Source organism: Ruegeria sp. CF2, from assembly GCF_056537385.1.
On the sequence record NZ_JBQFRL010000001.1, the window covers coordinates 1,453,453 to 1,507,898 of the forward strand.

The following is a 54,446-nucleotide window of genomic DNA, read 5'->3' on the forward strand; positions in this document are numbered from 1 at the left end:
CTGATGGGTGGCGCTTACTTCGAAGTCGGAAACATCACACCCACCGCCGAATTCAACATTCATGTCGACCCCGAGGCCGCTGATATCGTGTTCAAATCCGGCGTTCCGATCGTGGTGATGCCGCTGGACGTGACGCACAAGGCGCTGGTTACCAAACCGCGCAACGACGCCTTCCGCGCCCTTGGCACCAAGGTTGGAATCGCAGTGGCCGAGATGACCGATTTCTTCGAACGTTTCGACAAGGAAAAATACGGAAGCGAGGGCGCGCCCCTGCACGATCCCTGCGTGACCGCCTATCTGATCCGCCCCGAATTGTTCTCGGGCCGACACGTCAACGTCGAGATCGAAACCCAGTCGGACCTCACACTTGGCATGACCGTCGCCGACTGGTGGGGCGTCACCGACCGCAAGCCCAATGCGCTGTTCATCGGCGACGTGGATGCCGACGGGTTCTTTGCCCTGCTGACCGAACGGCTGGCGCGGCTATGAGTGCCGCCCTGCGCCTTGCCCGCCCCGAGGACCTTGATCGCCTGATGGGCCTGGTCGCGGCCTTTCACGCTGAGGCCGGGATCGAACAGGACCCCGACCAAAGGCGCGATGCGCTGACGCCGCTGCTGGAAGGCATCCCGCATGGCTGCATCTATCTGATCGGCCCTTCGCGCGCGCCGTTGGGCTACATCATCCTAACCTTCGGTTGGTCGGTCGAGTTCGGGGGGATGGACGGGTTCGTGGACGAAATCTACATCCGGCCTGCAATTCGCGGCCGCGGAATTGCCACCGAGGTTCTATTGGACTTGCCCAAAGCGCTGGCCGGTGCCGGCCTGACGGCCCTGCATCTGGAAGTGGATCGAACCAACGAGGCCGCGCAGAAACTTTACCTGCGGACCGGTTTCAAACCGCGCGACCGTTACATGTTGATGAGCAAAAAGCTCTAGCGTGACTCACCGCGGAAGATCAGCCCGGGATTGTAGTACATCTCTTGCACCGGATCGTTCTGCGACACCGGCTCGCCGGTGATCGGGTAGGTGTCAGGCCCTGCGCAGGCCGCCAGAACCCCGACGGAAAGCACGGAAATAACGAGAAGGATTCTTGAAGCGGACATCACGTTCTCCTTTTCTGCAGTACCGTCAAGCTACGCCCGACAACGTCGCACTTGTAGGAACAAGTTCACACATAATCACATTTATGTTTGCATTTTTTCTCCCTGCCTGCCCCAAACTCGGGGGTAAAGGGAGATTACCCTGCAATTCCATCGGGTTCGGCGGCGTCGCCCGTCAGTGACATTTCGAAGAATAACAGCTGGCCCTGGGCGATCTCGGGTATATCCGAATAGGCATCGCGCAGCTTGAACCCCAGCGACAGATACAGCCGAGTCGCCGCTTCCAGCGGTTTTCCGGTGTCCATCCGGATCATCTCAAACCCGTCCTTGCGGCACTGAGTGATCAGCGCCTGCATGATCGCACACCCCGCACCAGTGCCCCGAGCGCCATCGGTCACGAATACGCGCTTGATCTCGGCGATACCCGGACCGATCGTCTGAAACATCCCGCAGCCCACCGCCTGCCCGTCCAGCATCGCCAGCCGCGTCCCGCCCTTGGGCGGCATATGCTCGACCTCGATGGCGGACAGAACGGCTGCATATTTCTCGGGTGGATAGAACGTGTTCACGACCTGTCGCGACCGTTCATCCAGCGTCAGCAGATAGGCGTGATATTCCCAACACAAACGCCGGACAGCATCGAACTGGTCCGGCGTTTCTGGTTCAACGATAATTAGCATGACGGACCCCCGGCCAATGTCGGGGGCCAGCCTAACAGCTTGCGGCCTACTTGCGAAGGATCGAACGCCCCGCGTATTCCGCGACTTCGCCCAGCGTTTCCTCGATGCGGATCAGCTGGTTGTACTTGGCCAGCCGGTCCGACCGCGCCAGCGAGCCGGTCTTGATCTGACCGCAGTTAGTCGCCACAGCCAGATCGGCGATGGTGGCGTCCTCGGTCTCGCCCGAGCGGTGCGACATCACGTTGGTATAGCCGGCCCGGTGGGCCATATCCACGGCGCGCAGGGTCTCGGTCAGCGAACCGATCTGGTTCACCTTGACCAGCATCGAGTTGGCGCAGCCCTTCTCGATACCCTCGGCCAGACGCGCGGGGTTGGTCACGAACAGGTCGTCACCCACCAGCTGTACTTTGCCGCCCAGTTCGTCGGTCAGCGCCTTCCAGCCGTCCCAGTCATCCTCGGACATGCCATCCTCGATCGAGATGATCGGGTAGTCCTTCACTAGGGCTGCCAGATAGGCCACGTTCTCGTCGCTGCTGAGCGTCTTGCCCTCGCCCGACAGAACGTATTTGCCGTCCTTGAAATATTCGGTCGCGGCGCAGTCCAGCGCCAGATAGATCTCGTCGCCCGGCTTGTAGCCCGCCTTCTCGATCGACTTGAGGATGAAATCCAGTGCCTCGCGGGTCGAGGCGATGTTGGGGGCAAACCCGCCCTCGTCGCCGACGCCAGTGGCCAGCCCGACGGCCGACAGTTCCTTTTTCAGAGTGTGGAACACTTCCGAACCCATGCGCACCGCCTCGCGGATGTTGCTGGCGGCCACGGGCATGATCATGAATTCCTGGATGTCGATCGGGTTGTCGGCATGTTCGCCGCCATTGATGATGTTCATCATCGGCACCGGCAGAACCCGCGCCGAGGTGCCCCCCACGTAGCGATAGAGCGGCTGGGTGGTGAAATCCGCCGCCGCCTTGGCCACGGCCAGCGACACGCCCAGAATGGCGTTGGCGCCCAGGCGGCCCTTGTTCGGGGTGCCGTCCAGCTCGATCATGGCGGCGTCGATCGCCACCTGCTCGGTCGCGTCAAAGCCCACCAGCTCTTCGGCGATCTCGCCGTTCACGGCGGCCACGGCTTCGAGCACGCCCTTGCCCATGTAACGGGACTTGTCGCCATCGCGCTTTTCCACCGCCTCATAGGCGCCGGTCGATGCGCCCGAAGGCACGGCGGCCCGGCCCATGGTGCCGTCTTCCAGAACCACGTCCACCTCGACGGTGGGGTTGCCCCGGCTGTCCAGGATTTCGCGTGCGTGGATGTCGATGATGGTGCTCATGATACCGGTCCCTGAAAATGCGTTCGGTTGCATGCCTCATACCAGCACGCGGGGAAAAGTAAACCGGGTCCGTTATCGCTAACACGCATATTTTCCGGCCTTTAGCGCCAACAGCGGCGTGTTTGCGCCAACAGGTCAGCAGACCGCCGGAGCCATGGCCCGCGCAATGCGCCGTTCGCGGATGAACGTGTACATGCCCGACCCGATGATCAGCGACGCGCCGATCATGGTCATCAGGTCCGGCCGTTCGCCGAACATCCACATCCCTGCCAAGATCGAAAACAGCAGCCGCGTATAGCGGAACGGCGTCAGGGCCGAGGCCTCGCCCACGCGCATTGCGGTCACGATCCCCAGATAGCCTAGAACACCAAAACCAACGGCACCGAGATAGGGTCCAATCTGCCCCATCTGCAGCGGCGCCAGAGGCTGCGCCGAGGTCAGCATCAGCACGCCGCCGGCAATCGCGACCGCCGCGTAGGCCTGCAACGCCACCACGGCCGAAGCCACGCGCGCGTCCAGCCGGCGGGTGATCAGGTCCCGCGCGGCAATGGCAATGACGCTGGCCACCACGAACAGAGCCTCGGGCCGAAACCCGTCCAAACCGGGGCGGATGATCATCAGAACGCCGATGAACCCAACGCCGATTGCGCTCCAACGGCGCCAGCCGACCTGCTCGCGCAGGAAGAGAGCGGCCCCCATCGTGACCACCAGCGGCATCGCCTGGAACACGGCCGCAACGGTCGACAGGTCTACAAGGGACAATGCGGTAACAAAACTCAGCGCCCCGACCGCCTCGGTGCACGCGCGGATCACGAACAGCGGTTGCCAAGCCGCCGTGTCAAAGATCGGTTTGCGTGTCACGATGGCCATGGCGGCAAAGACAAGTGCGCAGAACAGCCCCAGCACGATCATGACCTGACCGGTCGGCACGGTGACCGACAGATGCTTGATGAACATGTCCTCAAGCGTGAAGGCGGCCATAGCGCCGATGACCAGCAGGATGCCGTTCGCGTTGTTCATGTCGTTGCCTATTGATTTCGGAGGGCCTAATTGCCGCGTCGCAACGCAGAAGACCCGGATCGCGCCGCCGTGGCAAGCGCGAAGAGGGCTTGGAACCATGAATAGATTTTGGATGACCAATCGCTTTTGGTGATGTGTCCCGGCCGGATCAGTCCTTGTCCAGCGGAACTCCGTACAACTCCAGCCGATGACCTTTCAGGCGATAGCCCAGCTTCGAGGCGATCTTTTCCTGCAGGGCTTCGATCTCGGGGTCCACGAATTCAATCACCTCGCCGGAGTTCATGTCGATCAGGTGATCGTGGTGGTCGCGCTCGGCGTCCTCATAACGCGCACGCCCGTCGCCGAATTCCAGCCGTTCGAGAATCCCGGCCTCTTCGAACAGTTTGACGGTGCGATAGACGGTTGCGATCGAAATGCCCGCATCCAGCGCCGAGGCGCGGGCGTACAATTCCTCGACATCGGGATGATCATCACTGTCCTGCAGTACCTGCGCGATGGTTCGACGCTGGCCGGTCATGCGCAGGCCTTTGGCTTCGCAACGCGCGATGATCGTATCCGCCATGTCATCCCCCAGAATCCGTTCGGGTTTCTGTCTTAGTACGTCCGCGCGGATTTCGCCACTGTGATTTGCGCCCGCTGCGCCTTAGCCCGCAAGCCGCAGATCGGCCCAGACCGGCAGGTGGTCCGAGGCGATATGCGCGGGCCGTTCCCCATGCACGCCGTGGGCCAACGCCTCGAGCCCGCCGCCCAGCGCGATCCGGTCCAGCGCGCCCAGAGGCTGCGCGGCGGGAAAGCTGGGTACAGGCGGCAAGAACCGCATGTCGGGGGCCAGACGGTCAAGGATCGGCTGACGCGACCATTCGTTGAAATCCCCTGCCCAGACGGTTGGCATCCGGTCCAGCGCGCGGCCGTCCTGCCGCAGGTGGATGATCTGCTGACGGCGCCACGCCGAGAACAGCCCCAGATGCATCCCCATCACCCGCAAAGGCCCGATATGGGTGTCGAATTCGACCCGGACCGCTCCGCGCGGCTCCAGCCCCGGCAGATCGTGATGCGCGGCGCGGCGCACCTGAATGTGGTCTCCCCGCCAGATCACCGCGTTGCCATGCCAGCCCAGACTGCCCGCACCGCCCAGATCGACGATCTTCCACCCGGCCTCGTCCAGCATGAAATGCGGAAGCGCCGCCGGGCGCGGCGGCAGGCGTTTGTCGGCCTCTTGCAGCACCACGATATCGGCGCCCAGCCGATCCAGCACCTGCAGGATGCGCTGCGGCTGGCGTCGCAGGTCCAGTCCGACGCATTTCTGGATGTTGTAGCTGGCAAGGCGCAGCTTGGGCAAAGTGGTCATCGGTTTTCTACGGTTATACCCCGTCAGGATTCGCAGGATCGCGCCCGGACGCAAGCCGATAGTTCAGCACAGATGCCGAAACCCGCTCAGGTGCCGCAAAAGGTGGCATGCACCACCTCGTCCTGCGTGGGCGGGCGCATCAGGTCGGCGGCGTCGGGCTGGTCGTCATAGGGCCGGGCCAACACTGCGTTCAGCCGGTGGAACGGGGCATAGTCGCCCTGAACGGCGGCCTGGATCATCTGCTCAACCCGGTGGTTGCGCGGGATGAAGGCCGGGTTGGCCGCGTGCATCACCGCGGCCGGGTCCGCCTCGCTTGTCAGTCGCGCGCGCCACCCCTCGGCCCAGCCGTCGAAAGCCGCCGGATCGGTGAACTGGTCCCGCGCCGCATCGCTGCCCAGCGCGCGGAAGGTATTGGTGAAATCGGCCTGATTCTGCGCCATCCGCGTCAGCAGGTCCGAGATCAGTGCAAGGTCGCCGTCCTCCTCGGTGGTCAGGCCGATCTTGGCCCGGAACCGCCGCAGCCAGTGCTGCTGCATCAAATCGGGCATGGCGTGCACGATCTCGGTCGCCTCTTCCACGGCGGCCTGCTTGTCCTCGATCTGCTGGATCAGCGCGGTCGCCAGCTGCGCCAGGTTCCACACCGCGATCTCGGGCTGGTTGGAATAGGCATAGCGCCCCATCCGGTCGATCGAACTGTAAACGGTGTTGGGGTGATAGCTGTCCATGAAGGCGCAGGGGCCATAGTCGATGGTTTCGCCCGAGATGGCGCAGTTGTCGGTGTTCATCACCCCGTGGATGAAGCCCACCGCCATCCATTGCGCGATCAGCGCGGCCTGCGCGTCCCGCACGGCGCGCAGCAGGCCCATCGGCCCGACGGCCTCCGGGTAGTGGCGTTCAATGGCATAATCCGTCAACCGCCGCAGGTCGGCGATCTGGCCGCGCGCGGCGAATACCTGGAACGTGCCCACCCGCAGATGGCTTTGCGCCACGCGGGTCAGCACCGCGCCGGGCATCGGGCCCTCGCGCAGCACGACCTCACCGGTTTCCACTGCCGCCAAGGCGCGCGTGGTGGGAATGCCCAGCGCGTGCATCGCCTCGGATATGACATACTCGCGCAGAACCGGCCCCAGCCAGGCCCGCCCGTCACCCTGCCGCGAAAACGGCGTGCGCCCCGAGCCCTTGAGCTGAATGTCGCGGCGGATCCCGTCCGTGCCGACCACCTCGCCCAGCAGCACCGCGCGCCCGTCGCCCAGCTGCGGATTGTAGTTGCCGAACTGATGACCGGAATACAGCTGCGCCAGCGGCTCGGCCCCGTCCGGCAGGGTGTTGCCCGCAAAAACCTGGGCCATGTCCTGCGCGTCACCGGGCGAGATACCCAGCACCTGCGCCAGATAGTCATTGAAAGCCACCAGCCGCGGCGCGCGTACGGGCTCGGGCGACTGGCGCGCATAAAACGCACCGGGCAGCCGGGCATAGGAATTGTCGAACGGGATCGTCAGGGTCATGGCGCAAACATATGATCTGTGCACAGTATTGCCAGCACCAAATCCCATCGCCGTGAAAGGCCCGCCATGACCGCCGACCAGATCATCGACCACCTGCAACTGCAGCCCCACCCCGAAGGCGGCTGGTATGCCGAGACCTGGCGCGCAGACAACACAGGCCGCCCCACCGCGACTTGCATCTATTTCCTTCTGAAACGGGACGAGGCCAGCCACTGGCACCGGGTCGATGCAACCGAGATCTGGCTGTTTCACGCCGGCGCGCCGCTGATCCTGTCGATCAGCGAAACCGATACTGGACCGGCAAGCGATCACATGCTGTCCCCTGACCTGAGCGCGGGCGCGCCGCAGGTCATCGTACCCGCCGGGCATTGGCAGGCTGCCCGCAGCACCGGGGACTACACGCTGGTCAGCTGCGTCGTCTCGCCCGGGTTCCAGTTCGACGGGTTCGAATTGGCGCCGCCGGAGTTCGACATTCCCAGGAACTAAACCTCAAGCCCCTGCCGAACCATGCTTGAACTTGCCCTGCCCGATGCGGCAAGGTTCGCGTGTGTATGATTGGGCAAAGACGAGGGCGCGATGCGGCTGATCAAGACTTTGGTGACCGTGGCTGTGATCCTCGGCCTGGGCGTGCTTGGGATGCGGTTGGCTTTTCCGCTGCCCGAGACCAATTTCTCGGAGCGGACATACCGCCAACCCGCGGATTGGACTGGTCCGCTGGGCCAAGCCATCGAGCCGGCGATGCAGCGCAACCCCGGACTGGACGGCGTCCGCCCCCTCGGTCAGGGGCATACCGCATTTGCCGCCCGCGCCATTCTCGCGCGTGAGGCGGTCTCGTCCATAGATGCCCAATACTATATCTGGCAGGATGACGTGACCGGCCTGATGTTGCTGGACGAATTGCGTGCGGCGGCGGAACGGGGCGTGCGCGTGCGCCTTCTGGTCGATGACAACGGCATCTCAGGGCTGGACCCGCTTTTGGCTGAACTGGATGCCATGCCAACGGCCCATGTCCGCATCTTCAACCCGTTCACGCTGCGCAATCCCAAGCTGCTGTCCTATGTGTTCGATTTCGGCCGGTTGAACCGCCGCATGCATAACAAGTCCATGACGGTGGACGGCGTGGCCACGATTGTCGGGGGCCGAAACATCGGCGACATCTATTTCGACTATGGGGCCGGGACGCACTATCTGGATGTCGATACCATCGCGATCGGTCCGATCGTGGACGAGGTTGCAGCATCCTTCGATGCCTACTGGAACAGCGGATCAGCCTATGATGCCGCGTTGTTCCTGCCCGCTGCGACCGAACCAAGCCTGAAAGCACTGGCCGAGGCCGCGCGTCAGACCGCGGCAGGGGCCGGATACCAAAAGGCGATCCGCGACAATGAACTGGCCGACCGCATCGCCGCCCGCGATCTGCCGTTCGAATGGAGCGCGGTCGAACTTTTTGTCGATGACCCGGCCAAGGGGCTTGGAGAGGTCGAGGACGAGAACCTCATGGTCGAGCGTCTCATCACCTTTGCCGAAAGCTCCGAGACTTCGCTCGATCTGGTCTCAGCCTATTTCATTCCCGGTCCCCGCGGGGCCGAGCTGCTCGAACGGCTGGCGTCATCCGGGGTCAAAGTCCGGGTCCTGACCAATTCACTGGATGCGACCGATGTGATGCCGGTTCATGCCGCCTACATGGCCTATCGCGACGACCTGCTGGCAAGCGGGGTTCAGTTGCTGGAGCTGCGCGCGTTGCGCGACGAGCACAAGGAACGCAGCCTGCCCGAAATTCTTGCAGGCTCCGCCTCGGGCCTGCATGCAAAGGTTTTTGGCTCGGATGGCAAACGGATCTTTATCGGCTCATACAATCTGGACCCGCGTTCGGCCCGGCTGAACACCGAGATGGGGCTGCTGATCGAAAGTCCTACGATTGCTAAAGATCTGGCCAGCCAACTGGACAAGCCCGACTTCGCCTATCGCGTCGAGATGGCCGATGACGGCGGGCTGGTCTGGGTTCAGCAGACCAAGGACGGGACGACCACGACCTTTGAGACCGACCCGAACACCTCTCGGTTCCAGCGCGGCCTTGCCGCCGTCGTCAGATGGCTGCCGGTCGAGTGGATGCTCTGACCACCGCCGGCGTCAGTTCAGGATCGCGATCGACAGGTTCAGAACGGTCGCAAATGCCACCCATGCCAGATAGGGCACGAACGCCCATGCCGAAACGCGATCCACCGGGCGGACACGTGTGATGAACAGAACAATCACCACCAGAAGCGCCAGTATCACTACCAATGCCAGCCACGGCTGGTGCAGCACGAAGAATGCGGGCGACCACAGGAAGTTCAGGCCCAGCTGCGCCCACCACAGGCGCATTGCGGGCGATCCCCGGTCGCGTTCGAACTGCCGCCATCCCGCCATCGCAATCAACACGTACAGAACCGTCCAGACCGGGCCGAATACCCAGCCCGGGGGGTTGAAGACCGGTTTGTTCAGGTTCGCGTACCACTCACCCGGCCCCGTCAGAGTGCCGATCAGTATGCCGCCACCCAGTACCAGAACCAGAAATGCGATACGTGTCAGTGTCTTGGTCATGCCGGTTCCATCCGCAGGTGCACTGCCGCTCAGCAGGTCCCGACCGGTATAGCCGCGCGGGCCGCCGACGAAAAGACACCACGCTGCGGGTTCTTCGCGCCTTCCAGAGAGACCGTCGCGCCCTGAATCTCGGCCCCCGACACGGTGATCTCGCGTCCGCCGCCCGTGTCATCCACGTCGATCGTAAAGGCGATTTCCGCACCGGGCGGCATGGCCCGGATGTCCAGATCGACCATCGACTGTCCGTCCTGAACCTGAGGCAACCCGTTCAGATACTCGGACCCCGAAACCATCTCAAACGGCTGAAACACTTCGACCCCTGCCCCCGCGCCAGTGACATCAAAGATCAGCCCGCCCTGCGACGAGGACAAATCCAGACGCACCGTTGCAGCAGACAGGCTGCAATCGCTGGCGTTGCGAAGAACGAAGCGGTCCTTTGGCGCTCCCTCGACGAACTCAACCTGCACATCAGCCATGGCGGGCACTGCGAGCATGAACGCGGCGGCACAACCGGCCGCATTTTTGACAAGGGAACCGATCATCTTCATCTCCGGCATTGTTGTGGCTACTGCTACAATTACGCCCGAGCGCCTTGGCAGGATCATTTTTCGCCGCGTTTCAGCGCGGTGCGCCCTGCGACACCCGGCTGACCGTTCCCCCGCCAACCAACGCCTTGACCCCGGTGGTGCCCGGGCAAGAGGTCGGCATTCCCCGCGCGACACGCACCGCCAGATAGGCAAACGCCTGAGCCTCGAGCATGTCGCCGTCCAGCCCTACAGCCTCGACCGGATCAACCGGGCAGTCCAACGCCACGCGCAACATCTCCATCAAAACCGGGTTCTTGCGCCCGCCGCCGGTGACCAGCACACGCGAAGGCGGTTTGGGACAATGCTCCATCCCCTGCACCACCCCGGCGGCGCTCATGCCTGTCAGGGTGGCAACAGCGTCAGCGTCGCTCAGTTCCTTCACCAGGCCGATCATCTCGGCGAAATCGTTGCGGTCCAGAGATTTGGGCGGCAGACGGTTGAAATAGGGCTCGGCCAGGAACAGCTCCAGCGCTCCGGTCTCGACCGAACCCTGCCGGGCCAGCGCGCCGTCGCGGTCCATGGGCAGGCCCAGCCGCGCCTGCACCAGATCGTCGATCGGCGCATTGGCCGGGCCGGTGTCAAAGGCCAACAGCGCACCCGGTGCCTCGGGTCCGTCAAAGGACGGGTCCACGTAGGTCAGGTTGCCGACACCGCCCAGGTTCAGAAAGCACAAGGGCGCCGTGGCCCCGACATATTTTGCGCAGGCAAAGTGGAAGAACGGCGCCAGCGGCGCGCCCTCGCCGCCCATGGCCACGTCATCGCTGCGGAAATCCCAGACCACGGGCACACCCAGCGCGACCGCCAGCCCCTCGCCGTCGCCCACCTGCAACGTGCCCTTGCCGCGCGGCTCGTGCGCAAGAGTCTGGCCGTGAAAGCCGATCAGCTCCACGTCCTCGAATTCCGACAGCAGCTCGGCATGGGCGCGGGTCACCAGATCTTCGGCGGCGTGCACCTCGGGGCCACTCCATTTTCCCAGCGCGGCGCGCAGCAGCTTGCGCTCGTCCTCGGTATAGGGTCGGTAGGCACTGTCGCCGAACCGCAGGATCTGCCGCCCGTCGGTTTCCACCACCGCCGCGTCGACCCCATCGAGCGAGGTGCCCGACATGGCCCCCAGTGCCCGCACTGCCCCAACTTTGCCTCGGGCCTTATTCATGGCCTTTTCCTTCCCTCGTTCGCCGCCTATAACGTGCCCCGCAATTCAACCCCGAGGCAAGACATGACGTATCACCCCAAATCGGATTTCATCGCCACGATGATCGAGCGCGGCTTTCTGGCCGATTGCACCGATTATCAGGGCCTTGACGATGCTCTGACAAGCGGGGTGCAGACAGCCTATATCGGGTATGACGCCACCGCCCAATCCCTGCATGTCGGGCATCTGATGAACATCATGGTTCTGCGCTGGTTCCAGAAGCTGGGGCACAAGCCGATCACCCTGATGGGCGGCGGCACCACCAAGGTGGGCGATCCGTCTTTCCGCTCGGACGAACGCCCCCTGCTGGGCCCCGAGCAGATCGACGCCAACATCGCCGGCATGCAGAAGGTGTTCGACAAGTACCTGTCCTATGACGACAGCGACACCGGCGCGCTGATGCTGAACAATGCCGAATGGCTGGACGACCTGAACTATCTCGATTTCCTGCGGGACATCGGGCGGCATTTCTCGGTCAACCGGATGCTGTCCTTTGAATCGGTGAAATCGCGGCTGGACCGGGAACAGTCCCTGTCGTTCCTCGAGTTCAACTACATGATCCTGCAGGCCTATGACTTTCTGGAACTGAACCGCCGCTATGGCTGCATCCTGCAGATGGGCGGATCGGACCAGTGGGGCAACATCGTCAACGGCATCGACCTGACCCGCCGCGTGCTGGATCACGAGATCTATGGCCTGACCACGCCCCTGCTGACCACCAGCGATGGGCGCAAGATGGGCAAAAGCCAGGGCGGCGCCATCTGGCTGAACGGCGACATGCTGTCGCCCTACGAGTTCTGGCAGTTCTGGCGCAACACCACCGACGCCGATGTGGGCCGCTTCCTGAAGATCTTCACCGAGCTTCCCGTGGACGAATGCGACCGCATGGGCGCGCTGCAGGGGTCCGAGATCAACGAGGCCAAGATCCGTCTGGCCAACGAGGTGACGACCCTGCTGCACGGGGCCGAGGCCGCGGCCAAGGCCGAGGCCACCGCGCGCGAGGTGTTCGAAAAGGGCGGCGTGGGCGGCGACCTGCCCACCCTGACCCTGACAGCCGAGGATCTGGGCGACGGCATCTCGGTCGTGCAGCTGATCGTGAAGTCGGGCCTGGCGAAATCGGGCAAAGAGGCCAAGCGCCTGATCTCCGAAAACGGCGCCCGTCTGGACGACGCACCGCTGACCGATGCGGGGCTCATGATCGACGCAGCGGCCCTTTCCTCGCCCATCAAGCTGAGCGCGGGCAAGAAGCGGCACGCGCTGGTGCAGCTGGGCTGAACCGCCTGCCCCCGAACACGACGGCCGCCTTCGGGCGGCCGTTTTTCTATCCGCGTTCGACCGAGCCCAGCGGCAGGTCCAGACCGGCCGGCGTCACGAACAGCTCGATCTGATCGCGCGACAGCGCCCAGTGATCGGCCGCCAGCTGCCCCGCCGCCGCCTCGTCGCGCGCCTCGATCGCGGCAATGATGGCGTCATGCTGGTCGCAGGCCAGAGCCAGGCTTTCGCCCATCCCGGCCTGACCCGGGCGGTAGAAGGTCATGCCAATACGCGCATGGTCGATCAGCAGCCGCTGAAACGACGGCAGCAGGTACACATTCGCCGCCATCTCGCCAGTGATCTCGTGGAACTGGTTGTTGGCCAGCGCGCGATCTTCGGCCGAGCCCTTCCGCAGCGTTTCCCGAAAAGCCGCCTGCGCCGCCTTCAACCGGTCGATCTGGTCACCTGTGGTGTTCTGCGCCGCCAGCCGCAGCACCGCGCCATAGATCATCGGCGCCACCAGGAAGAAATCGCGCAACGTGGCATAGGACATCTGCGACACCCGCGCGCCCCGGTTTTCACGCAGTTCAAGATAGCCCTGCCCGGCCAGATGCCGGAACACCTCGCGCAGGGGCGTGCGCGACAAGCCGAACGCCTCGGACAGCTGCGCCTCGTCCAGGTCATCGCCGGGGCGCAGTTTCAGCGTCATCACCGCCGCCTTCAGATGCGCGGCCAGCGCCGCCTTGCGGCTTTTCGTGTCGTCTTTCATCCCCAACCTTCGCTTTGGTCGAATCGCGACACCCAGGATGTCGCCCCTGCTCTTGCCCGATAAAATGCACCTTGTACACAATCAGCCTGACCGCCCGTGATAGACTGAGCGCATGACCCGCCCGCAACATTTCTGTTTCATCCTCGTTCCCGAGTTCTCGCACCTGGCCTTCTCCTGCGCGGTCGAGCCGCTGCGTATCGCCAACTGGGTCAGCGGCGAGGAGCTGTACCGCTGGTCCTTCGCCTCGGAGGACGGCGCGCAGGCGGTGTGTTCCAACGGGTCCGTGACGCTGGTGCATGGTGGGCTGACGGACCTGCCGAAATGCGACCAGATCTTCGTTTTGTCAGGCATCCACATGCGCGATCACGTCAGCCGCCCCCTGCTGGCCGCGCTGCGCCGCGAACGGGCACGCGGCACGGCCATCGGGGCGCTGTGTTCGGGCGCGTGGCTGCTGGCCGAGGCCGGGTTCCTGAACGGGATGCAGGCGGCGATCCATTGGGAATATCACGACGCCTTCATGGAGGCTTTCCCGGACGTGAATCTGGTGCGCAGCGTCTTCGTGGCCGATGAAAAGCACATGACCGCCTCGGGCGGCACCGCAACGGCCGACCTGATGCTGCACCTTATCGAGCGCGACCACGGGCAGGACCTGTCGATCGCGGTGGCCGACCAGATGGTCTACAACGCCGTGCGCAACGCGACCGCCGATCAGCGTGTGTCGCTGCAATCGCGCAACGGCATGCGCAACGCGCATCTGGCCAAAGCGATCCAGATCATGGCCGACCGCATCAACGACCCGATCTCGCCGGCGGTGATCGCCGAACAGATCGGCATCTCGACCCGCCAGCTCGAGCGGCTCTTCGGCAAATACCTCAACGCTTCGCCCAAGAAATACTTCATGGAGCTGCGGCTGGACCGCGCGCGAAACCTGCTGTTGCAGACCGAATCTTCGGTCACCGACGTGGCCTTTGCCTGCGGCTTTGAAAGCCCGGGTCATTTCTCACGCGTGTACCGCGCCGCCTTCGGCGTCACCCCGATGCAGCAGCGCAGCCGGCTGGACTGAGTCACTGCCGACTGGACAGGACGGGCCAACTCGGATTATTTGAACGAACGTTCAGATCACTGGGGAGGAGCCCGCCATGCAATTGTCCACCACCGCCGCCGTCATCACCGGCGGCGCATCGGGCCTCGGAGAGGCCACTGCCCGTTACTTTGCCGAGAACGGCGCGCAGGTCACCATCCTTGACCGCGATGCCGAGCGTGGCACGCAGGTCGCGACCGAGATCGGCGGACATTTCGCCCAGACCGACGTGACGGACGAGAACTCGGTGGCCGCGGCCATTGCGTTGGCGATGGAGAAGATGGGCAAGATCACCGCCTGCGTGAACTGTGCCGGCATCGCCTATGGCATCAAGACCGTCGGCAAGGACGGCCCGCACCCGCTGGACGCCTTCCAGCGCACCATCGACATCAACCTTGTGGGCACTTTCAACGTGTCGCGTCTGGCCGCCGCCGAGATGGCCAAGAACGCGCCCGAGTCGGATGGCGCGCGTGGCGTGATCATCAACACCGCCTCGATTGCCGCGTTTGACGGACAGAAAGGTCAGGCGGCCTATGCAGCGTCCAAGGGCGGTGTCGTGGGCATGACACTGCCGATGGCGCGCGATCTGGCCTCGACCGGGATCCGGGTGATGACCATCGCGCCCGGTATCTTCATGACGCCGATGCTGGCCGGTCTGCCCGAAGAGGTGCAGCAGCAGCTGGCCGCCGACGTGCCCAACCCCGCCCGTCTGGGCGACCCGCGCGAATATGGCCGGCTGGCCGGATTCATCGTCGAGATGGGCTATCTGAACGGCGACGTCATCCGCATCGACGGCGCCCTGCGCATGCGCTGACATGACCGCATGGCGTGGGCAGAGCCGATCTGCCCGCGCCTCGGGTCGAGCCTGGCTAGGCCCCGGCCTCGGCCTTTTCTTCCAGTTCCAGCCATTCCTCCTCGGCGGCGGCCAGCTTCTCCTGCCGCTCGACAAGGGCTTCGGTCGCCTTCTGGAACTTCACCGGCTCGCGGGTGAACAGCTCGGGGTCCGACATCAGCTCCTCCAGCTTGGCGATCTCGGCTTCCAGCCGCGCGATCTCGGCGGGCAGCTTCTCCAGCCGGTGCTTTTCGGAAAAGGACAGGCCGGTTTTCGGCTTGGCTTCCTGCTTGACCTTCGGCTTGTTCTCTTTTGATTTCTCAGGCTTTTTCTCGGCCAATTCGCCACGCTGCGCGACATAGTCCGACCAGCCGCCCGCATAGACGGTCGCGCGGCCGTTGCCCTCCATGGCGATGGTGGTGGTCGCCACACGATCCAGGAAGTCCCGGTCGTGGCTGACCAGCAGCACGGTGCCGTCATAGTCGTCCAGCAACTCCTGCAACAGGTCCAGCGTCTCGACATCCAGGTCGTTGGTCGGTTCGTCCAGCACCAGCAGGTTCGACGGTTTCGCCATCAGCTTGGCCAGCAGCAACCGCGCTTTTTCGCCGCCCGACAAGGACTTGACGGCCGCTCTGGCCTGCCGCTCGTCGAACAGGAATTCCTTGAGGTAACCCACCACATGCTTGGGCTGGCCGCGCACCATCACCTGATCGGCCTTGCCCGAGACTCGCATCTCGGGGTCGCCGGTCAGGCTGTCCCACAGGGTCATCTCGGGGTCCAGCTGCGCGCGGGTCTGGTCGAAGACCGCGATTTCCAGATTGGTGCCCAGGCTCACGGTGCCTTCATCCGGCGCGACCTCGCCCAGCAGCATCTTCAGAACGGTAGTCTTGCCAACGCCGTTCGGACCGACAAAGGCCACCCGGTCGCCGCGCTGTACCAGCAGGTCCAGGTTGCGCACGATGGGCTTGCCGTCGAATGCCTTGCTGAGACCGCGTGCCTCGATCACCTTGCGCCCCGATTTCGGACCGGAGTCCAAGGACATGGCCGCCGACCCCTGACGCTTGATCTGCGCGGCGCGTTCGGCCCGCAAGGCCTGCAGCGCCCGCACCCGGCCCTGGTTGCGCTTGCGGCGGGCGCTGATCCCTTCGACAGCCCAGCGGGATTCGGACTTGATCAGCCGGTCCAGCTTGTGGCGTTGCTGATCTTCCTCTTCCCAGATCTTGTCGCGCCAGGCCTCGAAGGCCTCGAACCCCTGCTCCTGCCGGCGCACCTCACCGCGGTCGATCCACAGTGTTGCCCGGGTCAGCGCCCGCAGGAACGCGCGGTCATGCGAGATCAGGACAAAGGCCGCCCGTGTCGCGCCCAGTTCACGTTCAAGCCAGCCGATGGCCTCGATGTCCAGATGGTTGGTCGGCTCGTCCAGCAGCATCAGGTCGGGGGCCTCGGCCATCAGCTTGGCCAGCGCCGCGCGCCGCCTTTCACCGCCCGAGGCGGTCTGAACCGCGCGCGAGGGGTCGAATTTCAACCCTTCCCCGGCCCGTTCCACCTTGTACAGCTCGCCGGGTTCAAGCCCGCTGGCCGCATAGTCGCCCAGCGTGGCAAAACCCTCCATCGTCGGGTCCTGCTCCATGTAGCCGACGGATTTGCCGGGCGGCACCACGATCTCGCCCCGGTCCGGTTCGACCAGACCGGCCATAACCTTCATCAGGGTGGATTTGCCCGAGCCGTTCCGCCCGACCAGCGCAACGCGGTCGCCGGGCTGAACCACCAGGTCCAGGTCGGAAAACACCGGCTCGCCCCCGAAGGTCAGCGAGATACCGGACATCTGCAACAAAGGAATACGTGCCATATGCGCCAGCTAAACCGGCAGACATTGGGCGTCAACGCCCCAGCCTCACCTTTTGACAGCAGCGCGGCTTCAGCCCGCGATCATCCGCAAGAGGCGTTTCCGCGCCGCGGGAATCGCGCCGATCTCGACACCGGTGAAGACATGCAGCGTGTTCAGCTGGCGGTCCACCACCGCGTGATCGCTGACCCAGCCGCCCATCATCAGATAGGTGCGCAGCAACGGCGGCATGCGGCGCATGGCTTTCTGCGTATCAGGCCGGCGCCGCAGCCGCGCGGCAAACCGGAACACGTCCGGCGCCTTGACCCGCGGCAACCAGCGCTTGGGCGCAAGGTGGCGATGTTTGAGCATCGCGAAGGCATCCAGGTACTCCGCAGTCTCAGTCCCTGCGAAGGACGAGCATCCGAACAGCAACTGGACGCCGTTGCGGTCGACGAAGGCCGTCATCGCGCCCCAGGCCACCCTCAGGATATCGGGGTCCGTCCAATCCGGATGGATGCAGAACCGCCCCATTTCCACCATGCGCCCATCAAAGCTCTGCAACGCGGAAAGGTCGTAGAACTGGGCCGAATAACTGCGGCTGATTTCGCTGCCACTGTCCATGACCAGCATCCGGAAACAGCAGACCAACTGGCCGCCTGCCTGCGAATCCTCGACCAGAACATGGGCGCAGGTAACGTCGAAGTCGTCCCGATCCGTCTCGGCTGTTCGGAATGCAAGAGAACGAAGATTCTGGGCCGCCCGCACGTCCTCGGGACACCGCGCCAGGCGCGCGCGGTAGCGGCCCTTGTCCAGCAAAATGTCATCGGCCATGGTCGCATCCTCCGCGGTTTCTCACCGATTGCGATCTGCCTGATCCCATGCACCAATAGTGTGACCGCCGTGTGAAGCTTTCAACCGGCGGCCGGAAATTAGCTGGCTCCCGGGATGTTCGACGGGCTGAATTGGCCGATGTTGCCCAGCAGCTGCCGAAGGAAGCCTTTGTCCTGAACACTGGAGTCCGTCACACGGCGATCCAGCACGATGACATAGCCGTCTTCGAGACCGAATTTCTCGATATTGCGGACGACGCCACGCTGGTCAAAGCTGATCGCCACCAATTCGCGCGAGACGACCTCGGGGCGTTTGGGGCCATAGTGGCGAACGCGCGACGCCACATAATAGAAACCCGAATCCTTCAACACACCTGACGAGCTGGGCGCGCCAGCCTTTTCCAGAACCGTGTCGCGGGTATCGACGCCAACCTTGATCTCGGCCAGCTCTTCCGGGGTGGGGATATAGCCGTGTTTCTTGTAGACCGGGGTACAGGCAACAGCGGTGGCCAGAACAAGCGTGCAGGCAACCGCCCTGGACGCCGGTTTCAGCCTGTTCAGTACTTTCAACATGTTCACCCTCTTGCCTTGGTCCCTTGCGGCTTCTATCCGATTACAGAAACCCATGCCCCGGTTCAACACAGGAAAGGGTCACAATGTCCGACCTCTCAACATTGCGCGTGGCCGATCTGCCGCAAAACAGCCCGACCGCGTTCGAATTGCGCCCCCCTGCCCGGCAACTCGAGGAAATTCGTGATGCGTTGGGCCTGCTCGGGCTGCGCAAGCTGAGTTTTGTCGGCGAGCTGCGCGCGAAGGGCAAGCGTGATTGGGTGTTGACCGCCAAGCTGGGCGCAACCGTCATTCAGCCCTGCGTGGTGACGCTGGACCCGGTCACGACCAGGATCGAGGCCCCGGTACGGCGCGTTTTCCTGGCCAATTGGACCGAACCCGACGAACCCGAATTCGAAATGCCCGAAGATGACGAGACCGAAGCCTTGGGCCCGGAAATCGATCTGGACCAGGTGATGCGCGAGGCATTGTCCCTTGCGTTGCCCCAATACCCCCGGAAAGACGGTGCACATTTGGGCGACGCGAACTATACCGAACCGGGCAAACAGGCGATGACCGACGACGATGCCAAACCCTTTGCCGGGCTGGCGTCCCTGCGTGACGCACTGAAAAAAGACGAGTGACAGGGGATCGATTTCCTGTCATAGCAGGCGCTCAGAAAAATCGCTTGAACATGTCGAGAATCGCAGTATTTTCGCGCGCTCATCGGAATTTGGGTTGGACATCGCGGGGCTTGTTCCCTAAACGCACGTCACACCACGAGAAAACGAAGAATGAAACCCGGCCTGCAGCGAATCTGCTGGCCCTTAGTAGACAAAGGTTGAGACCATGGCCGTCCAACAGAACAAAGTTTCCAAGTCGCGTCGCAACAACCGCCGCGCACACGACGCTCTGGTTGCTGCAAACCCGAACGAATGCGCGAACTGCGGCGAGCTGAAGCGCCCGCACCACGTTTGCGCAGCCTGCGGCCACTATGACGATCGTGAAGTCGTCGCTCAGGCCGACGACATCGACCTGGACGAAGACGCGGCCTAAGCCTGATTGAACGCAGGTTCTGGCATGACAGCGCAGCCCACGCAGACCGGAAAGATCATCATCTCGGTTGACGCAATGGGCGGGGATTCAGGTCCCGGCGTGGTCGTGGCTGGAATAGCGAAGTCAGCAAAGAAGAACCCCGAGATCGGATTTCTTCTGCACGGCCCGGAAGATGTGCTGAGCAAGCTTGTATCGAAACGGCGTGTCCTCGACGGACGCGTCGTTTTTCGTGATTGCCCCGACGTGGTCACGATGCAGGACAAGCCCAGCCAGGTGGTGCGCAGCGGCAAGAACACTTCGATGTGGTCGGCGCTGGAATCGGTGCGTCAGGGCGAGGCCCATGGTGCCGTATCCTGCGGCAATACCGGCGCGCTGATGGCGCTGTCGATGATGCGGCTGCGCAAACTGCCCGGGGTGAACCGCCCCGCCATCGCGATTCTGTGGCCATCCCGCAACCCTCAGGGTTTCAACGTCATGCTGGACGTGGGCGCGGATGTGCGCGCCGACGCCAAAGATCTGCTGCAGTTTGCGCTGATGGGCGCGTCTTATGCGCGCAACGGCATGGAACTGACCCGCCCGCGTATCGGGCTGCTGAACGTCGGCACCGAAGAGCACAAAGGCCGCGCCGAACTCAAAGAAGCCCATGCCCTGATCACCGAATTCGCGGATCAGGCAAACTTTGATTTCGTGGGCTTCGTGGAAGGCAGCGACATTCCAGGCGACAAGGCGGATGTCATTGTTACGGATGGGTTTACCGGAAACGTCGCCATCAAGACCGGAGAAGGCACGGCCAGCCTGATCGGCGACCTGCTGCGCGAGGCCTTCAAGTATTCGCCCCTGTCGCGCCTGGCCTCGGTTCTGGCCATCACCTCTCTGCAGCGATTGAAGAAACGCATCGACCCGCGCCGCGTCAACGGCGGGGTCTTTCTTGGCCTGAACGGCACTGTCATAAAATCCCACGGAGGGGCCGACGCCACCGGCGTGTCGGCCGCGATCAAGCTGGCTTTCACCTTGGCCAAGTCCGGCTTTGCGGAAAAATTGGCAGCACGGGTTGCATCCACGGCTGAGCTTGAACAAGATGCGGCGCAATCTGCGCTGCAGACCAAATAAGAACAAAGAAGGCAGTACCCCAGATGGCAGGCCGTTCAGTCGTTGTAGGTGTCGGGCATTACCTGCCCAAACGGGTGGTTCCGAACTCCGAATTCGAAAAGACGCTTGATACGACCGATGAATGGATTCGCACCCGTTCCGGTATCGAGCGTCGGCACTTTGCGGCCGAAGATGAAACCACGTCCGATCTGGCAACCTATGCGGCCAAAGCCGCTCTGCAGGACGCCGGCCTTACAGCCGACGACATTGACGCAATCGTTTTGGCGACCTCGACCGCGGATCTGACGTTCCCATCGGCCGCCACCATGGTTCAAGCCAATCTGGGCATGACCCGAGGGTTTGCCTTTGATGTTCAGGCGGTCTGCGCCGGTTTCGTGTTTGCGCTGAGCAACGCCAACGCCCTGATCCTTTCGGGTCAGGCCAAGCGGGTGCTGGTGATCGGCGCCGAAACTTTTTCGCGGATCATGGATTGGACCGACAGATCGACTTGCGTGTTGTTCGGGGATGGGGCCGGTGCTCTCGTGCTCGAGGCGCAGGACGGTGCCGGAACAAGCGATGATAGGGGTATCCTGTCCACGGATTTGCATTCGGACGGACGTTACAAGGACCTTCTGTACGTGGACGGCGGGGTGTCGACGCAATCGACAGGCCATCTTCGGATGCAGGGCAACCAGGTGTTCCGCCATGCGGTCGAGAAACTGGCGGCCACGGCTACCACCGCGCTGGACCGCGCGGGACTGACAAGCGGCGACGTCGATTGGATCGTCCCGCATCAGGCCAATATCCGCATCATCCAAGGCACTGCCAAAAAGCTGCAACTGCCCATGGATCACGTCGTGGTGACCGTTCAGGACCACGGCAACACATCGGCCGCCTCGATTCCCCTGGCCCTGTCGGTGGGCAAGGAACGGGGCCAGATCAAGCAAGGTGATTTGATCGTGACCGAGGCGATTGGCGGCGGTTTGGCATGGGGCTCGGTGGTCCTGCGCTGGTAACCGGCGCATTCCGGCTTACACAGCCGCCCGCAATTCATTGATATTGACAGCGAATTTGCGCTACCCCTATGCTCGAAAATCAATAGGGGAAATGTCATGGGCGATAATACACTGACGCGAATGGATCTGAGCGAAGCCGTGTTTCGCGAAGTTGGGCTGTCACGCAACGAAAGTGCACAGCTTGTCGAAAGCATTCTGAACCACATGTCGGACGCGCTGGTGCGTGGCGAACAGGTCAAGATTTCGTCCTTCGGCACTTTCAGCGTTCGCGACAAATCAGCCCGTATTGGACGCAACCCGAAAACCGGTGAAGAGGTTCCGATCCAGCCGCGCCGCGTGCTGACTTTCCGCCCGTCGCATCTGATGAAGGATCGCGTCGCCGCCGGGAATCGCAAGTAAACCCGGGGCCAGGAGGATATGAGCAAGTCACCCGACGCGTTTCGCACCATCAGTGAAGTTGCGGATTGGCTCGGTGTTCAGGCCCATGTCCTGCGATTCTGGGAAAGCCGGTTTGCACAGGTCAAACCGGTTAAACGGGCTGGCGGTCGCCGTTACTACCGCCCCAACGACATGCGCCTGCTGGGCGGCATCAAGAAGCTGCTGCATGAGGACGGCATCACGATAAAAGGCGTTCAACGCATCCTGAGGGAACAGGGCGTGGCCCATGTGGCGGCGCTGTCACCCGACATCGATGTCAGCGCAGAATCACCACAGACGCCACAGGACGTGGTGGTGTCCTTTCCGCCCAAATCGACCGGTCAGCAAATCGACCTCGATCTGCAGGCCGGCACTGATGGTCCCGGATCGCCAGAGCCTCAGGAAACACCCAGTTCCCCAGACCCCGAGCCGGCGCCCGCGCCCACTGCGGTCAACGGGGACGATGGCATCAGCCCTGCCCCGCTGTTCGGCGGCATCGCCTCCAAAGCTTGGCAGACTACGGATTTTGACGCTGAGGCGCTGCGCCAGATCGCCCCGATCGCGAGGGACCTCAGGGCATGGCTCAGCCGGGTCGAAGGTCAAAAGGCGGGATAAGAAGAAAGGCAATGTTTTCCTCTTGCCCCTGCCGGGAAAATCATTATGAACAGCCCAACGTCGGGCTATGGCGCAGCCTGGTAGCGCGTCCGTCTGGGGGACGGAAGGTCGCAGGTTCGAGTCCTGCTAGCCCGACCAAATCACACCGACGTTTATGGCAGACAGGCCAGATCCCGCTCTGGCACCAGGGGGGATCGGAATGACAGGTGTATGCCCGAACCAGCAAATCGAGGCGATGATCGCGCGCGGTGAGATCTCCGCCGAGCCGGCCATTCTGCCCGCTCAGATCCAGCCCGCCAGCCTTGATCTTCGTTTGGGAACAGTCGCTTACCGCGTCCGTGCGTCATTTCTGGCGGGCGAAGGGCGTTCGGTGTCCGAACGGCTGGCCGAGTTCGAGATGCACCGGATCGACATCACCGACGGCGCGGTTCTCGAAAAAGGTTGTGTCTACCTTGTGCCCCTGATGGAAGCGTTGTCCCTGCCCGGTGACGTGACCGCTGTCGCCAACGCCAAAAGCTCGACCGGGCGTCTGGACCTTCTGACCCGTACCATCACCGATGGCGGAACCGAGTTCGACCGGGTGCCCGCAGGCTATTCTGGGCCCCTCTACGCCGAAATCTGCCCGCGGTCCTTTTCTGTTCTGGTGCGTCCGGGCATGCGGCTGAACCAGATCCGTTTCCGGCAAGGCCAGGCGGTTTTGTCCGATGCAGACCTGACCGCTCTGCATGCGGAATCACCATTGGTCGATGGTCCGGCCGTCATTCAGGACGGTCTGGGGTTTTCGGTCGACCTGCGCCTGCCCAACACTGACCTTGTTGGCTATCGCGCGAAACCGCATACCGGCGTGATCGACCTTGACCGGATCGGCGAATACGACCCACAGGAATACTGGGAAGAGGTGCGTACCAAGGACGGGCGGATCATTCTGGATCCGGGCGCATTCTATATCCTGGTCAGCCGAGAGGCGGTTCACATCCCACCGATGTACGCGGCCGAAATGGCGCCCTATCTGGCGATGGTGGGCGAATTCCGGGTGCACTACGCGGGCTTTTTCGATCCGGGCTTCGGTCATGCCGAAGCCGGAGGCGCCGGGTCACGTGGAGTTCTGGAAGTTCGCTGTCACGAAGCGCCCTTCGTACTGGAGCATGGACAGGTCGTCGGGCGGCTGGTCTATGAGCGTATGGCCGAGATGCCGACACAGCTGTACGGCGCAGGAATTGCTTCGAACTATCAGGGCCAAGGCCTGAAATTATCGAAGCATTTCAAGTCCGCACAGTAAACCTCAGAACCGCATGAACCGCCGCATCTGGCGGGTCAGCTGCTTGGCCTGTTTCATGCTCGGGCTCTGTCCGCCTGCACTTTGCGCCATGCGCCGGTCGGTCTGAGGATCGCGCGCCTGGCTCTGTTGGCCCGGCTTGCGGGTCGCACGATCGGCAAGGTCAAAACCTTTGTCGACACCACGCGTGACCAGCCTGCGCATGACTTGCCGAACGATCATGTCGATGATGCGGTTTGCGTTCATTTCGGTCTCCGTTCCTCTGCGCCGAACCTAACGGCGATATGCGCCGACAAATGGGCGACGCAATCAATCTTCCTCGAACAGTTCGGACTGATCTTCGTCACCCGTTTCATCTTCGTTGGCCTCGCCGATCGGCATCGCCCCCGGCGGCGGCCGGTTTTCCAGCAAGCCAGCAGCGCGCAGTTCCTTCAGGCCCGGCAGGTCTCGGGCGCTTTCCAGGCCGAAATGGTCCAGGAACTGAGGCGTTACGACGAAAGTCACCGGACGGCCCGGCGTCATGCGGCGACGGCCCAGCCGGATCCACTCCATCTCCAGCAGCTGGTCGATGGTGCCCCGCGACACGGACACGCCGCGGATTTCTTCGATCTCGGCGCGGGTGCAGGGCTGATGATAGGCCACGATCGCCAGGGTCTCGATGGCGGCGCGGCTCAGCTTGCGGGTCTCGACTGTTTCCTTCTGCATCAGGAATCCTAGATCGGGGGCCGTGCGAATGGCCCACGCCTCGCCCACTTTGACCACGCGGACCCCGCGCCCTTCATAACGTTTCTGCAGCAGTTCCAGCGCTTGCGCTGCGTCGCAACCATGCGGCATCCGCGCTTCAAGATCGGCAACTGTCACTGGCTCAGCGCTGGCGAACAGTACCGCCTCGACCATACGCTCCTGCTCAGCCAGCGGAGGCGCTTCGAACAGGGTGCCGGTGCCGTCGTCTTCGGGGGCGTCAGTCACGTTTGTCAGTCCTTCTGCGCAGTTGGATCGGGGCAAAGGTCTCGCTTTGCTTGATCTCCATATGTCCTTCCTTGACCAGTTCCAGCGAGGCCGCAAACGTCGCCGCCGTGGCCGAGCGCCGCCGCACCGGGTCAACGTCCCAGCCTTCGGGCAGGTAGGTTTCCATGTCGGTCCAGGTTCCGGCAAATCCGATCAGCGGGCGCATCCGTTCCAGCGCCTGTTCCATCGTGAAAACGGCGTCGCGGTCCATCACGAAAGGCCGGAACTCATCTCGGGTGCGGATGCGGGCATAGCCTTGCATCAGGTCCAGCAAGGTCGCGGAATAGGTGACCGTTCGGATGCGGGTCACGTCCTCGCCCTGCCCGCGCCTGAAGAAATCGCGCCCCAACTGGTCGCGCGCCATCAAGCGGGCGGCCGCATCGCGCATCGCCTGTAGGCGTTCCAGCTGAAAGGCCAAGTGCGCGGCCAGTTCTTCGCCCGTCGGCCCCTCTTCATCGGGGTCAGGCGGCAGCAGCAGGCGCGATTTCAGAAAGGCCAGCCACGCCGCCATCACCAGGTAATCGGCGGCCAGTTCGATCCGCAGGGCGCGGGCCCGTTCGACAAAGGCCAGATATTGCTGCGCCAGCGCCAGAACCGAGATCTTACGCAGATCGACCTTTTGCGTCCGCGACAGGGTCAGCAGCACGTCCAGCGGGCCTTCAAACCCGTCGACGTCCACGATCAGCGCCTCGGCGGCCAGCCGATCGGCGACCGAAACCGGGTCTTCGCTGAAAAGGTTATCCGTCATATACCTGCCCGCCCATCAGACGGGATAGTTCCGTCTCGGCGGCACGGATGTCAAGTTCCTCGGGCGATTGCCGCTGTGCCAGCGCCTTGTCTGCGCGGGCTTGTGCCGCCTCGGACATCTCGCCCGCAGCTTCCATGACCGCCGCCCTGTCGGCAAGCGAGCCGTTGCAGTGCAGCACAACATCGCATCCTGCGGCCAGCGCCTGACGTGACAGGTCGGCCAAAGACCCGCTGAGCGCCTTCATCGAGATGTCGTCGGTCATGATCAGGCCGTCAAACCCGATCTGATCTCGGATCACAGCCATCATCTGCGGAGAGATCGTTGCCGGTCGTTCATCGAGCTTCTCAAAGACCAAATGGGCTGTCATGCCCATCGGCAGGTCATTCAAGGCGCGAAACGGGGCAAAATCGGTCTGCAACAGATCGACCAACGGCGCATCGACGTGCGGCAGATCGAAATGGCTGTCCAAGGTCGCCCGCCCATGGCCGGGAATATGCTTGACGATCGGCAACACGCCACCGTCCAGATGACCCTGCGCAACAGCCCGGCCGATTTTCGCGACTGTCGAAGCATCGCCACCGTAGCACCGGTTGCGCAAAAATGCGTGGGTTTCCGGACGCGCCAGATCCACCATCGGCGCGCAGTTGCTGTCGATCCCCATGGAATACAGTTCATGCGCGATCAGGCGGTACCGCAGGTACATGGCCCGCTCGGCATGGTCGCCGGCACGTTCCGCATGATCCAATGGGGGCATCCATTGCCGCGCAAGTGGCGCGCGCAAACGTTGGACCCGTCCGCCCTCTTGGTCGATGGTGATCGGACAGTTTCGACCAACCGCCTCGCGAAAGTCGTCACACAAGGCACGGACCTGATCCGCGGTTTCGATGTTGCGGGCAAACAGAATGAACCCGAACGGGTTCATTTGGCGAAACAACCCCTTTTCTTCGGGTGTCAATCGCAGCCCGGCCGCATCCGTGATCGTGGCGCCAAACCTCACCGCACGGCAACCGGGATACAGTCAGCGTCCTGTGCGACCAGGGCGGCGCAGAACTGGCGCGAGTCGCTCAGGTCATCGAACCCCAGGACCCGCAGACGGTAAAACGTGCGGCCTCCGCTTGACGTTTTCTGGATAACCCTCTGCTTTCCATCCATATATTCGCCAAATCGCCGATACAGCCTGTCCCATTCGGCCTGCGCGACCTCGGGGCTTTCAAACGCACCCAACTGCGCCAGCCGGGTACCCTTGGTCAATGTGTTCGGGTCGACATCCAACCCTACAGCAGCCTTGACCGCGGCGTTGATCGCGTCTTCGTTGACCGCAGGGCGCACAGCGGACGCCGCGCGCGCCGGGCGGCGGAGCGGACGCAGAGACCGGCGCACGCCCGGCAGGGCCGCGATTTCGGGATCCGGCAGCTGAGCGGCGAGATCGGCCGGATCAATGGCTGGCTCGTCATCGTCCAAGTTCAGGGATGCAAGCTGCACCCCCGCTTCGGTCTGCGGTGTCTCAGCGGCAGGCGCGCCGGACAGTTCGGCAACCACGGCGTCAACTGCGCCTTGACGCAGTTCGGCCGCTTCCTGGTTCGAGATTTCTTGTTCGACAACATGCACGGCGGGGGTAGGCTTCAGCTCGCCCATCGCCACATCTTCATCCGTCAGGGAAACGGGCCGCGGCGCAAGGATCAGCCGGTCGGCCGGAGGCGCCGCGGTTCCAACCGCCGCAACTGCATTGACCGCAAGACCCTGGTGATCGGCGGGTGTGCCCCCGGGAGTTTCCGGCTGCACCCGCATCGGCCCCTCGGCCGCGCGTACGACCGGTACGCCGCTCACATCGCGCATGACCAGCTTGTACCCCCAGATCGCGACGCCAGCGACAAGCGCCAGAGACGCGACAGCACCCAGCAGGTTGACGACCCGCCCGAGGCTCGCGCCCGCTGGCGCACCCTCAGCCTGGCCCATCATGTCGTCGGGATATTCATACCCATCTTCGGGGTGGAACTGATTCGAGTAATGCGCGTGCTCGGGGCTGGTCTGCCCCGAGAAATCGTAACTGGTCATATCCGCCTCACTGCCCGTTTCGCGCCTGGAATTGGGGCGCGCGGGTCATTTCTTGCCTACCTCGGGCCGGCGGTTCGGGCAGTGTTGGTTACCGCATCTCCTGCGCCGGCGTGACACCAAGAATACCCAAGCCTGCTGAAATCACAACAGAAACGGCCCGGGCCAGCGCGATTTTTGCCTGGCTTGTTGCCGCGTCACCATCTTGCAGGAAGCGCAGCGACATTTCTTCGTTGCCCTTGTTCCACAACGCATGAAAATCCCCTGCAAGTTCATACAGATAGAAGGCAACCCGATGTGGTTCATTGGTACGCGCAGCGATCTCGACCAGCCGTGGCCATTCGGCCAGCTTTTTGGCAACAACCAACTCGGTCGGGTGGTCGATCTTGCTCAGATCGGCAGCTTTGAGGGTCGCGTCGTCCGCGGCGATGCCCGCTTCGGCGGCCCGGCGCAGCACGCTCATGACCCGGGCATGGGCGTATTGCACGTAGAACACGGGGTTCTCGCGGCTCTGCTCAAGCACTTTGTCGAAATCGAAGTCCAGCGGCGCATCGTTCTTGCGGGTCAGCATCACGAACCGGGTCACGTCCGGACCGACCTGGTCGACCACATCACGCAACGTGACGAAATTGCCGGCCCGCTTGGACATCTTGAACGGCTCACCGTTTTTCCACAGTTTCACCAACTGGGTCAGCTTGATGTCCAGCGGCACCTTTCCGTCCGACAAGGCCGAAACGGCGGCCTTCATCCGCTTGACGTAGCCACCGTGATCTGCGCCGAACACGTCGATCAGCGCGTCGAATCCGCGGCTCACCTTGTCGTAGTGATAAGCGATGTCCGGAGCAAAATAGGTCCAGCTGCCGTCGGATTTCTTGACAGGGCGATCCACATCGTCGCCATGCGCGGTGGACTTGAACAGGGTCTGCTCGCGCGGCTCCCAGTCTTCGGGGGTTTTGCCCTTGGGCGGCTCAAGAACGCCTTCATAGATAAGACCCTTGTCGCTGAGCGACTTCAGTGCGGCCTCGATCTTGCCGGTTCCGTACAGCGACTTCTCCGAGAAGAATACGTCCATCTCGACACCCAACGCCTTCAGATCGGCGCGGATCAGATCCATCATGGCGTCGGTTGCAAAAACGCGGACCTCGGCCAGCCATTCGCTTTCAGGCTTGTCCAGCAAACTGTCGCCGTATTTTTCTTTCAGCGCCTCACCGATCGGGATCAGGTAGTCGCCCGGGTAAAGGCCTTCGGCGATCTCTGGGCTCAGGCCGTTGGCCTCGCGGTACCGCTCGAACGCGGACCGGGCCAGCACATCCACCTGCGCACCGCCATCGTTGATGTAGTATTCACGGGTCACGTCGTGGCCGGAATAGGCCAACAGGCTGGCCAGCGCGTCGCCGAACACTGCGCCACGCGTGTGGCCCACATGCAGCGGTCCCGTGGGGTTGGCCGAGACGTATTCCACGTTCACCTTCAACCCCTGCCCCATGTTCGAGCGACCATAGTCCGTGCCCTGTTCCAACACCGCACCCAGAACGCCCTGCCAGACCGACGGAGCGAGCCGCAGGTTGAGAAAGCCCGGACCTGCAACCTCGGCACTCGTGATCCGCTCATCGGCGGCCAGTTTCGCGGCCAGCGCATCGGCAATGTCACGCGGCTTCATCTTGGCCGGCTTGGCCAACACCATCGCGGCATTGGTCGCCATGTCTCCATGGGCGGCGTCGCGCGGGGGTTCGACCGCAACGTTGTCAAAGCTCAGCCCCTCGGGCAGCGCGCCTTCGGACTGCATCTGCGTCAGCGCGTCCAGAACAAGGCCGCGGATCTCGGAGAACAGGTTCATTTCGGATGTCCTTTTGCTTGCGCAGCGGTTTACCACGCAAGGCGGCAAGGTCAATGCGGGCAAGCGGTCCAAACCAGCATTCGCAGCATGCAGCCCTAAACCTGCGGGGGCTGCGTGCCGGTCAGGCGGGCATGATCCTGCAAGGCAAAACGATCGGTCATGCCCGCAATATAGTCTGATACGATCCGGGCCAGCGCGGTCTCGTCCGGCGCCGCTTCGATATCCGAATGCCAATGCCGAGGCATCTGGTGCGGGTCGCTCAGATAGATCGGGAACAGCTCCTCGACTACGCGACTGACCTTGGCGCGCACCTCCATGACGCTGGGCGCCCGGTACATGCGGGTGAACAGAAACGCCCGGATATCGTTGAGCTGCGCCCAAAGATCATCCGAGAAGCGGATGACAGGAGCCCCGAGGTGACGAACATCTTCGACTGTTTGCGCGCCCGATCTCTCCAAAACCTCGCGCGAGGTGTCGATTACATCCGAAACCATCACGCCGAACACCCGCCTCAGCGCCTCGTGACGACGCCGGTAGAAATCCAACCCGGGATACTTGCGATCCACCTCGCCATAACACTCCCAGACAATCGGCAATTGGGCGATCTCGTCGTCGGTAAAAAGTCCGGCCCGCAGGCCGTCGAACAGGTCATGATTGTTGTAGGCGATGTCGTCGGACAGTGCCGCAACCTGCGCTTCTGCGCTGGCATGGGTGTGCAGTTCAAGGTCAAAATCGGCATTGCACTCAGCCAGCGCCCAAGGCAGCTCACCCGTAACCGGGCCGTTGTGCTTGGCGATGCCCTCAAGGCATTCCCATGTCAGGTTGCACCCGTCGAAATCCGCATAATGCCGTTCCAGCTTGGTGACGATGCGGATCGCCTGAGCGTTGTGGTCGAAGCCCCCGTAGGGCGCCATCAGCGCGTGCAGAGCGTCCTCGCCCGTATGGCCAAACGGCGTGTGGCCCAGATCATGCGCCAGGGCCACGGCCTCGGTCAGTTCGGGGTTCAGCCCCAATGCCCCCGAGATCGTGCGCGCGACCTGCGCCACCTCGATCGAATGGGTCAGGCGCGTGCGATAGCTGTCGCCCTCATGCTCGACAAAAACCTGTGTCTTGTGCTTCAGACGTCGGAACGCGCTGGCGTGTATGATCCTGTCCCGGTCCCGCTGAAAGCACGACCGGAAACTGCTTTCTTCCTCTGGCACCAGCCGCCCGCGCGCCCGGCCCGGATCGGCAGCAAATCCTGCTCGCTCCAATGGTCTTGTCCTTGTCGCCTGTCTCCGGGGTTTCTATATTGTAGACCGACGAGGAAATAAACCTTTGGAGCATGGCATGAATCTGCCTCCGAGAGTCACAGAACGCGCCTTCGAGAGGCTTGCCGAGATAGGTGCCGCCGACAACGGCAAGGCCCTGCGCATAGCCGTTGAAGGCGGAGGGTGTTCAGGCTTTCAGTACGAAATCGCATTGGACGAGCCCAAGGACGATGATCTGGTACTGGAAGGCAAAGGCCAGAAGGTTGTCGTCGACGAAATTTCTTTGCCGTTCCTGGAAAATGCGACGATTGATTTCACGCAGGAACTGATCGGCGCCCGGTTCGTGATCGACAACCCCAACGCAACCTCTTCCTGCGGGTGCGGCACGTCTTTTTCGATGTGATCAATCGTGGGGGCGTTGCGCCCCTGTCCTCTGAATATCTCTTTGATCTGCAGGAGCGCCCGCTGTCCCGCGATCATGCCTTAGGGCGCGGTTGACCGTTTTTGGCCCCGCGCCAATTGGCCCAGTTCGTCATCGCGTCATCCGTCCCCGTACGCCCCGGTACCCGCGGCAGACCTGACTGACACCTTGTGATGGTCTCCGTTCTGGGCGATAGGTTTCGGCAGAGCTTCGGAGGGACCGGGATGAAAATCGCAACATTCAACATCAACGGCATCAAGGCGCGGGCCGAGGCTCTGCCCCGCTGGTTGGACGAAGCCCAGCCCGATGTAGTCCTGCTGCAGGAAATCAAATCCGTCGACGAGAACTTTCCCCGCGAGATCTTTGAGGAACGCGGCTACAACGTCGAAACCCATGGTCAGAAAAGCTTCAACGGCGTGGCGATATTTTCGAAGTATCCGCTCGAAGATGTCTCGCGCGGGCTGCCCGGGGATGAAGAGGACGAGCAGGCGCGATGGATCGAAGCTACCGTCATCGGCAAGCGGGCACTGCGGATTTGCGGGCTTTATCTTCCCAACGGGAACCCTGCTCCGGGGCCGAAATTCGACTACAAGCTTGCGTGGATGGAGCGGCTGTATGAGCGCGCCCGCGATATTCTGGCCACGGAAGAGCCGGCCCTCATGGCCGGGGACTACAACATCATTCCGCAAGCCGAGGACGCGAAACGCCCGGAGGCCTGGCGCGAAGACGCCCTGTTTCGGCCGGAAAGCCGCGCGGCGTTTCGCAAGGTGCTGAACCTTGGCTTCACCGAAGCGTTCCGTGCGCGGACACAAGGCCCGGGCCACTATTCGTTCTGGGATTATCAGGCCGGCGCGTGGAACCGGAATGACGGCATTCGCATTGACCATTTCCTTCTGACACCGCAAGCGGCGGACCTGATGCGCGATTGCCAGATCGACGCCGCAGTGCGCGGACATGAAAAACCGTCCGATCACGTCCCTGTTTGGGTGGACCTCGACATCTGACCCGTCAGGCCGTCGGATCGTAGTCGTAGATCCAGTCGTATCGACGCGTCAGGCGTGGACCGATCAGGGCCAAGGCCGCCTGCGCGGCCAGTCGTGCAGGACCGCGCAAATGAAAGTTCCGCGCGTTGGCACCGGCAGCTGCGACCACCTTGCGCGCGCGGGGTTTCCTCGTGCTTTCATAGGCTTCGAGTGCGCGGCGGACACCCGACTGTTCGTCAAAAGATCGGGCCAGGATCCAAGCATCCTCAAGCGCGAGGCACGCCCCTTGAGCCATAAACGGCAATGTGGGATGCGCGGCGTCCCCCAGAAGGACAACGCGACCATTCTGCCATTTCTGTGCCACCGGGCGCAGAAACAAAGCCCACAGATGGACATCCTGCACCTGCGCAAGCGCGGCGCCGGCCGGACCGCCGAAATCGGAAAAACGCGCCCGCAGGTCCTCAGGGTCACCGCGCAGGCGCCAGCCCTCTTCCCGCCAGTCGGACCGCTCTTCTACCGCCACGATGTTCAACATGGACTGCTTTCGCAGCGGATAGGTCACAACATGACGCCCGGGGCCCATCGTCAGCGATGCCATGGGCTCGGCTTCGTGGTCGGTCCAGGGCACCGTTGCCCGCCACGCCACCTGATGCGTGAACGCGGGCGCTTCGGTTCCATTCAGGACGGGCCGGATACCGCTGCGCCCGCCATCCGCTGCAACGGCGAATTCAGCGCGCAGCCGGGTGCCATCCTGCAGCGCAACCTCGGCTTCGGCTGGATGCTTCCGAACATTGGTGACGCGGGCATTCAGCCTGATCGACACCCCTGCGCGCTCGGCCGCCTTTTGCAACACATCCAGAAGGTCAGCGCGATGGAAATACCACGTGGATCCGGCCGAAGGTGCCGGAAGACGGCTGACGACGCGGCCCCGCCGATAGTCGCGCAGAACAGTGCCGTGAGAGCGTTGTGCGACCCGACCGGGATCATCCACAACACCCAGCGCACGCAGGACCGCCATGCCGTTGGCGCTGATTTGCAGGCCGGCCCCGACCTCGGTCAAGGCCTCGGCCTGCTCGAGCACGGTCACCCGTGCACCGCGTTGCTGCAAGGCCAGCGCAGCGGCCATGCCGCCGATCCCGCCGCCGATGACACAGATTTGCAAACCGTCGATCTTCATGACACCGGCCTAACGCAAAAAGGCCGGAGCCACAGGCCCCGGCGCATGTCTCTTTTGAAAGAACCCAGCGATCAATCGTCGCGGTGAACTTTTTCGCGACGCTCGTGACGCTCTTGCGCTTCCAGCGTCATGGTCGCGATCGGACGCGCATCCAGACGCTTGAGCGAGATCGGGTCGCCGGTTTTTTCGCAATAACCGTATTCGCCCTCGTCGATCCGGCGCAGAGCGGCGTCGATCTTGGCAACCAGTTTGCGCTGGCGGTCCCGGGTGCGCAGCTCCAGCGCACGATCGGTTTCCTCGCTGGCGCGGTCTGCAACGTCGGGAATATTACGGGTGCTGTCCTGCAGCCCCTCGATCGTATCCCGGCTGCCTGCCAAAAGTTCGTGTTTCCAGTTCAGCAGCTTGCGGCGGAAATACTCAAGCTGGCGTTCATTCATGAAAGGTTCATCTTCGGCCGGACGATAGTCCTCCGGCAGAAAAACTTCCTGCTTCATATTGGCTCCCTCGGTATGGCCAGAAACGTCTTTTGCGGTCGTGTCGCCTGACATTTGGCACCCCCTTCTGCGCAGCGTTTAACTGACGGGACGGGGAATGTCACTATCCAAACGCAACCCCGACGCGCCGTTATGAGAACCGGTATAAATATGAGACTTTGGACACCAAATCGTTGCCATTCTGTGAAAGCGAAAGGACCATTTTGCGGCAGAACACCCTTGAGCGGATGATGGAATCGGTGCGATTCGTCCCTCGCGCCCGTCGTTGGCAGCCCGCGACGCTGCGGCCCGGCTTGTCATTCGGCCCCGCCCTAGGTAACCCGGTTCCCGTCTCCTGTTGCTGCGACCATCATACGAGGGCCCCATGACCGCACGTTTCAAAGGCACAGCCGAATACGTTGCCACCGACGACCTGACCATTGCCGTAAACGCAGCCGTCACGCTGGAACGACCACTGCTGGTCAAGGGTGAACCCGGCACCGGCAAAACCGAACTGGCCAAACAGGTCGCCGGCGCACTGGGTCTCAGAATGATCGAGTGGAACGTCAAGTCGACCACCCGCGCGCAGCAGGGTCTTTACGAATATGACGCAGTCAGCCGTCTGCGCGACAGCCAGCTAGGCGACGAACGTGTGCACGACGTGTCGAACTATATCCGCAAAGGCAAGCTGTGGCAGGCCTTCGACGCCGATGAAAAGGTCGTGCTGCTGATCGACGAGATCGACAAAGCCGATATCGAGTTCCCCAACGACCTGCTGCAGGAACTCGACAAGATGGAGTTCCATGTCTACGAGACCGGCGAAACGATCCGGGCCAAACACCGCCCCATCGTGATCATCACCTCGAACAATGAAAAGGAACTGCCAGACGCATTCCTGCGCCGCTGTTTCTTCCACTACATCCGCTTCCCCGACGAAGCCACGATGCGCCGCATCGTCGAAGTGCATCACCCCGGCATCAAAGAGGCACTGCTGACCACCGCCCTGACCCAGTTCTACGAAATCCGCGAGACGCAGGGGCTGAAGAAAAAACCCTCGACCTCCGAGGTGTTGGACTGGCTGAAACTGCTGCTGGCTGAGGATCTGGATGCCGAAGACCTGAAACGCGACGGGGTAAATGCCCTGCCCAAGCTGCACGGGGCATTGCTTAAGAACGAGCAGGACGTGCATCTGTTCGAACGGCTGGCCTTCATGGCGCGCGCCAAGCGCTGAAGCCCGCCCATTCATGAATACTTGGTGATCACGGCTTGCCTTGCGGCAAGCCTGATGCCAGCATTGCTGCAACAAAGATCAAAGAACACGACACCGAGCACGCTGTAGAGCAGGACCACCCCAATTGACCCAAGCGCCGCGCATTCGCCCCCTCAAGCCCGAAGACCGGCCGAGCTGGGACTTGTTGTGGCGGGCATATCTTGAATTCTACGAAACGGCCTTGCCCGACGAGGTCTACGACAGCACGTTTGCGCGCCTGCTGGGGGATGATCCGCAGGACTTTTCATGCCTTGTGGCCGAGTTGGACGGCGAATTGATCGGGCTGACCCACTTCCTGTTTCATCGCCATGCCTGGAAGATCGAAAACGTCTGCTATCTGCAGGATCTCTATGCCAGCCCGCATGTACGCGGCACCGGTGTCGGTCGGGCGTTGATCGAGGCCGTCTATGCCGAAGCCGATCGAAAAGGCGCGCCCGATGTCTACTGGCTGACGCAGGAGTTCAACCATACGGCGCGCCAGCTTTATGACCGCGTCGGCCAACTGACGCCTTTCCTCAAGTATCGGCGTCCATGAAACGTCTGGCCGGCATATTTCTTGGCTTTGTCCTTGCCGGATGCAGTTCGGTCGACCGGATTGAGTTGCCCGATGAAATCAAGATGACCGAGGCCGCGGCACCGGTGACTCAGGCTTTCGGCACGCCACGTCCTTTCCCGCCGGCCCGGTCGAATACGAACATCGCGGCGGATTTCGTGGACCTGCATTTCTCGCTGGAAAGCGGCACTGCCCTGCCGGTGTTCACACGGTTCGAGGGTCCGATCACAGTTCGGCTGACGGGCGCCCCTGCCCCCACGATGCGGTCCGACCTGACGCGTCTGCTGACCAGACTGCAGCGCGAAGCCCGGATCGACATCCGCCAGGTCAACGATGGGCAGGCCAACATCACGATCGAAGCAGTGACCCAACGCCAGATCCAGCGGCTTCTGCCGCAAGCCGCGTGTTTCGTTGTACCCAACGCGTCCAGCCTCGAGGAATACAACCGAGACAAGCGCAAGACCAAAAGCAGTTGGCGCGCACTGCGCAGCCGCGAGCGGCTGGCGATCTTCATTCCCAACGATGTCAGCCCCCAGGAAATGCGGGATTGCCTTCACGAAGAACTTGCACAGGCGATCGGGCCTCTGAACGACATGTACCGCCTGCCGGATTCGGTCTTCAACGACGATAATTTCCACACTGTCCTGACCGGGTTCGACATGCTGATCCTGCGCGCGACCTATGCGCCGGAACTACAGACCGGAATGACCCGGGAACAGGTGGCGCAGGTCATACCCGGGGTCATCGCCCGCCTGAATCCGCGCGGTGCCAATTTGCCCGTCCAGCCAATCTCGGAGACCCCGCGCGAATGGATCGACGCCGTGCAACTGGCGGTCGGCAAGGGCCGGGCCTCGCCGCGGCAAATGCAGGCCATCGACCGCGCGATGCGGATCGGCCGAGAGCAAGGTTGGACCGATCACCGCCGGGCGTACCCCCATTATCTGAAGGCCCGTTTGGGTGAATTCGACGCCCCTGAGGAAGCGCAGCGCGAATACGCCATAGCCCTGCAATACCTGCGCGCGACCCCCGGAACCGAGCTTCAGCGCGCGCATATCACGGTTCAGACGGCGGCCTATGCCCTGACCCAGGGGCGCGGCCCCGAAGCCCTGCCGGACCTCGACCGGGCCATCGCGACGATGACGCGGGCCGAAAACGCCTCGATGTTGGCGACGCTGCTGCTGCTGAAGGCCGAGGCCCTGAAGCAGGCCGGCAAACCCGAACAGGCACGCTCCGTCAGACTGGACAGTCTGGGGTGGGCGCGCTACGGGTTTGGCTCGGAATTGGTGGTCAGCTCGTTGATGCAGGACGTCGCGCTGGGGGCCCCGTAACATCGCAAAAGGCGGATGACGAACACATGCTAGTGGTTGTGGGAATGGCGGTCCTCGGGGCGGCTCTGGGCGCGCTGACGGCACGAAAACGCAAAGGCAGCGGCGCGGACATCGCCCAATATGCAGCCGGCTACGGCATTGCATTTGCATTGGCGGGACTGGCCATTTCGCTTGTTCTGGTGCGGGTGATAGGCTGAGCCGATGTTCATCCCCTTTTTCGAAAACCTCAGAAAAGCCGGTATCCCCGTTTCGTTGCGGGAATATCTGACGTTTCTCGAGGGGATGAAAAAGGGGCTGGCCACCTACGACATTGAGGCGTTCTATTACCTCGCCCGTGTCTCGATGGTGAAGGACGAGCGCAACATCGACAAGTTCGATCGCGCCTTTGCCGCCAGCTTCGAAGGGCTGTCCGAGATCACCTTCGATCAGGTGCTCGAGGCCGTGGACATCCCGGCCGAGTGGCTGGCCAAGATGACCGAGAAGCACCTGTCAGACGAGGAAAAGGCTGAGATCGAGGCGCTTGGCGGTTTCGACAAGCTGATGGAGACGCTGCGCGAGCGGCTGAAGGATCAGCAAGGCCGCCACCAGGGCGGCAACAAGTGGATCGGAACGGCGGGCACCTCGCCCTTCGGCGCTTACGGCTACAATCCCGAGGGCGTGCGCATCGGCCAGAAGGAAAGCCGCCACCAGCGTGCGGTCAAGGTCTGGGATAAGCGCGAGTTCCGCAATCTGGACGACACGGTCGAACTTGGCACCCGCAACATCAAGGTCGCGCTGAAACGCCTGCGCCGCTGGGCCCGTGAGGGCGCCGCCGAAGAACTGGACCTCGACGGCACCATCCGCGCCACGGCCGAGCACGGATACCTGGACGTCAAGACCCGGCCCGAACGGCACAATGCGGTCAAGGTGCTGCTGTTTCTCGATGTTGGCGGCTCGATGGACCCGCATATCAAGGTGGTCGAGGAATTGTTCTCGGCCGCGCGGGCCGAGTTCAAGCACCTGGAATATTTCTATTTCCACAACTGCCTGTACGAAGGCGTCTGGCGCGACAACCGCCGCCGGTGGGATGCGCAGACCCCGACGCATGAGGTGCTGCGGACCTACGGCCCCGACTACAAGTGCATCTTCGTGGGTGACGCGTCGATGTCGCCCTACGAGATCGCCTATCCCGGCGGCGCCAACGAGCACTGGAACGCCGAGGCCGGCCAGGTCTGGCTGCAACGCGCGCGCGAACAGTGGACGTCGAACCTGTGGATCAACCCGGTGCCCGAGAAATACTGGGAATACACCCATTCCATCGGCATGATCCGCGAGATCTTCGAAGACCGGATGGTGCCGATGACGCTGGCCGGGCTGGAACGCGGCATGCGCGAGCTGACGCGATAGCGCCAGCCCGGCTTTGGTTTTATCCCGCGATTGCCTGAATTCCCAGGAACAGCAGACCTGACAACAAGGCCGCCGCGGGCACGGTTATCACCCAGGCCGCGATGATCGTCAGGAAATGCGACCGGCGCACCAGCTTGCGGCGGCGGCGCTCTTCGGGGGCAAGCACCGGGCGTTCCGGCACGGCACCGCGCGCCTTGATCAGGCGTCGCTCGGCGTCCCATTCCCGGAAGAACCCGACACCGAACACCGCGCCAACTGCGATGTGGGTTGAACTGACCGGCAGGCCAAGCCAGCTGGCCACAATCACCGTGATCGCCGCCGACAGCGCCACGCAATAGGCGCGCATCGGGTTCAGCTTGGTGATCTGGCTGCCGACCACCCGGATCAGCTTGGGCCCGAACAAGAACAGACCGAACGAAATGCCGAAGGCGCCGATGATCATGACCCAGGGCGGAATGTTCACCGCATGGGTGAAATCACCCACCGCCGAAGCCTGAACGATGGCGGCCAGAGGTCCGACGGCATTTGCCACGTCATTGGCCCCATGCGCAAAGCTGAGCAGCGCCGCCGAAATGATCAGCGGGATGCCGAACAGGATCTTCAGCGACTTGTTGCGGTTCTCCAGCCCTTCGGCCTGACGGCGAATGACAGGAATCGTCACCATCCAGATCAGAACTCCGCTGACCAGACCGATCACCAGGGCCGTCTGCAGGTTGATCTTGAACAGGTGTTTCAGGCCTTTCAGCGCAAGGTACGAGGCAAACGCCCCGGCCATGATGCCGACCAGAACTGGAACCCATTTGCGCGCAGCGGCGATCTTGTCGTCCTGGTAGATGATCCGCGCCTTGATGAACCACAGGAATCCGGCGGCGATGATGCCGCCCAGAAGCGGCGAGATGACCCAGCTTGCAGCGATCTGGCTCATCTTGACCCAGCTGACCGCGCCGAACCCCGCCGCCGCGATCCCTGCCCCCATGACGCCCCCCACGACCGAATGCGTGGTCGAGACCGGAGCGCCAACCCAGGTGGCCAGGTTGATCCAAAGCGCAGCAGACAACAGCGCGGCCATCATGGCCCAGATGAAGACGGTTGCCGTTCCCATGCTTTCGGTATTGATGATGCCCTTGGCGATGGTCGAGACCACGTCTCCACCCGCGATCAGGGCGCCGGCGCTTTCGAAAACTGCGGCAATCGCGATGGCGCCGCCCATGGTCAGGGTGTTCGCGCCCACCGCCGGGGCCATGTTGTTGGCCACATCGTTCGCCCCGATGTTGAGCGCCATGTAGGCTCCGAACATGGCCGCAATCACGACGATCATCGTGTTGCTGGCCTGTCCGAACAACAAAGCAGCCGTGATCCCGGCGATCACGATGAACACGAAGGCGATGCCCGATCCGACGAACGGCCGCCCGACCTGCGCCGTTGCAACCTCGAGGCGGGAAAACCGCCGCAGGTCACGATCCAGTGTTTCAAGGTGCCGGGCTTCTAAATCATTGTTGGCCATTTGTCCCTCTTGCATAGCGCGCGCTCGCACAGCGTGCGCCGTGCCCTAGAAGGCTTTTGCCTTCATTTCAACCTTTGAAATATGGAAACTGCGATCTGACGCCGCGCGATTTCCGTCTCACGAACTGCCCCAGGTCGCCCATGTTGCCCGAAAGTGATGAGGAACGACTTGCCCCCGCATCCCGATCCGCCCATATCTGAGATATGTTGCGTCTGACCCCAATTCTGCTGGCGATCGCCTATGCCATTGTGATGTATCGGATTTCCGTCTGGCGCACCCATCGCGAGCTGGATGCGAAGTCGACCGAACTGGCTGATCCCGAGTTGAAGCGTATGACCGACCGCCTGGCCGCCGCCTTGGATGTGGCGCGCGTGCCGGTCTATATCTATGAAATCGACCCGGTGAACGGGCTGGCCGCACCGGACGGGCGCATTTTCATCACCCGAGGCTTCTATCGCAAGTTCCGCAACGGCGAGGTCTCAGCCGAGGAGATGGCCAGCGTCATCGCGCACGAGCTGGGACATGTTGCGCTGGGCCACGCCCGGCGGCGGATGATCGATTTTTCCGGTCAGAACGCGATGCGGGCGGCGCTGATGATGCTGCTCAACCGGTTCATTCCCTTCATCGGCGCGTGGATCGCAAATGCGCTGACCGCGCTGCTGGCTTCGCGCCTGTCACGGGCGGACGAATACGAGGCGGACGAATACGCAGCCGCCCTGCTGACCAAGGCCGGAATCGGGATCGGGCCGCAGAAATCCCTGTTTCACAAGCTTGAGGATCTGACCCAGCAGCGGGCGGGCGTGGTTCCGGCCTGGCTGATGAGCCATCCCAAGACGGACGAGCGGATTGCCGCGCTGGAGGCCCTTGAACAACGTTGGGAGCGTGGCTGAGGGTCAGAGTGCGAGAGGACAGCCTCTCGCGATATTTGGAGCCAGGGGAAGAGGTCAGGCCGCCAAAGCCTTGCCGAGACGTGGCAGGCGGGCCTTTTTCATCAATGCGCGCAGGGTCCAGATGTCGCCCGACAGGCGGTTGGCTTCGGTCAGGACCGATTGGGCCACCTCTTCGACACTGCTCGGGTCACTCTGCCAGATGCCGTGAAGGAAGCTGTCGGGGTCGATACGCGCAAGGCCCTCTTCCGCCAGAATATTCCTTGGAAAGTCTTTGGCATTCACGGTGATGATCGTGTCGGCCGAAGCGGCGACTGCGGTGGCCAGCACATGGGTGTCGGCCGGATCGGGCAGCCAGAGTCGCTGTTCGAGGCCGGGTGCCTCGGGGCGTTCGGCCTGCGGCCAATGTGCCTGCACCAGCGCGATTTCGGCCCGGGCCTGCGCCTCGCCCTCGGGTCCGAGTTTGCGGGCGGCGCGGGCCCATTCCTCGAGGATGCGAGCCGACCAGAGCGGGGTGAAATGGCCCCGCGTGGCCACGCCCAGCAGCATCTCGCGCATCACCGTCGGATAGATGACGCAAGTGTCAAGAACCGCCTTCACAGCCGGTAGAACACGGATTTCAGATAGCCGCTCTCGGCCAGCTGCGGCAGTTGCGGATGGTCGGGTCCGGCAAAGCCGGTGTGGATCATCTGCGCCTGACGCCCGGCCCGACCGATACCGCGGGCACAGGCCTCGCGAAAGCGGGTCAGGTCGGCGGCATGCGAGCAGGAACACAGGCCCAGATACCCCCCCGGTTTGACAAGCGGCGCGGCCAGGCGGGCGATCCGCTCATAGGCCCGCAGCCCGGCATCCAGCGCCTGTTTCGACGGCGCAAAGGCCGGCGGATCGCAGATGACCAGGTCGAACTGCGCACCGTCCTCACCCAGCTGGGTCAGAACGTCGAAGGCATCGCCCTGTCGGGTTTCAAAGCGGTCACCGAAGTCCGATGCGGCGGCGCCCTGCTCGGCCAGAGTCAGCGCGGCGGCCGAGCCATCGACCGACAGCGCGTGGTCGGCACCACCGGCCAGCATGGCCAGACCAAACCCGCCCACGTGGCTGAACACGTCCAGCACATGCGCGCCGGGTCCTCCCAGCCGGGCGGCAAAGGCGTGGTTGGGGCGCTGGTCGTAGAACAGGCCGGTTTTCTGGCCCCCGGTCAGGTCCGCCATGTAGGTTGCGCCGTTCATCGGAACGGGCAGCGGAGCATCGGGCGCGGTGCCGCGCAGGGTCTGATTCACGTCATCCAGACCTTCCAGCCCACGGGTGCGGCCCGAGGCGTTCTTGAGCACGGTCGTCACCCCCGTCACCGAGATCAGCGCGTCGGTCAGAAGGTCCAGATGCGCCTCGGCCCAGGCGGCGTTGGGCTGGATCACGCAGGCATCGCCAAAGCGGTCGATGATGACACCGGGAAAACCGTCGGCCTCGGCATGGACCAGCCGGTAGAAGGGCGCATCGAACAGCCGTTCGCGCAGGTCGAGCGCGCGGCGCAGGCGGGTTTCGAACCACCCGGCGTCCAGCTGTGCCGACAGGTCACGATCCAACACCCGGCACATGATCTTGGAATCCGGGTTCACTGCCACCAACGCGATCGGGGCGCGTTTGTCATCCTCTAGCACGGCCAGCGCACCAGGCGCGATTTTGCGGGTGCGCCGGTCGGTGACGATGTCATTGGCATAGACCCAGGGAAAGCCGTGGCGCAGACCGCGCGCGTTGGCTTTAGGTTTCAAACGGATTCTGGGGCGGTCGGGCATGTCGGCATGGGTCATGGCGCCCTCATAGTCGCGATTGTGCGGCCAGAAAAGCCCCTCTGGCGATCCGTCAGCGTTGGCGCGCCCGCCAGCCGCCGCGCCGGCGCGGAGCCTGCGCGGTGTCCAGCCCTTCGCGCAGAACCTGTGTCATGGGATGGTCGGCATCCTGTGCGGCATAGACAGCATGCAACTCGGTCATCGCCTGCTTCTGGTCGCGCCCGTCCGGCAGGCTGAGCGCCCAGTCCAGAAAGATGCTTCGGCACTCGGGCAGCGTGATTCCGTCGATGCGATAGGCCTCGCGGATCAGGCCCTTGGGGTCGTTCGGGTCGTCACTGCGCGCCATCCGCACTCTCCTCGATCACCGCGCCGATAACTTCGGCTGCGGCAGCATAGCTGTCCTGCAAGGCGGACTGTAACTGTTCGACCTGCTCGAACCCGGTCGCCCGGCACAGAAAGGCCGTGCCCCCCTGCCCGATCTTGTCGGCCTCGATCACCTTGCCCGACAGTAGCCGCGCCGCGCATTGCACCGACCAGCATAGGTCATATGCGTCCTTCAACACCTGCGCCTGAGCGACATTCAAAAGACCCGCAGCGACCGCTCCGTCCAAGCCCGAGTCGACGTCGCGCTGTGGCGCGCCGGACAACAGTGCGCCGGTTTCGGCCATAAGTTCGATATCCAGCAGACGGCCGGGGCCATTCTTGACATCCCAGACACCGGCGGGAGATTTCGCGGCCGCGAGGCGTGCGCGCATGTCGGACACTTCGCGCAGGACCTGATCCTTGTCGCGCGGGCGAGACAGGAACTGCGTTCGGAAAGCTTCGAAATCGTCTGCCAGATCCGTGTTGCCTGCAACTGCACGCGCGCGGGTCAGGGCCAGATGCTCCCAAACCCAGGCTTCCTGCTGTTGGTAATGAGTGAAGCTGGCCCAGCTTGTAGCAACTGGCCCCTGATTGCCGGACGGCCGCAGTCGCATGTCGACCTCGTACAACCGTCCTTGCGCCATCGGTGCCGACAGGGCGGTAATCAGCGCCTGTGTAAAGCGCGCATAGTACGTGCGCGTAGCCAGTGGCTTGGGGCCTTCGGACATGTCCACCGCTTGCGGGTCGTAGATCACGATCATATCCAGATCGGATTGCGAGTTCAGCCGAGCGGCCCCCAATGACCCCATGCCCAGCACCACAGCGCCACGCCCTGGGGGGGAGCCGTGCTTCTGCGAAAACTGCCGCTCTACGCAGGGTAAGATCGCGGCGATGACAACCTGCGCGAGGTCGGCGTATTGCCGCCCCGCCTGCAACCCGTCGATCAGACCGCGCAGGTGGTGCACACCGATACGGAAATGCCATTCCTTGCACCAGCGCCGCGCCAGATCCAGCTGCGTTTCATAGTCCGACTCAGCCGCCAGCGCGTTGGACAGTTCAGCTTGCAAGGCGGACTGACCGGGCCACTCGGCAAAGAAGCTGCCACCGATCACCGCGTCGAACACCTGGGCATTGCGCGACAGATGCGCGGCCAGTGCATGCGAGGTGCCGACGATGTCGACCAGCAGGTCGATCAGATGCGGGTTGGCTTCGAACAAGGAAAACAGCTGCACACCGGCGGGCAATCCGGCCAGAAACCCATCCAGCGCCAGCAGCGCCTCGTCGGGGCGGGCGGTCTTGGCCAGCCGGGCCAGCAATTCGGGTTTGAGCCGCTCGAAAATGCGCGCGCCCCGTTGCGAGCGCAGTGCCGGATAGGTCGGCCAGCGGGCCAGAACGCCGGCGTCGAACTCGACCGGGGGCGCTGCGGTCGGCGCGGGGCCGGCGCCGGGCGCGAAAAAGCCCTCGGTCAGCTCGTGCACCTCGGTCAGGCGGCGGGTCAGATCGGCTGTCAGGTCGGCGCTGGTGGTGCCCATCAGGCAGGCGATGCGCTCGATCCCGTCGGGCGACTGCGGCACCTTGTGGGTCTGCGCGTCATGCACCATCTGGATACGGTGTTCGACCTCGCGATGGGCGCGGTAATGGTCGGTCAGCTTGTCGGACACGTCCTGCGGCACCCAGTCCTTGGCCGCCAGCGCGGCCAGTCCCGGCACCGTGCCGCGCACCCGCAGGTCGGGGTCACGGCCGCCGGCGATCAACTGTCGGGTCTGGGTAAAGAACTCGATTTCGCGAATGCCGCCCTGCCCCAGCTTCATGTCATGGCCGGGGATCGTCAGAGCCCCCCCGGTGCCCTTGTTCTCGCGGATGCGCAGGCGCATGTCGTGAGCGTCCTGGATGGCGGCGAAATCCAGATGGCGGCGCCAGACAAAGGGCCGCAGGGTCTCCAGAAACCGCTGCCCGGCGGCGATGTCACCGGCGCAAGGGCGGGCCTTGATATAGGCTGCACGCTCCCATGTGCGGCCCAGGCTTTCGTAATAGCGCTCGGCCGCCTCGGTCGCCATGCAGACGGGGGTGACCGCAGGATCGGGGCGCAGGCGCAGATCGGTGCGGAACACGTACCCATCGGCCGTCTTGTCGCTGAGCGTAGCGCAGAAATTGCGCGTGGCCCGCACCATGCCCTGCCGCGCCTCATAGAAGTCGTCGGGATCGTACCGGGTTTCGTCGAACAGCACGATCAGGTCGATATCCGAGCTGTAGTTCAGTTCGTGCGCACCCATCTTGCCCATCGCCAGGATCACCATCCCCGCGGCGGTCTCGACGTCGTCTTCGGTCATGCCGGGCAGCTTCTTGCGCCGGATCAGCGCCGCGATCTCGGCCTTGGCCGCGATGTCCACGGCAAGCGCCGCGAAGTCGGTCAGCGCGCCGGTGACCTGCTCGAGGTTCCAGGCTCCGGAAAGGTCGGCCAGGGCCGTCAGCAAGGCAAGCCGATGCTTGGCCTGCCTCAGCCCCGGTTTCAGCTGGTCAGGAGCCAACGCACGCGCGTCGTCCATGATCTGCGCAAGGGCGTGCTGCGGCCGATCCAGCGCCGGGGCCAGCCAATTGCGCTCACGGTCGATCAAGCTCTTGAGGTACGGGCTGCTGCCTGCGGCACCAGTCACCAGTTCGGACTGATCAGCGGTCAGATCCGGCACTGCGGCGCAGGCTTCTCGCCCCAATTCGGGGTCGTAGGGACGCGGGACGCGTTGGATGGTAAGATTGTCGGTCATGGGCGAATTCCGGTCAGTTAACGTCGACTGGAGTGTCCTGGCTGAAGGTATTGATCCAGCCATCATCCCGGCGTTCCCACAACGATGAGATCAGCATCGCCTCGCGCGCGGACGCACCCGGCCGCTGATAGTCCGCCCGGTAGGACAACAGGACGATATCCGATGTCAAAACGCGCAGTTGCGCCGCGCTCAACTCATATGACTCCATGGTCGGGCTGTCTGCGAACTGACCCACATGATCGTCACGATTGGCGAAACCGGATGGGTATACGCCCAGAAAATCGGCGCTCAGCAACGCCCGGTCCGCCTGCGCATCACCCTCGACCAAAGCGGTCCAGACCTGCTGCTCCAGGTTCAGGATTTCTTCAAGCGTCGGGGCGGGCTTGTCGTTGTGCGTGTTCATGCCCGCACGTTGCGCAGGATCAGAACTGCCGTCAACCGGGGCACTTAATGTAAATCTTTTTCACATCACCCCTTGCATCCGGGCCGGGCCACCCCATCTAGATCAATGTGAACACAATTTACATCAACCTGGAGAGCCCAAATGACCGCATTGTCCGAACACGCCGTCCCCCGCAACCCGGGATGGTTGCACCGTGCAGAGGCCTGGCTAGACGACAAGGGCAAAGGCGCCTGGATCGCTGCCATGGTCCTTGGTTTCATCTTCTTCTGGCCCGTTGGCCTGGCCCTTCTGGCCTATATGATCTGGAGCAAACGCATGTTTAGCAAATCCTGCAGCCGCCGCCATTCCTGGCACAGTCACATGAGCGCGATGAAGCCCTCGGGCAACAGCGCATTCGACGCCTACAAGGCCGACACGCTGGCCCGCCTGGAACGGGAACAACAGGATTTCGAAGCCTTCCTGCACCGCCTGCGCGAAGCCAAGGACAAGGCCGAGTTCGACCAGTTCATGAACGAACGCGCTCAGGAGAATACGGCGGACGACAAGGACGAAACCGCCTGATACCCTACCGCCCTGCCCCCTCTCTGTGGGACAGGGCAAACCTCAACAACCTACCGGAAATTCCTTCATGTCTCATCTGCCCGACCCGGATCGTCAGCCGGACTTCTACAAATCCGTGGCGATCAAACGCTTTTTCGCGTGGCTGTTCGATATCGCCTTCATTTCGCTGCTGTGCACGGTTGCCATTCTGCTGACCTTCGGCATGGGCCTGTTCGTCATCGCGCTGATCTATGCGGTCGTCAGTTTCATCTACCGCGTTGTCACCATCGCAAACGGGTCTGCCACGCTGGGTATGCGCTTTATGGGGATCGAACTGCGCGACGCATTTGGCGAACGCATGGATACCGGCAAGGCCGTCGCGCATACAGCCGGTTACTTTGTCAGCATGGCGTTTCCGATCCTGCAGATCATCTCGGTCATCATGATGCTGACCAGCGCACGCAACCAGGGCCTGACCGATGCCTTCCTCGGCACCGTGATGCTGAACCAGCGCGCCTGACACGGCCCGTTTCTGGGACTTGGCGACCCCAGAAACGGTTGCTATCATCGGCCCCGAGGAAACACGGGGCCTTCATGCGACACACGCTGCCGATTGCGCCGCAGTTCTATGTGACTGCACCACAGCCCTGCCCTTATCTCGAGGGCAGGATCGAGCGTAAGCTGTTCACCGCCCTGCAGGGCGAAGGCGCGGATCAGCTGAACAACTCTCTGTCGCAACAGGGGTTTCGCCGGTCTCAAAACGTTCTGTACAGGCCCTCCTGCACCGATTGTGCGGCCTGCCTGTCAGCCCGGATCGACGTCTCGGCCTTTTCCCCGACCAAAAGCCAGAAACGCGCGGCGCGGCGCAATGCGCATCTTCAGCGACGCGCGACCTCACCTTGGGCCACCGACGACCAGTACGAGCTGTTTCGGCGTTACCTGGACACACGGCACGCCGATGGCGGCATGGCGGATATGGACGTGTTCGAATTCGCCGCGATGATCGAAGAGACTCCGATCCGCAGCCGCGTCGTTGAATATGCCGACCCCAAAACCGGAAACCTGATCGCCGTCAGCCTGACCGATGTTCTGGATGACGGGCTGAGCATGGTCTATTCGTTCTATGATCCGAACCAGCCGCAAAGCTCGCTGGGAACCTATATGATCCTCGATCATATCGACATCGCGCGCGAGGCCGGACTGCCCTATGTTTATCTGGGCTATTGGGTCCCCGGCAGCCCCAAGATGGGCTACAAGGTGAAATTCGCAGGGCTCGAGGTCTATGTGAAAGGCGGGTGGCAGCGTGTGGACGACCCGGAGGCGTTCACCGATTCAACGCATCACCCGCTTTCGACCGCTCCGATTGCCGAGCAGGTCGCGAATATCCAACTTCCCGATCGCCACCCCACCAAAGGTTGAATTCTGATGCAGCAAGGTTTGCACGCCGTCACTCTGGTGGTGCCGGACTATGATGACGCGATCGCGTTCTACACCAAGACGCTTCGGTTCCGGCTGACCCAGGACATCGATCTTGGCGAAGGCAAACGATGGGTGTTGGTTACTCCGCCAGGCAGCGATGGGGCTGCTCTGCTGTTGGCCAAGGCTGACGGAGACAGCCAGCGGTCCGCAATCGGAAATCAGACCGGTGGTCGTGTCGGGTTTTTCCTCAGAACCGATGATTTTGCCCGCGATCACGCAGACATGCTGGCCAACGGGGTCCGGTTCGAGGAAGATCCGCGCCATGAACCCTATGGCATCGTTGCCGTCTGGCAGGATCCGTTCGGTAACCGTTGGGACCTGATCCAGTTCACCTGACAACCGGCGTCAGCCGGGACCAAAGCAAAGGGGGCCTCGCGGCCCCCTTTTCAATTTGATAACGCCATCACCGATCAGTTCGGGATCAGGTCCGGCACGATGGTGACGATCGACGGGAAGAACCACAGGATTCCGATGCCCACCACCTGGATCAGCACGAAGGGGATGATTCCGCGATAGATATGGCCCGTCGTCACCTCTTTGGGCGCCACGCCGCGCAGATAGAACAGCGCGAAGCCAAATGGCGGTGTCAAGAACGAGGTCTGCAGGTTCACCGCCACCATGATCGTCACCCATTTCGGATCGAACGACCCGCCATAGATCACCGGACCCACGATCGGGATCACGATGTAGATGATCTCGAGGAAGTCCAGCACAAAGCCCAGGATGAAAAGCACCAACATCACGATCAGGAAGACCGTGAACTCGTTGTCAAAGCTTTTGAGGAACTGCTGGATATAGTGTTCGCCGCCGAACGAGATCACCACCAGGTTCAGCAGCTGCGAGCCGATCAGGATGGTGAAGACCATCGAGGTCACCTTGGCGGTTTCCCGCACCACCGGAGTCAGAACACCGCTGGTGAACAGCACCCAGCACGCGAACAGCAGCCCGAACAGCGCGTACAGATACGCGGCGTAGGCCAGGATGAACGCGATCCAGCTTTCCACAGTCACGCCACCCTGGTTGACGCGCAGATCGAAGTTTACGCCCATCAACAGGCAGATGACGACCGCGAAGGTCGACCAGATGATCACCTTGCCGGATCGCCCCTGATCCTGCAGCTTGCGATAGGCCGCCAGCATGATGGCGCCGCCTGCCCCCAGCGCCGCAGCCGGCGTCGGGTTGGTCACACCACCCAGGATCGAGCCTAGAACCGCGATGATCAGAACCAGCGGCGGGAAAACTACGCGGATCAGATCATTGGTGGCACAGCGCGCCGCCGCGGCTTTGCAGCCATACATGGCCAGTGCGAACGGCACCGCCAACAGCAGGAACGTGGCCCCCGACGAGGTGGTCGGCGCAATCAGCAGCACATCGACCAGCAGCATCAAGACAAGCCCGATCCCCCCTACGATCAACGGCTGCGGCGATTGCGACGGCGCAATGCCCCGGCCCATCACCAGCGTCAGACCCAGCAGCACGACAATCACCGCAACACCGGTGCCGATCGGAGCGGCGGCGGCGATCTTGGCTTCACGCGCTGCGGCCAGTTCTTCCTCGCTCAGTCGCTGAGACTCGGACACGCCGCCGGCAGCGTCGATGGCTTCCTGCTCGGCCACGGCCATGTCCCAGGCCTCCTGACCATGCAGTTCGATCATCGAGGCCTTGCACTCTTCGGACACGTTGGTGCGCAGCGTCGCTGCCTCACCGATATCCGAGAAGCCCGAAACCGTGATATTTTGGCTGCCGATGGCGCCCAGGTTGCCCAGCAGCACCGCGCCCACGATCAGAGCGACAGGGGCACCCAGAAGCCAGGTCAGGCCTTCCGAGCGGGTGATCGGCTCGCCGCTGCCGCCTGACAGTTCGACCGCAGGTGCCTTGTGCGGGTTGAGCAGCGCGTAGCCAAAGGCATAAAGCGCATAGAGCAGCGCCAGCATGATCCCCGGCAGCAGCGCCGCCTGGAACAGCGTACCAACCGAAACCACGGCCGGCTCGCCCAGATAGGTCAGCGCGTCGGTACAGCCCGCTTCGACCGCGCGAGTCTCCTGCGCCGTCGAATACAGGTCACCCGCCAGCGTGCCCAGCAGAACGATCACGATCGACGGCGGAATGATCTGCCCCAGCGTGCCCGAGGCCGCAATCACGCCCGTCGCCAGTTCCGGCGAATAGTTGTTGCGCAGCATGGTCGGCAGGGCCAGCAGGCCCATCGTCACCACGGTCGCGCCCACAATCCCGGTTGAGGCCGCCAGGAATGCCCCCACGACCACGATCGACACCGCCAGACCGCCCGGCAGCGGGCCAAAGACGCGCGCCATTGTGGTCAGCAGATCGTTGGCGATTTTCGAGCGTTCCAGCGTGATGCCCATCAGCACGAACATCAGCACCGCCAGCAGAGTCTCGATCGACTGACCGGCCAGAACCCGTTCGTTGATGCGGTTCACGATGAAGGACACGTTGCGGTCCAACGCGGTTTCCCAACCCTGAACAAAGACCGGCTCGGCGATCCTTGGCAGGTCCGGGTATCGGAACACGGATATCACATCGGGTTTCACGCCCGAATTCACGATGTCCCGATAGGCTTGCGAGCTTGTGTCGATCGCCTGGTGGATCAGCAATCCGGCGCTGTCCAGCGCGGCGATGATCCCGAAAGAGATGATGCCGGCTCCGCCAATGGCAAACGCCACCGGAAAGCCGCTGAGAATTCCGCCAAACAGGCAGAGGAATACGATAATGAGGCCTATCTCGACGCCATCAAGTCCGAATAGCATTGTCTTGGTCTCCGTCCTTAATGTGTGCCTTCGTAGGCTTCTTCACCCTCGCCAAGGCTGTCCTTGTCGAGGTATTTTCCAGCGCTTTCCGGGCCTTCGACATATTCGAGATAGGACCGGTAGAAGAACGCGATCGCGTGCAGGAACACCATCGCGGCAAAGGCCACAAGCAGGATCTTGAACAGGAAGTAGGCATTGAAGCCGTTGGGGCTGAAGCCGATGGTTTCGACATTCCAGCGCAGCGCGCGGGATTTCATCACCAGCCGGTCCAGCGTGTCGCTGGCCGAGGGCTTCGGCACGATCAGGTGACGCCACATGAAGTACCAGCCATACATCCAGGTCAGCACGGCGATGGGCATCATGAACAGGATCGAGCCCAGCATGTCGACCACGCGCTTGGCCCGGTGCGAGATGCCGGCATAAACGAGGTCCACGCGGACGTGGCCGCCCTGCACGAAGGTGTAGGTGCAGCACAGGCAGACGACGAGCGCGTTGTACAGCTTCAGCTCTTCGGCGTACCAGCTGATATCCATCTGAAACGGGATACCCAGACCAAACGCCATGTCAGGCCGCGCGAAAACGCGCTGCATGAATACGATGACGATTTGCTGGATCACCATCAGCAGGCCCGCCCAGGCAAAGAAACGCCCGGTCGTGTTGGCGAACCCTTCCAGAACGCGCACCATGCCCCACATGAAGCCGCGGAAGTAAAGCCCGATCGCGGTCAGCACGAGGAAGATCGTGAAAACCACGAAAAAGAACTCGACCGACCCGCCGTAGTAGACAAAGCGCATGATCGCTTCTTTGTCCGACCAGTTCAGCCACAGCTGCGGATGCGTGATGGCGTATCCGAAATTATAGAAGGCTTCGGCGATGCTTTGAACGAACCAGACCAGTCCGTTCCATAGGGCGCCGAAGAACGAGATACCGTTTTCGTCCTGCATAATGTCCCCAGGTCCCGTTGGTTGCGACGCTGATTATAGCGGAAAACCGTGCGATCCGCGCATCTGCAACAGGAAAGGTTTCCCCGCACGTGGCGGGGAAACCGTTTGATTGCCAGAAGGCCAGTTAGCCCAGAACGCGGTCGCGCTGAGCGGTGTAGACGCCCGACGACATGTTCAGCCACGACGACGAAGCTTTCATCGATGCCATCGCGCTGTCGTGGATCTTCTTGAACAGCTCGTCGCTCATGTTCTCGGCCAGAACTTCCTGGCTGGCTTGTCCGAAGGCATCCCAGACACTGTCGGGGAATTCCATGACCTTCACGCCACCGGCCTGCAGACGCTGCAGCGCCGCGCCGTTGTTGGCCAGGAACTGTGCCAGGTTCCACTGGTGCGCTTCGGCGGCAGCGATCTCGATGATCTTCTGGTGCGCCGGCGAGAGGCTTTCGAACACGTCGCGGTTGGTGGCCAGCGACAGGCCTGCGCCCGGCTCGTGGAAACCGGCGGTGTAGTAGATCTTGGTGATCTCCTGGAAACCGGCCTTTTCGTCTGCCCAGGGACCGATCCACTCGGTGCCGTCGATGGCACCCGAGGACAGTGCCTGGTACACTTCCGAACCCGGAATGTTCTGAACCGATGCGCCCAGTTTGCCCAGAGCCTTGCCGCCCAGACCCGGCATACGGAACTTCAGGCCGTTGAAGTCTTCGGGGCTGTTGATCTCTTTCGAGTACCAGCCGCCGGCCTGCGCACCGGTGTTGCCTGCCAGGAACGATTTCAGGCCGAAGATCTGGCCCAGTTCGTCATGCAGCTCCATGCCGCCATCGAAATAGTACCAGTTCACCAGTTCCTGCGCGGTCATTCCGAACGGAACGGCGGTGAAGAACGCATAGCCAGGGTGCTGACCGACAAAGTAATAGTCAGCGGCGTGATACATGTCAGCCTGACCCGACGAGACCGCGTCGAACACTTCGAACGCGCCCACCAGTTCGCCCGCGGCCTTGATGTCGACGGTTAGGTTGCCGTCGGACATTGCGGTGATGCTGTCGGCGCAACGCTGCGCGCTGTCGAACACGCCAGCCAGACCGCGGCCCCACGAGGTAACCATGGTCAGCGTGCGCTTGCCCTGCGCATAGGCAGGTGCCGCCAGTGCGGTTGCCGCTGCGGCCGAGCCGCCCAGTGCCGACGTCTTTAGAAACTTACGACGATCCATAAGAGTATTCCTCCCCTTCATAGTCACGACTCGGGCAGCGCCCGAGCCAGTCGTTTACGGTAGCGTCACCCTAATGATGGCCGGTTGAAAAGGAATACCTATTACTACGTAGATCAGATGGTTTTTTCTGCAGAACGCGCAATTCCCGGGCTCGTTTCGACCCGCAAACCGCGAGTTCCGGGCGTTCCGAGCGCCGGAATGCCCAATCTCTTTGCAATTTCACCCCCGCTTGCGTATCGATTCGACCATGGGGAAATTCCGCGCTCTGCTTTCACTGACCTATGCTCAGAAGCTGTCGCTGGTGGCGGCCATTCCGCTGGTCGTGGCCGTGGCCGCAATCGCGGTCATGGTGGCCTACGAATCCCGCGCGACTGCTGAACGCGAAATCAAGGCGTTGGAGCGTCGGCTGATCGAGGCCAAGAAGGAAGAGCTGCGCAATTACGTGACACAGGCCCGAAACGGGTTCGCATATATCTACGGACGCGCGTCTCCGGATGACAAGGTCGCCCAGAATCTGGTGACCCAGATCCTGTCGGCGATGATCTACGGAAAGGACGGGTTCTTCTTCGTATACGATTATGACGGCAACAACCTTGTCAGCCCGCGCCAGACCGAGTTCATCAACCAGAACTGGGAAGGCCTGACGGACAGCGAGGGTGTTCCGGTGGTCGACGAGTTCATCCGCCTGGCCCGGCAGGGTGCCGGGTGGCACAGTTTCATGTGGCAGAAGCCCTCGACCGGCGAAGAGGCGATGATGATCGCTTATGTCGTCGGCCTGCAGGATTGGCGTTGGGCCGTGGGAACCGGTGTATTCATCGACGACATCGTGGCCACCGTTGCAAATGCCCGCGCCGAGGTCGAAGCGCGGGTGCAACGCACGTTCCTATATATCGGCGGTATCGTTCTGGCGGCGGTTCTGATCGTCTTCGCCTCGGGGATGCTGTTGAACATCCGCGAACGCCGGCTTGCGGATGCCAAGCTGAAGGAACTGACCAAGCGGGTCATCGACGCGCAGGAGGAAGAGCGCGGCCGCGTGGCACGTGAGCTGCATGACGGGATCAGCCAAATCCTGGTCGGGGTGCGCTATGCGCTGGACAATGCCCGGCGGCGCCTGTCCAAGGGCGATCATGACGGCGCACGTGCGCCGCTGGACAAGGGCATCGACAACCTGGGCACCGCGATTACCGAAGTGCGCCGCATCAGTCGCGATCTGCGGCCCGGAGTTCTGGATGACTTGGGACTTGGCCCGGCCCTGAAGGCGCTGACCGATGATTTCCGCGAACGGACCGGGATCGAGACCGAGTTCTCGACCGTCGTGTTCCGCAATCGTCTGGACCAGGACAGCAAGATCGCCCTCTACCGTATCGCGCAA

At 62.7% G+C, this 54,446-nt stretch carries 59 protein-coding genes and 1 tRNA gene (2 of these 60 only partly in view); 28 read left to right on the plus strand and 32 right to left on the minus strand.

The genetic code is table 11. The features are described 5' to 3' along the window. Both ACR0IR_RS07195 and ACR0IR_RS07200 read left to right on the plus strand, forming a co-directional pair. A protein-coding gene (locus ACR0IR_RS07195; RefSeq protein WP_170363306.1) for a nucleoside hydrolase crosses the window boundary here: on the plus strand, positions 1-489 show its 3' portion. It extends 453 nt beyond the left edge of the window; only the last 489 of its 942 coding nucleotides appear in the window; its start codon lies off the left edge, out of view; its stop codon occupies positions 487-489. After that, on the plus strand, positions 486-935 hold the full coding sequence (locus ACR0IR_RS07200) for a GNAT family N-acetyltransferase (RefSeq protein WP_170358922.1): 450 nt from the start codon (positions 486-488) through the stop codon (positions 933-935). The genes ACR0IR_RS07195 and ACR0IR_RS07200 overlap by 4 nt, the downstream gene beginning before the upstream one ends. On the opposite strand, the gene ACR0IR_RS07205 is transcribed toward ACR0IR_RS07200, so the two are convergent. The 7 genes from ACR0IR_RS07205 to ACR0IR_RS07235 all read right to left on the minus strand — a co-directional run bounded on the left by ACR0IR_RS07205 (position 932) and on the right by ACR0IR_RS07235 (position 6,976). Next, a complete protein-coding gene (locus ACR0IR_RS07205) occupies positions 932-1,102 on the minus strand; it encodes a hypothetical protein (RefSeq protein WP_170338259.1) in 171 nt (56 codons plus the stop codon). The genes ACR0IR_RS07200 and ACR0IR_RS07205 overlap by 4 nt on opposite strands. A gap of 134 nt (positions 1,103-1,236) precedes the next feature. Then, positions 1,237-1,779: a GNAT family N-acetyltransferase gene (locus tag ACR0IR_RS07210; RefSeq protein ID WP_170363305.1), complete on the minus strand. Its 543-nt coding sequence runs from the start codon at positions 1,777-1,779 to the stop codon at positions 1,237-1,239. Between the two features lie 46 nt (positions 1,780-1,825). Next, a complete protein-coding gene (eno, locus tag ACR0IR_RS07215; RefSeq protein WP_170363304.1) occupies positions 1,826-3,103 on the minus strand; it encodes a phosphopyruvate hydratase in 1,278 nt (425 codons plus the stop codon). Between the two features lie 135 nt (positions 3,104-3,238). After that, a complete protein-coding gene (locus tag ACR0IR_RS07220; protein WP_170363303.1) occupies positions 3,239-4,123 on the minus strand; it encodes a DMT family transporter in 885 nt (294 codons plus the stop codon). Between the two features lie 148 nt (positions 4,124-4,271). Further along, positions 4,272-4,685, minus strand: coding sequence for a Fur family transcriptional regulator (locus ACR0IR_RS07225; RefSeq protein ID WP_093962302.1), 414 nt, complete (start codon positions 4,683-4,685; stop codon positions 4,272-4,274). Between the two features lie 81 nt (positions 4,686-4,766). After that, positions 4,767-5,471: an endonuclease/exonuclease/phosphatase family protein gene (locus ACR0IR_RS07230; RefSeq protein WP_170363302.1), complete on the minus strand. Its 705-nt coding sequence runs from the start codon at positions 5,469-5,471 to the stop codon at positions 4,767-4,769. A gap of 86 nt (positions 5,472-5,557) precedes the next feature. Continuing rightward, positions 5,558-6,976: a protein adenylyltransferase SelO gene (locus ACR0IR_RS07235; protein WP_170363301.1), complete on the minus strand. Its 1,419-nt coding sequence runs from the start codon at positions 6,974-6,976 to the stop codon at positions 5,558-5,560. 66 nt (positions 6,977-7,042) lie between these two features. On the opposite strand from ACR0IR_RS07235, the gene ACR0IR_RS07240 reads away from it, so the two are divergent. Next, positions 7,043-7,462, plus strand: a complete 420-nt coding sequence (locus ACR0IR_RS07240; RefSeq protein ID WP_170358910.1) for a cupin domain-containing protein — start codon at positions 7,043-7,045, stop codon at positions 7,460-7,462. Positions 7,463-7,552: 90 nt separating this feature from the next. Continuing rightward, a complete protein-coding gene (locus ACR0IR_RS07245) occupies positions 7,553-9,094 on the plus strand; it encodes a phospholipase D family protein (protein WP_170363865.1) in 1,542 nt (513 codons plus the stop codon). Positions 9,095-9,106: 12 nt separating this feature from the next. On the opposite strand, the gene ACR0IR_RS07250 is transcribed toward ACR0IR_RS07245, so the two are convergent. The 3 genes from ACR0IR_RS07250 to ACR0IR_RS07260 form a co-directional block, all read right to left on the minus strand. Further along, positions 9,107-9,559, minus strand: a complete 453-nt coding sequence (locus ACR0IR_RS07250) for a TspO/MBR family protein (RefSeq protein WP_170363300.1) — start codon at positions 9,557-9,559, stop codon at positions 9,107-9,109. A gap of 29 nt (positions 9,560-9,588) precedes the next feature. After that, positions 9,589-10,101, minus strand: a complete 513-nt coding sequence (locus tag ACR0IR_RS07255) for an aggregation factor core (protein WP_170358904.1) — start codon at positions 10,099-10,101, stop codon at positions 9,589-9,591. Positions 10,102-10,177: 76 nt separating this feature from the next. Further along, complete coding sequence (locus tag ACR0IR_RS07260) at positions 10,178-11,299, minus strand: anhydro-N-acetylmuramic acid kinase (RefSeq protein ID WP_170363299.1); 1,122 nt, start codon at positions 11,297-11,299, stop codon at positions 10,178-10,180. 63 nt (positions 11,300-11,362) lie between these two features. Between ACR0IR_RS07260 and tyrS the strand changes: the two genes are divergently transcribed. After that, positions 11,363-12,613, plus strand: a complete 1,251-nt coding sequence (gene tyrS / locus ACR0IR_RS07265; protein ID WP_170363298.1) for a tyrosine--tRNA ligase — start codon at positions 11,363-11,365, stop codon at positions 12,611-12,613. Positions 12,614-12,659: 46 nt separating this feature from the next. On the opposite strand, the gene ACR0IR_RS07270 is transcribed toward tyrS, so the two are convergent. Next, a complete protein-coding gene (locus tag ACR0IR_RS07270; RefSeq protein WP_170363297.1) occupies positions 12,660-13,361 on the minus strand; it encodes a GntR family transcriptional regulator in 702 nt (233 codons plus the stop codon). A 112-nt stretch (positions 13,362-13,473) separates the two neighbouring features. On the opposite strand from ACR0IR_RS07270, the gene ACR0IR_RS07275 reads away from it, so the two are divergent. Next, positions 13,474-14,424, plus strand: coding sequence for a GlxA family transcriptional regulator (locus ACR0IR_RS07275; RefSeq protein ID WP_170363296.1), 951 nt, complete (start codon positions 13,474-13,476; stop codon positions 14,422-14,424). A 76-nt stretch (positions 14,425-14,500) separates the two neighbouring features. Then, positions 14,501-15,256, plus strand: a complete 756-nt coding sequence (locus tag ACR0IR_RS07280; protein WP_170363295.1) for a 3-hydroxyacyl-CoA dehydrogenase — start codon at positions 14,501-14,503, stop codon at positions 15,254-15,256. Between the two features lie 55 nt (positions 15,257-15,311). Here the strand turns inward: ACR0IR_RS07280 and ACR0IR_RS07285 are convergent, their stop codons facing one another. The 3 genes from ACR0IR_RS07285 to ACR0IR_RS07295 all read right to left on the minus strand — a co-directional run bounded on the left by ACR0IR_RS07285 (position 15,312) and on the right by ACR0IR_RS07295 (position 18,505). Beyond that, a complete protein-coding gene (locus tag ACR0IR_RS07285; protein WP_254441517.1) occupies positions 15,312-17,123 on the minus strand; it encodes an ABC-F family ATP-binding cassette domain-containing protein in 1,812 nt (603 codons plus the stop codon). Between the two features lie 69 nt (positions 17,124-17,192). Further along, complete coding sequence (locus tag ACR0IR_RS07290) at positions 17,193-17,933, minus strand: GNAT family N-acetyltransferase (protein ID WP_170363294.1); 741 nt, start codon at positions 17,931-17,933, stop codon at positions 17,193-17,195. Positions 17,934-18,031: 98 nt separating this feature from the next. Continuing rightward, positions 18,032-18,505, minus strand: a complete 474-nt coding sequence (locus tag ACR0IR_RS07295; protein ID WP_093962985.1) for an outer membrane protein assembly factor BamE — start codon at positions 18,503-18,505, stop codon at positions 18,032-18,034. Positions 18,506-18,588: 83 nt separating this feature from the next. Between ACR0IR_RS07295 and ACR0IR_RS07300 the strand changes: the two genes are divergently transcribed. From ACR0IR_RS07300 to ACR0IR_RS07335, 8 genes are all read left to right on the plus strand, one after another. Then, the gene (locus tag ACR0IR_RS07300; RefSeq protein WP_170363293.1) at positions 18,589-19,125 is read left to right on the plus strand and encodes a YceD family protein; all 537 of its coding nucleotides are present in this window, start codon (positions 18,589-18,591) and stop codon (positions 19,123-19,125) included. Between the two features lie 205 nt (positions 19,126-19,330). Then, positions 19,331-19,537 carry a 50S ribosomal protein L32 gene (gene rpmF / locus ACR0IR_RS07305; protein ID WP_093962313.1) on the plus strand — a complete coding sequence of 69 codons (207 nt, stop codon included), beginning with the start codon at positions 19,331-19,333 and terminating at the stop codon, positions 19,535-19,537. 24 nt (positions 19,538-19,561) lie between these two features. Continuing rightward, complete coding sequence (gene plsX, locus ACR0IR_RS07310; RefSeq protein WP_170358888.1) at positions 19,562-20,647, plus strand: phosphate acyltransferase PlsX; 1,086 nt, start codon at positions 19,562-19,564, stop codon at positions 20,645-20,647. A 23-nt stretch (positions 20,648-20,670) separates the two neighbouring features. Next, entirely contained in the window at positions 20,671-21,642 is a 972-nt protein-coding gene (locus ACR0IR_RS07315) for a beta-ketoacyl-ACP synthase III (protein WP_170363292.1), read from the plus strand. 96 nt (positions 21,643-21,738) lie between these two features. Continuing rightward, positions 21,739-22,041, plus strand: coding sequence for an integration host factor subunit alpha (gene ihfA, locus ACR0IR_RS07320; RefSeq protein ID WP_093962316.1), 303 nt, complete (start codon positions 21,739-21,741; stop codon positions 22,039-22,041). Between the two features lie 18 nt (positions 22,042-22,059). Next, on the plus strand, positions 22,060-22,674 hold the full coding sequence (locus tag ACR0IR_RS07325; RefSeq protein WP_170358886.1) for a MerR family transcriptional regulator: 615 nt from the start codon (positions 22,060-22,062) through the stop codon (positions 22,672-22,674). Between the two features lie 61 nt (positions 22,675-22,735). Then, positions 22,736-22,812: transfer RNA gene (locus tag ACR0IR_RS07330), tRNA-Pro, on the plus strand. Between the two features lie 61 nt (positions 22,813-22,873). Continuing rightward, complete coding sequence (locus tag ACR0IR_RS07335; RefSeq protein ID WP_170363291.1) at positions 22,874-23,953, plus strand: 2'-deoxycytidine 5'-triphosphate deaminase; 1,080 nt, start codon at positions 22,874-22,876, stop codon at positions 23,951-23,953. A gap of 3 nt (positions 23,954-23,956) precedes the next feature. On the opposite strand, the gene ACR0IR_RS07340 is transcribed toward ACR0IR_RS07335, so the two are convergent. The 7 genes from ACR0IR_RS07340 to ACR0IR_RS07370 all read right to left on the minus strand — a co-directional run bounded on the left by ACR0IR_RS07340 (position 23,957) and on the right by ACR0IR_RS07370 (position 30,848). Further along, positions 23,957-24,196, minus strand: a complete 240-nt coding sequence (locus tag ACR0IR_RS07340; protein ID WP_093962319.1) for a hypothetical protein — start codon at positions 24,194-24,196, stop codon at positions 23,957-23,959. A 63-nt stretch (positions 24,197-24,259) separates the two neighbouring features. Continuing rightward, entirely contained in the window at positions 24,260-24,919 is a 660-nt protein-coding gene (gene scpB / locus ACR0IR_RS07345) for an SMC-Scp complex subunit ScpB (protein ID WP_170338220.1), read from the minus strand. Next, entirely contained in the window at positions 24,912-25,706 is a 795-nt protein-coding gene (locus tag ACR0IR_RS07350; protein ID WP_170363290.1) for a segregation and condensation protein A, read from the minus strand. The genes scpB and ACR0IR_RS07350 overlap by 8 nt, the downstream gene beginning before the upstream one ends. Further along, positions 25,696-26,703 carry a beta-N-acetylhexosaminidase gene (gene nagZ / locus ACR0IR_RS07355; protein ID WP_170363289.1) on the minus strand — a complete coding sequence of 336 codons (1,008 nt, stop codon included), beginning with the start codon at positions 26,701-26,703 and terminating at the stop codon, positions 25,696-25,698. Before nagZ ends, ACR0IR_RS07350 begins: the two co-directional genes overlap by 11 nt. Continuing rightward, positions 26,700-27,761, minus strand: coding sequence for an SPOR domain-containing protein (locus tag ACR0IR_RS07360; RefSeq protein WP_170363288.1), 1,062 nt, complete (start codon positions 27,759-27,761; stop codon positions 26,700-26,702). The genes nagZ and ACR0IR_RS07360 overlap by 4 nt, the downstream gene beginning before the upstream one ends. An 88-nt stretch (positions 27,762-27,849) precedes the next feature. Then, the gene (gene argS / locus ACR0IR_RS07365) at positions 27,850-29,595 is read right to left on the minus strand and encodes an arginine--tRNA ligase (protein WP_170363287.1); all 1,746 of its coding nucleotides are present in this window, start codon (positions 29,593-29,595) and stop codon (positions 27,850-27,852) included. Between the two features lie 95 nt (positions 29,596-29,690). Next, a complete protein-coding gene (locus ACR0IR_RS07370; RefSeq protein ID WP_170363286.1) occupies positions 29,691-30,848 on the minus strand; it encodes a deoxyguanosinetriphosphate triphosphohydrolase in 1,158 nt (385 codons plus the stop codon). 76 nt (positions 30,849-30,924) lie between these two features. Here ACR0IR_RS07370 and ACR0IR_RS07375 point away from each other — a divergent pair, with 76 nt between their 5' ends. Together ACR0IR_RS07375 and xth are read left to right on the plus strand one after the other, a co-directional pair. Further along, positions 30,925-31,248: a HesB/IscA family protein gene (locus ACR0IR_RS07375; protein WP_093962326.1), complete on the plus strand. Its 324-nt coding sequence runs from the start codon at positions 30,925-30,927 to the stop codon at positions 31,246-31,248. A gap of 242 nt (positions 31,249-31,490) precedes the next feature. Continuing rightward, a complete protein-coding gene (gene xth / locus ACR0IR_RS07380) occupies positions 31,491-32,270 on the plus strand; it encodes an exodeoxyribonuclease III (protein ID WP_170363285.1) in 780 nt (259 codons plus the stop codon). Between the two features lie 4 nt (positions 32,271-32,274). On the opposite strand, the gene ACR0IR_RS07385 is transcribed toward xth, so the two are convergent. Continuing rightward, on the minus strand, positions 32,275-33,426 hold the full coding sequence (locus ACR0IR_RS07385) for an FAD-dependent oxidoreductase (protein ID WP_170363284.1): 1,152 nt from the start codon (positions 33,424-33,426) through the stop codon (positions 32,275-32,277). 71 nt (positions 33,427-33,497) lie between these two features. Beyond that, on the minus strand, positions 33,498-33,920 hold the full coding sequence (dksA, locus tag ACR0IR_RS07390) for an RNA polymerase-binding protein DksA (protein ID WP_170358872.1): 423 nt from the start codon (positions 33,918-33,920) through the stop codon (positions 33,498-33,500). 364 nt (positions 33,921-34,284) lie between these two features. On the opposite strand from dksA, the gene ACR0IR_RS07395 reads away from it, so the two are divergent. The 5 genes from ACR0IR_RS07395 to ACR0IR_RS07415 all read left to right on the plus strand — a co-directional run bounded on the left by ACR0IR_RS07395 (position 34,285) and on the right by ACR0IR_RS07415 (position 38,436). Next, complete coding sequence (locus ACR0IR_RS07395; protein ID WP_093962329.1) at positions 34,285-35,130, plus strand: AAA family ATPase; 846 nt, start codon at positions 34,285-34,287, stop codon at positions 35,128-35,130. Between the two features lie 124 nt (positions 35,131-35,254). Then, positions 35,255-35,704: a GNAT family N-acetyltransferase gene (locus ACR0IR_RS07400; protein WP_170363283.1), complete on the plus strand. Its 450-nt coding sequence runs from the start codon at positions 35,255-35,257 to the stop codon at positions 35,702-35,704. Continuing rightward, a complete protein-coding gene (locus ACR0IR_RS07405; RefSeq protein ID WP_170363282.1) occupies positions 35,701-37,050 on the plus strand; it encodes a DUF2927 domain-containing protein in 1,350 nt (449 codons plus the stop codon). Before ACR0IR_RS07400 ends, ACR0IR_RS07405 begins: the two co-directional genes overlap by 4 nt. A 26-nt stretch (positions 37,051-37,076) precedes the next feature. Next, positions 37,077-37,247, plus strand: coding sequence for a hypothetical protein (locus ACR0IR_RS07410; protein ID WP_170338198.1), 171 nt, complete (start codon positions 37,077-37,079; stop codon positions 37,245-37,247). 4 nt (positions 37,248-37,251) lie between these two features. Then, positions 37,252-38,436 (plus strand): vWA domain-containing protein, encoded by a 1,185-nt coding sequence (locus tag ACR0IR_RS07415; protein ID WP_170363281.1) that lies wholly within the window; start codon positions 37,252-37,254, stop codon positions 38,434-38,436. A 19-nt stretch (positions 38,437-38,455) separates the two neighbouring features. Here ACR0IR_RS07415 and ACR0IR_RS07420 read toward each other — a convergent pair whose 3' ends face one another. Next, positions 38,456-39,940, minus strand: coding sequence for an inorganic phosphate transporter (locus tag ACR0IR_RS07420; protein WP_170358865.1), 1,485 nt, complete (start codon positions 39,938-39,940; stop codon positions 38,456-38,458). 203 nt (positions 39,941-40,143) lie between these two features. Here ACR0IR_RS07420 and ACR0IR_RS07425 point away from each other — a divergent pair, with 203 nt between their 5' ends. After that, positions 40,144-40,830: a M48 family metallopeptidase gene (locus tag ACR0IR_RS07425; RefSeq protein ID WP_093962334.1), complete on the plus strand. Its 687-nt coding sequence runs from the start codon at positions 40,144-40,146 to the stop codon at positions 40,828-40,830. 54 nt (positions 40,831-40,884) lie between these two features. Here the strand turns inward: ACR0IR_RS07425 and ACR0IR_RS07430 are convergent, their stop codons facing one another. From ACR0IR_RS07430 to ACR0IR_RS07450, 5 genes are read right to left on the minus strand one after another with little or no spacing between them, the layout of a single operon-like run. Beyond that, positions 40,885-41,427 carry an RSP_2648 family PIN domain-containing protein gene (locus tag ACR0IR_RS07430; protein ID WP_170363280.1) on the minus strand — a complete coding sequence of 181 codons (543 nt, stop codon included), beginning with the start codon at positions 41,425-41,427 and terminating at the stop codon, positions 40,885-40,887. Continuing rightward, positions 41,424-42,632: an RSP_2647 family RNA methyltransferase gene (locus ACR0IR_RS07435; RefSeq protein ID WP_170363279.1), complete on the minus strand. Its 1,209-nt coding sequence runs from the start codon at positions 42,630-42,632 to the stop codon at positions 41,424-41,426. Before ACR0IR_RS07435 ends, ACR0IR_RS07430 begins: the two co-directional genes overlap by 4 nt. Positions 42,633-42,684: 52 nt before the next feature. Then, complete coding sequence (locus ACR0IR_RS07440; RefSeq protein WP_170363278.1) at positions 42,685-42,957, minus strand: hypothetical protein; 273 nt, start codon at positions 42,955-42,957, stop codon at positions 42,685-42,687. After that, complete coding sequence (locus ACR0IR_RS07445) at positions 42,944-45,736, minus strand: [protein-PII] uridylyltransferase family protein (RefSeq protein ID WP_170363277.1); 2,793 nt, start codon at positions 45,734-45,736, stop codon at positions 42,944-42,946. The genes ACR0IR_RS07440 and ACR0IR_RS07445 overlap by 14 nt, the downstream gene beginning before the upstream one ends. Before the next feature lie 13 nt (positions 45,737-45,749). After that, the gene (locus ACR0IR_RS07450) at positions 45,750-46,139 is read right to left on the minus strand and encodes a nuclear transport factor 2 family protein (RefSeq protein ID WP_170363276.1); all 390 of its coding nucleotides are present in this window, start codon (positions 46,137-46,139) and stop codon (positions 45,750-45,752) included. A gap of 141 nt (positions 46,140-46,280) precedes the next feature. Between ACR0IR_RS07450 and ACR0IR_RS07455 the strand changes: the two genes are divergently transcribed. From ACR0IR_RS07455 to ACR0IR_RS07470, 4 genes are all read left to right on the plus strand, one after another. Continuing rightward, positions 46,281-46,700 carry a DUF2852 domain-containing protein gene (locus tag ACR0IR_RS07455; protein WP_170338185.1) on the plus strand — a complete coding sequence of 140 codons (420 nt, stop codon included), beginning with the start codon at positions 46,281-46,283 and terminating at the stop codon, positions 46,698-46,700. Positions 46,701-46,767: 67 nt separating this feature from the next. Next, positions 46,768-47,199, plus strand: coding sequence for an RDD family protein (locus ACR0IR_RS07460; RefSeq protein ID WP_093962341.1), 432 nt, complete (start codon positions 46,768-46,770; stop codon positions 47,197-47,199). Between the two features lie 74 nt (positions 47,200-47,273). Continuing rightward, on the plus strand, positions 47,274-48,098 hold the full coding sequence (locus tag ACR0IR_RS07465; protein WP_093962342.1) for an arginyltransferase: 825 nt from the start codon (positions 47,274-47,276) through the stop codon (positions 48,096-48,098). Between the two features lie 6 nt (positions 48,099-48,104). Further along, on the plus strand, positions 48,105-48,494 hold the full coding sequence (locus ACR0IR_RS07470; protein WP_170363274.1) for a VOC family protein: 390 nt from the start codon (positions 48,105-48,107) through the stop codon (positions 48,492-48,494). A 74-nt stretch (positions 48,495-48,568) separates the two neighbouring features. Here the strand turns inward: ACR0IR_RS07470 and ACR0IR_RS07475 are convergent, their stop codons facing one another. The 3 genes from ACR0IR_RS07475 to ACR0IR_RS07485 all read right to left on the minus strand — a co-directional run bounded on the left by ACR0IR_RS07475 (position 48,569) and on the right by ACR0IR_RS07485 (position 53,074). Continuing rightward, positions 48,569-50,923: a TRAP transporter large permease subunit gene (locus ACR0IR_RS07475; RefSeq protein WP_170338179.1), complete on the minus strand. Its 2,355-nt coding sequence runs from the start codon at positions 50,921-50,923 to the stop codon at positions 48,569-48,571. A gap of 17 nt (positions 50,924-50,940) precedes the next feature. After that, the gene (locus tag ACR0IR_RS07480) at positions 50,941-51,867 is read right to left on the minus strand and encodes a TRAP transporter small permease subunit (RefSeq protein WP_170338177.1); all 927 of its coding nucleotides are present in this window, start codon (positions 51,865-51,867) and stop codon (positions 50,941-50,943) included. 124 nt (positions 51,868-51,991) lie between these two features. Then, on the minus strand, positions 51,992-53,074 hold the full coding sequence (locus ACR0IR_RS07485; RefSeq protein WP_093962346.1) for a TRAP transporter substrate-binding protein: 1,083 nt from the start codon (positions 53,072-53,074) through the stop codon (positions 51,992-51,994). Between the two features lie 247 nt (positions 53,075-53,321). On the opposite strand from ACR0IR_RS07485, the gene ACR0IR_RS07490 reads away from it, so the two are divergent. After that, a protein-coding gene (locus ACR0IR_RS07490) for a cache domain-containing protein (RefSeq protein WP_170363273.1) crosses the window boundary here: on the plus strand, positions 53,322-54,446 show its 5' portion. It continues 309 nt past the right edge of the window; the window shows 1,125 of its 1,434 coding nt (coding positions 1-1,125); its start codon is at positions 53,322-53,324; its stop codon lies beyond the right edge, outside the window.

Coding starts and splice junctions, on each gene's coding strand:
- ACR0IR_RS07225 (WP_093962302.1), bottom strand. CDS start 4,685: ATGGCGGATACGATCATCGCGCGTTGCGAAGCCAAAGGCCTGCGCATG.
- ACR0IR_RS07290 (WP_170363294.1), bottom strand. CDS start 17,933: ATGGCCGATGACATTTTGCTGGACAAGGGCCGCTACCGCGCGCGCCTG.
- ACR0IR_RS07480 (WP_170338177.1), bottom strand. CDS start 51,867: ATGCAGGACGAAAACGGTATCTCGTTCTTCGGCGCCCTATGGAACGGA.
- ACR0IR_RS07360 (WP_170363288.1), bottom strand. CDS start 27,761: ATGACCAGTTACGATTTCTCGGGGCAGACCAGCCCCGAGCACGCGCAT.
- ACR0IR_RS07425 (WP_093962334.1), top strand. CDS start 40,144: ATGTTGCGTCTGACCCCAATTCTGCTGGCGATCGCCTATGCCATTGTG.
- ACR0IR_RS07335 (WP_170363291.1), top strand. CDS start 22,874: ATGACAGGTGTATGCCCGAACCAGCAAATCGAGGCGATGATCGCGCGC.
- ACR0IR_RS07255 (WP_170358904.1), bottom strand. CDS start 10,101: ATGATCGGTTCCCTTGTCAAAAATGCGGCCGGTTGTGCCGCCGCGTTC.
- ACR0IR_RS07440 (WP_170363278.1), bottom strand. CDS start 42,957: ATGGCGCGCAGTGACGACCCGAACGACCCCAAGGGCCTGATCCGCGAG.
- ACR0IR_RS07470 (WP_170363274.1), top strand. CDS start 48,105: ATGCAGCAAGGTTTGCACGCCGTCACTCTGGTGGTGCCGGACTATGAT.
- ACR0IR_RS07445 (WP_170363277.1), bottom strand. CDS start 45,736: ATGACCGACAATCTTACCATCCAACGCGTCCCGCGTCCCTACGACCCC.
- ACR0IR_RS07340 (WP_093962319.1), bottom strand. CDS start 24,196: ATGAACGCAAACCGCATCATCGACATGATCGTTCGGCAAGTCATGCGC.
- ACR0IR_RS07250 (WP_170363300.1), bottom strand. CDS start 9,559: ATGACCAAGACACTGACACGTATCGCATTTCTGGTTCTGGTACTGGGT.
- ACR0IR_RS07485 (WP_093962346.1), bottom strand. CDS start 53,074: ATGGATCGTCGTAAGTTTCTAAAGACGTCGGCACTGGGCGGCTCGGCC.
- ACR0IR_RS07240 (WP_170358910.1), top strand. CDS start 7,043: ATGACCGCCGACCAGATCATCGACCACCTGCAACTGCAGCCCCACCCC.
- ACR0IR_RS07245 (WP_170363865.1), top strand. CDS start 7,553: ATGCGGCTGATCAAGACTTTGGTGACCGTGGCTGTGATCCTCGGCCTG.
- plsX (WP_170358888.1), top strand. CDS start 19,562: ATGACAGCGCAGCCCACGCAGACCGGAAAGATCATCATCTCGGTTGAC.
- ACR0IR_RS07465 (WP_093962342.1), top strand. CDS start 47,274: ATGCGACACACGCTGCCGATTGCGCCGCAGTTCTATGTGACTGCACCA.
- eno (WP_170363304.1), bottom strand. CDS start 3,103: ATGAGCACCATCATCGACATCCACGCACGCGAAATCCTGGACAGCCGG.
- rpmF (WP_093962313.1), top strand. CDS start 19,331: ATGGCCGTCCAACAGAACAAAGTTTCCAAGTCGCGTCGCAACAACCGC.
- ACR0IR_RS07435 (WP_170363279.1), bottom strand. CDS start 42,632: ATGACCCATGCCGACATGCCCGACCGCCCCAGAATCCGTTTGAAACCT.
- ACR0IR_RS07280 (WP_170363295.1), top strand. CDS start 14,501: ATGCAATTGTCCACCACCGCCGCCGTCATCACCGGCGGCGCATCGGGC.
- ACR0IR_RS07230 (WP_170363302.1), bottom strand. CDS start 5,471: ATGACCACTTTGCCCAAGCTGCGCCTTGCCAGCTACAACATCCAGAAA.
- ACR0IR_RS07375 (WP_093962326.1), top strand. CDS start 30,925: ATGAATCTGCCTCCGAGAGTCACAGAACGCGCCTTCGAGAGGCTTGCC.
- ACR0IR_RS07385 (WP_170363284.1), bottom strand. CDS start 33,426: ATGAAGATCGACGGTTTGCAAATCTGTGTCATCGGCGGCGGGATCGGC.
- ACR0IR_RS07205 (WP_170338259.1), bottom strand. CDS start 1,102: ATGTCCGCTTCAAGAATCCTTCTCGTTATTTCCGTGCTTTCCGTCGGG.
- ACR0IR_RS07315 (WP_170363292.1), top strand. CDS start 20,671: ATGGCAGGCCGTTCAGTCGTTGTAGGTGTCGGGCATTACCTGCCCAAA.
- ACR0IR_RS07460 (WP_093962341.1), top strand. CDS start 46,768: ATGTCTCATCTGCCCGACCCGGATCGTCAGCCGGACTTCTACAAATCC.
- ihfA (WP_093962316.1), top strand. CDS start 21,739: ATGGGCGATAATACACTGACGCGAATGGATCTGAGCGAAGCCGTGTTT.
- ACR0IR_RS07420 (WP_170358865.1), bottom strand. CDS start 39,940: ATGGCCAACAATGATTTAGAAGCCCGGCACCTTGAAACACTGGATCGT.
- ACR0IR_RS07395 (WP_093962329.1), top strand. CDS start 34,285: ATGACCGCACGTTTCAAAGGCACAGCCGAATACGTTGCCACCGACGAC.
- ACR0IR_RS07475 (WP_170338179.1), bottom strand. CDS start 50,923: ATGCTATTCGGACTTGATGGCGTCGAGATAGGCCTCATTATCGTATTC.
- xth (WP_170363285.1), top strand. CDS start 31,491: ATGAAAATCGCAACATTCAACATCAACGGCATCAAGGCGCGGGCCGAG.
- ACR0IR_RS07450 (WP_170363276.1), bottom strand. CDS start 46,139: ATGAACACGCACAACGACAAGCCCGCCCCGACGCTTGAAGAAATCCTG.
- ACR0IR_RS07210 (WP_170363305.1), bottom strand. CDS start 1,779: ATGCTAATTATCGTTGAACCAGAAACGCCGGACCAGTTCGATGCTGTC.
- ACR0IR_RS07270 (WP_170363297.1), bottom strand. CDS start 13,361: ATGAAAGACGACACGAAAAGCCGCAAGGCGGCGCTGGCCGCGCATCTG.
- ACR0IR_RS07410 (WP_170338198.1), top strand. CDS start 37,077: ATGCTAGTGGTTGTGGGAATGGCGGTCCTCGGGGCGGCTCTGGGCGCG.
- ACR0IR_RS07405 (WP_170363282.1), top strand. CDS start 35,701: ATGAAACGTCTGGCCGGCATATTTCTTGGCTTTGTCCTTGCCGGATGC.
- ACR0IR_RS07415 (WP_170363281.1), top strand. CDS start 37,252: ATGTTCATCCCCTTTTTCGAAAACCTCAGAAAAGCCGGTATCCCCGTT.
- ACR0IR_RS07455 (WP_170338185.1), top strand. CDS start 46,281: ATGACCGCATTGTCCGAACACGCCGTCCCCCGCAACCCGGGATGGTTG.
- ACR0IR_RS07300 (WP_170363293.1), top strand. CDS start 18,589: ATGTCCGACCTCTCAACATTGCGCGTGGCCGATCTGCCGCAAAACAGC.
- ACR0IR_RS07295 (WP_093962985.1), bottom strand. CDS start 18,505: ATGTTGAAAGTACTGAACAGGCTGAAACCGGCGTCCAGGGCGGTTGCC.
- ACR0IR_RS07260 (WP_170363299.1), bottom strand. CDS start 11,299: ATGAATAAGGCCCGAGGCAAAGTTGGGGCAGTGCGGGCACTGGGGGCC.
- tyrS (WP_170363298.1), top strand. CDS start 11,363: ATGACGTATCACCCCAAATCGGATTTCATCGCCACGATGATCGAGCGC.
- ACR0IR_RS07200 (WP_170358922.1), top strand. CDS start 486: ATGAGTGCCGCCCTGCGCCTTGCCCGCCCCGAGGACCTTGATCGCCTG.
- ACR0IR_RS07235 (WP_170363301.1), bottom strand. CDS start 6,976: ATGACCCTGACGATCCCGTTCGACAATTCCTATGCCCGGCTGCCCGGT.
- ACR0IR_RS07325 (WP_170358886.1), top strand. CDS start 22,060: ATGAGCAAGTCACCCGACGCGTTTCGCACCATCAGTGAAGTTGCGGAT.
- ACR0IR_RS07350 (WP_170363290.1), bottom strand. CDS start 25,706: ATGACGGATAACCTTTTCAGCGAAGACCCGGTTTCGGTCGCCGATCGG.
- ACR0IR_RS07275 (WP_170363296.1), top strand. CDS start 13,474: ATGACCCGCCCGCAACATTTCTGTTTCATCCTCGTTCCCGAGTTCTCG.
- ACR0IR_RS07220 (WP_170363303.1), bottom strand. CDS start 4,123: ATGAACAACGCGAACGGCATCCTGCTGGTCATCGGCGCTATGGCCGCC.
- dksA (WP_170358872.1), bottom strand. CDS start 33,920: ATGAAGCAGGAAGTTTTTCTGCCGGAGGACTATCGTCCGGCCGAAGAT.
- ACR0IR_RS07285 (WP_254441517.1), bottom strand. CDS start 17,123: ATGGCACGTATTCCTTTGTTGCAGATGTCCGGTATCTCGCTGACCTTC.
- argS (WP_170363287.1), bottom strand. CDS start 29,595: ATGAACCTGTTCTCCGAGATCCGCGGCCTTGTTCTGGACGCGCTGACG.